The sequence below is a fragment of the Streptomyces sp. BF23-19 genome (assembly GCF_041106355.1).
Classification (GTDB): domain Bacteria; phylum Actinomycetota; class Actinomycetes; order Streptomycetales; family Streptomycetaceae; genus Streptomyces; species Streptomyces virginiae_A.
In genome coordinates this window covers 56,538-113,250 of record NZ_JBGBPT010000013.1, presented here as the reverse complement: position 1 = coordinate 113,250, position 56,713 = coordinate 56,538, and the positions used below count along the sequence as shown (strand labels likewise).

Annotated in this window: 48 protein-coding genes (1 of these 48 running past the window's edge); 21 read left to right on the top strand and 27 right to left on the bottom strand. The window is 71.5% G+C overall.

The genetic code is table 11. The features are described 5' to 3' along the window. A protein-coding gene (locus AB8A24_RS10670) for an ABC transporter ATP-binding protein (RefSeq protein WP_369475406.1) crosses the window boundary here: on the bottom strand, positions 1–1,831 show its 5' portion. It extends 32 nt beyond the left edge of the window; 1,831 of the gene's 1,863 nt are visible here — the first part of the coding sequence; it begins with the start codon at positions 1,829–1,831; its stop codon lies off the left edge, out of view. A gap of 142 nt (positions 1,832–1,973) precedes the next feature. On the opposite strand from AB8A24_RS10670, the gene AB8A24_RS10665 reads away from it, so the two are divergent. The 4 genes from AB8A24_RS10665 to AB8A24_RS10650 all read left to right on the top strand — a co-directional run bounded on the left by AB8A24_RS10665 (position 1,974) and on the right by AB8A24_RS10650 (position 9,207). Beyond that, a complete protein-coding gene (locus AB8A24_RS10665; protein WP_030713410.1) occupies positions 1,974–2,426 on the top strand; it encodes a MarR family winged helix-turn-helix transcriptional regulator in 453 nt (150 codons plus the stop codon). 40 nt (positions 2,427–2,466) lie between these two features. Further along, positions 2,467–5,403: an FAD-binding and (Fe-S)-binding domain-containing protein gene (locus AB8A24_RS10660; protein ID WP_369475405.1), complete on the top strand. Its 2,937-nt coding sequence runs from the start codon at positions 2,467–2,469 to the stop codon at positions 5,401–5,403. Between the two features lie 160 nt (positions 5,404–5,563). Then, positions 5,564–7,429 carry an ABC transporter ATP-binding protein gene (locus AB8A24_RS10655; protein ID WP_369475404.1) on the top strand — a complete coding sequence of 622 codons (1,866 nt, stop codon included), beginning with the start codon at positions 5,564–5,566 and terminating at the stop codon, positions 7,427–7,429. Continuing rightward, a complete protein-coding gene (locus AB8A24_RS10650) occupies positions 7,426–9,207 on the top strand; it encodes an ABC transporter ATP-binding protein (protein ID WP_328964480.1) in 1,782 nt (593 codons plus the stop codon). The genes AB8A24_RS10655 and AB8A24_RS10650 overlap by 4 nt, the downstream gene beginning before the upstream one ends. Before the next feature lie 72 nt (positions 9,208–9,279). Here AB8A24_RS10650 and AB8A24_RS10645 read toward each other — a convergent pair whose 3' ends face one another. Next, positions 9,280–10,071, bottom strand: coding sequence for a metal-dependent hydrolase (locus AB8A24_RS10645; protein ID WP_030732753.1), 792 nt, complete (start codon positions 10,069–10,071; stop codon positions 9,280–9,282). Positions 10,072–10,215: 144 nt separating this feature from the next. Between AB8A24_RS10645 and AB8A24_RS10640 the strand changes: the two genes are divergently transcribed. The 3 genes from AB8A24_RS10640 (at position 10,216) to AB8A24_RS10630 (ending at position 14,112) form a co-directional block, all read left to right on the top strand. After that, positions 10,216–12,738, top strand: coding sequence for a DUF3516 domain-containing protein (locus tag AB8A24_RS10640; protein ID WP_328964479.1), 2,523 nt, complete (start codon positions 10,216–10,218; stop codon positions 12,736–12,738). 70 nt (positions 12,739–12,808) lie between these two features. Continuing rightward, positions 12,809–13,702, top strand: coding sequence for an acyl-CoA thioesterase II (locus tag AB8A24_RS10635; protein ID WP_266485738.1), 894 nt, complete (start codon positions 12,809–12,811; stop codon positions 13,700–13,702). Between the two features lie 8 nt (positions 13,703–13,710). Further along, complete coding sequence (locus AB8A24_RS10630; RefSeq protein WP_369475403.1) at positions 13,711–14,112, top strand: YchJ family protein; 402 nt, start codon at positions 13,711–13,713, stop codon at positions 14,110–14,112. Here the strand turns inward: AB8A24_RS10630 and AB8A24_RS10625 are convergent. Then, the gene (locus tag AB8A24_RS10625) at positions 14,076–14,885 is read right to left on the bottom strand and encodes a DUF6397 family protein (protein WP_328964477.1); all 810 of its coding nucleotides are present in this window, start codon (positions 14,883–14,885) and stop codon (positions 14,076–14,078) included. The two genes, AB8A24_RS10630 and AB8A24_RS10625, sit on opposite strands and share 37 nt — an antisense overlap. 158 nt (positions 14,886–15,043) lie before the next feature. Further along, the gene (locus AB8A24_RS10620; protein ID WP_030009154.1) at positions 15,044–15,442 is read right to left on the bottom strand and encodes a roadblock/LC7 domain-containing protein; all 399 of its coding nucleotides are present in this window, start codon (positions 15,440–15,442) and stop codon (positions 15,044–15,046) included. Between the two features lie 106 nt (positions 15,443–15,548). Here AB8A24_RS10620 and AB8A24_RS10615 point away from each other — a divergent pair, with 106 nt between their 5' ends. Continuing rightward, complete coding sequence (locus AB8A24_RS10615; protein WP_328964476.1) at positions 15,549–15,986, top strand: PPOX class F420-dependent oxidoreductase; 438 nt, start codon at positions 15,549–15,551, stop codon at positions 15,984–15,986. Positions 15,987–16,012: 26 nt separating this feature from the next. Here the strand turns inward: AB8A24_RS10615 and AB8A24_RS10610 are convergent, their stop codons facing one another. From AB8A24_RS10610 to AB8A24_RS10590, 5 genes are all read right to left on the bottom strand, one after another. Then, positions 16,013–16,672 (bottom strand): ATP/GTP-binding protein, encoded by a 660-nt coding sequence (locus AB8A24_RS10610; RefSeq protein ID WP_369475402.1) that lies wholly within the window; start codon positions 16,670–16,672, stop codon positions 16,013–16,015. Then, positions 16,672–17,052: a DUF742 domain-containing protein gene (locus AB8A24_RS10605; protein ID WP_266388257.1), complete on the bottom strand. Its 381-nt coding sequence runs from the start codon at positions 17,050–17,052 to the stop codon at positions 16,672–16,674. Before AB8A24_RS10605 ends, AB8A24_RS10610 begins: the two co-directional genes overlap by 1 nt. Positions 17,053–17,069: 17 nt before the next feature. Then, a complete protein-coding gene (locus AB8A24_RS10600; protein WP_161289274.1) occupies positions 17,070–17,513 on the bottom strand; it encodes a roadblock/LC7 domain-containing protein in 444 nt (147 codons plus the stop codon). Continuing rightward, entirely contained in the window at positions 17,513–20,170 is a 2,658-nt protein-coding gene (locus tag AB8A24_RS10595) for a nitrate- and nitrite sensing domain-containing protein (protein ID WP_369475401.1), read from the bottom strand. The genes AB8A24_RS10600 and AB8A24_RS10595 overlap by 1 nt, the downstream gene beginning before the upstream one ends. A 231-nt stretch (positions 20,171–20,401) precedes the next feature. Continuing rightward, entirely contained in the window at positions 20,402–21,181 is a 780-nt protein-coding gene (locus AB8A24_RS10590) for an MHYT domain-containing protein (protein WP_328966071.1), read from the bottom strand. A gap of 177 nt (positions 21,182–21,358) precedes the next feature. Between AB8A24_RS10590 and AB8A24_RS10585 the strand changes: the two genes are divergently transcribed. Then, complete coding sequence (locus AB8A24_RS10585; RefSeq protein WP_328964474.1) at positions 21,359–21,958, top strand: methyltransferase domain-containing protein; 600 nt, start codon at positions 21,359–21,361, stop codon at positions 21,956–21,958. 51 nt (positions 21,959–22,009) lie between these two features. On the opposite strand, the gene AB8A24_RS10580 is transcribed toward AB8A24_RS10585, so the two are convergent. Continuing rightward, positions 22,010–22,924 carry an oxygenase MpaB family protein gene (locus AB8A24_RS10580; RefSeq protein WP_369475400.1) on the bottom strand — a complete coding sequence of 305 codons (915 nt, stop codon included), beginning with the start codon at positions 22,922–22,924 and terminating at the stop codon, positions 22,010–22,012. A gap of 135 nt (positions 22,925–23,059) precedes the next feature. Between AB8A24_RS10580 and AB8A24_RS10575 the strand changes: the two genes are divergently transcribed. Continuing rightward, complete coding sequence (locus tag AB8A24_RS10575) at positions 23,060–23,848, top strand: hypothetical protein (RefSeq protein ID WP_328964472.1); 789 nt, start codon at positions 23,060–23,062, stop codon at positions 23,846–23,848. Between the two features lie 290 nt (positions 23,849–24,138). Then, positions 24,139–25,143, top strand: coding sequence for a polyprenyl synthetase family protein (locus AB8A24_RS10570; RefSeq protein ID WP_328964471.1), 1,005 nt, complete (start codon positions 24,139–24,141; stop codon positions 25,141–25,143). A 208-nt stretch (positions 25,144–25,351) separates the two neighbouring features. On the opposite strand, the gene AB8A24_RS10565 is transcribed toward AB8A24_RS10570, so the two are convergent. After that, a complete protein-coding gene (locus tag AB8A24_RS10565; RefSeq protein WP_369475399.1) occupies positions 25,352–25,534 on the bottom strand; it encodes a hypothetical protein in 183 nt (60 codons plus the stop codon). Positions 25,535–25,718: 184 nt separating this feature from the next. Between AB8A24_RS10565 and AB8A24_RS10560 the strand changes: the two genes are divergently transcribed. From AB8A24_RS10560 to AB8A24_RS10545, 4 genes are all read left to right on the top strand, one after another. Next, the gene (locus tag AB8A24_RS10560) at positions 25,719–28,772 is read left to right on the top strand and encodes a DEAD/DEAH box helicase (protein WP_369475398.1); all 3,054 of its coding nucleotides are present in this window, start codon (positions 25,719–25,721) and stop codon (positions 28,770–28,772) included. An 84-nt stretch (positions 28,773–28,856) separates the two neighbouring features. Further along, the gene (locus tag AB8A24_RS10555; RefSeq protein ID WP_369475397.1) at positions 28,857–30,077 is read left to right on the top strand and encodes an SWF or SNF family helicase; all 1,221 of its coding nucleotides are present in this window, start codon (positions 28,857–28,859) and stop codon (positions 30,075–30,077) included. Between the two features lie 196 nt (positions 30,078–30,273). Continuing rightward, the gene (locus tag AB8A24_RS10550; protein ID WP_328964468.1) at positions 30,274–31,581 is read left to right on the top strand and encodes a GAF domain-containing protein; all 1,308 of its coding nucleotides are present in this window, start codon (positions 30,274–30,276) and stop codon (positions 31,579–31,581) included. A gap of 54 nt (positions 31,582–31,635) precedes the next feature. Beyond that, positions 31,636–33,159 carry an aldehyde dehydrogenase family protein gene (locus AB8A24_RS10545; protein ID WP_369475396.1) on the top strand — a complete coding sequence of 508 codons (1,524 nt, stop codon included), beginning with the start codon at positions 31,636–31,638 and terminating at the stop codon, positions 33,157–33,159. A gap of 123 nt (positions 33,160–33,282) precedes the next feature. Here AB8A24_RS10545 and AB8A24_RS10540 read toward each other — a convergent pair whose 3' ends face one another. From AB8A24_RS10540 to AB8A24_RS10530, 3 genes are all read right to left on the bottom strand, one after another. Beyond that, entirely contained in the window at positions 33,283–33,639 is a 357-nt protein-coding gene (locus AB8A24_RS10540) for a hypothetical protein (RefSeq protein WP_369475395.1), read from the bottom strand. A gap of 368 nt (positions 33,640–34,007) precedes the next feature. Next, complete coding sequence (locus AB8A24_RS10535; protein ID WP_328964463.1) at positions 34,008–34,142, bottom strand: hypothetical protein; 135 nt, start codon at positions 34,140–34,142, stop codon at positions 34,008–34,010. Between the two features lie 494 nt (positions 34,143–34,636). Continuing rightward, positions 34,637–34,885: a hypothetical protein gene (locus tag AB8A24_RS10530; protein WP_328966161.1), complete on the bottom strand. Its 249-nt coding sequence runs from the start codon at positions 34,883–34,885 to the stop codon at positions 34,637–34,639. On the opposite strand from AB8A24_RS10530, the gene AB8A24_RS10525 reads away from it, so the two are divergent. From AB8A24_RS10525 to AB8A24_RS10505, 5 genes are all read left to right on the top strand, one after another. Then, entirely contained in the window at positions 34,773–35,903 is a 1,131-nt protein-coding gene (locus AB8A24_RS10525) for an MFS transporter (protein WP_328964462.1), read from the top strand. The two genes, AB8A24_RS10530 and AB8A24_RS10525, sit on opposite strands and share 113 nt — an antisense overlap. Positions 35,904–36,081: 178 nt before the next feature. Next, positions 36,082–37,932, top strand: a complete 1,851-nt coding sequence (asnB, locus tag AB8A24_RS10520; RefSeq protein WP_328964461.1) for an asparagine synthase (glutamine-hydrolyzing) — start codon at positions 36,082–36,084, stop codon at positions 37,930–37,932. Positions 37,933–38,201: 269 nt separating this feature from the next. Beyond that, positions 38,202–38,366, top strand: a complete 165-nt coding sequence (locus tag AB8A24_RS10515; protein ID WP_328964460.1) for a hypothetical protein — start codon at positions 38,202–38,204, stop codon at positions 38,364–38,366. Beyond that, on the top strand, positions 38,353–39,777 hold the full coding sequence (locus AB8A24_RS10510; RefSeq protein WP_328964459.1) for an amidase: 1,425 nt from the start codon (positions 38,353–38,355) through the stop codon (positions 39,775–39,777). Before AB8A24_RS10515 ends, AB8A24_RS10510 begins: the two co-directional genes overlap by 14 nt. Positions 39,778–39,799: 22 nt before the next feature. After that, positions 39,800–40,627, top strand: a complete 828-nt coding sequence (locus AB8A24_RS10505) for a thioesterase family protein (protein ID WP_328964458.1) — start codon at positions 39,800–39,802, stop codon at positions 40,625–40,627. A gap of 80 nt (positions 40,628–40,707) precedes the next feature. Here AB8A24_RS10505 and AB8A24_RS10500 read toward each other — a convergent pair whose 3' ends face one another. Beyond that, positions 40,708–41,946: a cytochrome P450 gene (locus AB8A24_RS10500; protein WP_369475394.1), complete on the bottom strand. Its 1,239-nt coding sequence runs from the start codon at positions 41,944–41,946 to the stop codon at positions 40,708–40,710. A gap of 101 nt (positions 41,947–42,047) precedes the next feature. On the opposite strand from AB8A24_RS10500, the gene AB8A24_RS10495 reads away from it, so the two are divergent. After that, positions 42,048–42,953 carry a LysR family transcriptional regulator gene (locus AB8A24_RS10495; RefSeq protein ID WP_328964456.1) on the top strand — a complete coding sequence of 302 codons (906 nt, stop codon included), beginning with the start codon at positions 42,048–42,050 and terminating at the stop codon, positions 42,951–42,953. Positions 42,954–43,134: 181 nt separating this feature from the next. Here AB8A24_RS10495 and serA read toward each other — a convergent pair whose 3' ends face one another. The 12 genes from serA to AB8A24_RS10435 all read right to left on the bottom strand — a co-directional run bounded on the left by serA (position 43,135) and on the right by AB8A24_RS10435 (position 56,406). Beyond that, positions 43,135–44,721: a phosphoglycerate dehydrogenase gene (gene serA, locus AB8A24_RS10490; RefSeq protein WP_369475393.1), complete on the bottom strand. Its 1,587-nt coding sequence runs from the start codon at positions 44,719–44,721 to the stop codon at positions 43,135–43,137. Positions 44,722–44,802: 81 nt separating this feature from the next. Continuing rightward, positions 44,803–45,126: a ferredoxin gene (gene fdxA / locus AB8A24_RS10485; protein ID WP_369475392.1), complete on the bottom strand. Its 324-nt coding sequence runs from the start codon at positions 45,124–45,126 to the stop codon at positions 44,803–44,805. 36 nt (positions 45,127–45,162) lie between these two features. Further along, on the bottom strand, positions 45,163–46,215 hold the full coding sequence (locus tag AB8A24_RS10480; protein ID WP_369475391.1) for a 2-oxoacid:ferredoxin oxidoreductase subunit beta: 1,053 nt from the start codon (positions 46,213–46,215) through the stop codon (positions 45,163–45,165). Beyond that, entirely contained in the window at positions 46,208–48,070 is a 1,863-nt protein-coding gene (locus tag AB8A24_RS10475; RefSeq protein WP_369475390.1) for a 2-oxoacid:acceptor oxidoreductase subunit alpha, read from the bottom strand. The genes AB8A24_RS10480 and AB8A24_RS10475 overlap by 8 nt, the downstream gene beginning before the upstream one ends. After that, positions 48,067–48,930 carry a VOC family protein gene (locus tag AB8A24_RS10470; RefSeq protein WP_369475389.1) on the bottom strand — a complete coding sequence of 288 codons (864 nt, stop codon included), beginning with the start codon at positions 48,928–48,930 and terminating at the stop codon, positions 48,067–48,069. Before AB8A24_RS10470 ends, AB8A24_RS10475 begins: the two co-directional genes overlap by 4 nt. Before the next feature lie 4 nt (positions 48,931–48,934). Continuing rightward, entirely contained in the window at positions 48,935–50,269 is a 1,335-nt protein-coding gene (locus AB8A24_RS10465; RefSeq protein WP_369475388.1) for a hypothetical protein, read from the bottom strand. Further along, on the bottom strand, positions 50,266–51,351 hold the full coding sequence (locus AB8A24_RS10460; protein WP_369475387.1) for an NAD(P)/FAD-dependent oxidoreductase: 1,086 nt from the start codon (positions 51,349–51,351) through the stop codon (positions 50,266–50,268). The genes AB8A24_RS10465 and AB8A24_RS10460 overlap by 4 nt, the downstream gene beginning before the upstream one ends. After that, entirely contained in the window at positions 51,348–52,670 is a 1,323-nt protein-coding gene (locus AB8A24_RS10455; RefSeq protein ID WP_369475386.1) for a SidA/IucD/PvdA family monooxygenase, read from the bottom strand. Before AB8A24_RS10455 ends, AB8A24_RS10460 begins: the two co-directional genes overlap by 4 nt. Positions 52,671–52,735: 65 nt before the next feature. Next, positions 52,736–53,104: an aspartate 1-decarboxylase gene (panD, locus tag AB8A24_RS10450; protein WP_030719588.1), complete on the bottom strand. Its 369-nt coding sequence runs from the start codon at positions 53,102–53,104 to the stop codon at positions 52,736–52,738. A 70-nt stretch (positions 53,105–53,174) separates the two neighbouring features. Next, positions 53,175–54,767, bottom strand: a complete 1,593-nt coding sequence (locus tag AB8A24_RS10445; protein ID WP_328964447.1) for a class I tRNA ligase family protein — start codon at positions 54,765–54,767, stop codon at positions 53,175–53,177. After that, positions 54,767–55,120 (bottom strand): cupin domain-containing protein, encoded by a 354-nt coding sequence (locus AB8A24_RS10440; RefSeq protein ID WP_328964446.1) that lies wholly within the window; start codon positions 55,118–55,120, stop codon positions 54,767–54,769. The genes AB8A24_RS10445 and AB8A24_RS10440 overlap by 1 nt, the downstream gene beginning before the upstream one ends. A 41-nt stretch (positions 55,121–55,161) precedes the next feature. Continuing rightward, positions 55,162–56,406 (bottom strand): FAD-dependent oxidoreductase, encoded by a 1,245-nt coding sequence (locus AB8A24_RS10435; protein WP_328964445.1) that lies wholly within the window; start codon positions 56,404–56,406, stop codon positions 55,162–55,164. Positions 56,407–56,713 lie beyond the last annotated feature (307 nt).

Here is a 56,713-nt window from a genome sequence, read left to right as displayed (position 1 = left end):
CCGGCGGCTCGGGCGTCAGCGCGGCGTCCCGGTCCCGGCGGACCAGGGCCGCGTAGCGACCTTCGACCTTCAGCAGCTCCTCATGGGTGCCGCGTTCGGCGATGCGCCCGGCGTCCAGCACCACGATCTGGTCGGCGTCGCGGACGGTGGAGAGGCGGTGGGCGATGGTGATGGTGGTGCGTCCCGCGGAGAGGTTGTCGATGGCCCGCTGGACGGCGTGCTCGGTACGGGTGTCCAGGGCGCTGGTGGCCTCGTCGAGGATCAGCACCGGCGGATCCCGCAGGATGGTGCGGGCGATGGCCAGGCGCTGTTTCTCGCCTCCGGAGAAGCGGTAGCCGCGCTCGCCGACCAGGGTGTCGTACCCGTCGGGCAGGGAGGCGATGTGCTCGTGGATCTGGGCCGCGCGGGCCGCCTCGGTGATCTCCTCGTCGGTGGCGTCCGGCTTGGCGAAGCGCAGGTTGTCGGCGACCGAGGCATGGAAGAGGTAGGTCTCCTGGGAGACCACGCCGATCGAGCGGGCCAGCGAGTCGAAGTCGAGGTCGCGCACGTCCACCCCGTCGAGGGCGACCCGTCCGCCGGTGACGTCGTAGAGCCGGGGCACCAGGTAGCTGAGCGTGCTCTTGCCGGAGCCGGTCGGACCGACGACGGCGAGGGATCCGCCGGCCGGGACGGTGATGTCGATCCCCGAGAGGGTCGGACCGTTCTTGGCGTCGTAGGCGAAGTGCACGTCCTCCAGGGTGACCTCGCCCTTGGCCCGGTCCAGCCGCACCGGGTCCGCGCGCTCGGTGATGTCGACCGGCAGGTCGAGGTACTCGAAGATGCGGGCGAACAGCGCGAGGGAGGTCTGTATCTGCACGCCGGTCGACAGCAGGCTCACGGCGGGCCGGAACAGGCCCTGCTGGAGCGTGACGAAGGCGACGAGGGTGCCGACGGAGAGCGAGGGGGCGCCCGTCTGGAGGGCTATGCCGGCCGCCCAGTAGATGAGCGCGGGCATCGCGGCCATGACGATGCCGATCGTGGACATCCGCCAGCGCCCGGCCATGCTGGAGCGCACCTCGAGGTCGACGAGCTTCTCCGACTCCGCGGAGAAGGCGGCGGTGAGGGACTCGGAGCGGCCCATGGTGCGGCCGAGCAGGATGCCGCTCACCGAGAGCGACTCGGTGACCGTCGCGGCCATGGCGGCCATCTGCTTCTGCCGCTGCGTCGTGATCCTCTTGCGCTCGTGTCCGACCCGCCGGCTGATCCACACGAAGACGGGCAGCAGGAGCAGCGAGACCACGGTGAGCCGCCAGTCGAGCGCGAGCATGGCGACCACCGTGGCGATGACGGCCGTCAGGTTCGAGACGAGCGAGGTCGCGGTGGAGGTGACGGTGGCCTGCATGCCGCCGATGTCGTTCGCGATGCGGGACTGCACCTCCCCGGTGCGCGTCCGCGTGAAGAAGGCCAGCGGCATCCGCTGGAGCTGCGCGTAGACGGCGGTGCGCAGGTCGTGCATGACGCGCTGGCCGACGGTGGTGGAGATGAAGGTCTGGAGCACGCCGAAGACGCTGGTGACGACGGCGGTCAGGATCATGCCGAGCGCGAGCAGGCTGAGCAGCCCCGTGCGGCCCTGCGGGATCGCGACGTCGAGTATCTCGCGGAGCATGAACGGCGAGGCGACGCCGACCAGCGAGGAGGCGCCGACCAGCAGGCCGACGACGGCGAGCCGGCCGCGGTAGGGCCGGAAGAGCCCCACGATGCGGCGCAGCTCACGCGGCTCCTCCGCCGGGGCGGGCCGGGCGGGGTCGATGGGCTCTTTCGATGGGATCCACTTCGGTTCGTCGTGTGGCATGGGCACCCTCTCGGGGGTCGGAAGTCGACGGTCGGGTCGGTCGGGTCTACGCGAAGGTCCCCTTCGGCGAGGTCGGGACCATTGGAGCATAGGTCATTGTTACCTATGCTCACAATGAACCGCATCCTGATATTGTTCCCGCATGAGCTCCGCCTCCGACAGCGATCGCCTCCTCGCCGAACAGCTCCTGCGCCTGACGCGCAGGCTGCACCGGATCCAGAAGCGCCACATGGTGCCGCTCGGGATCACTCCCGCCCAGAGTCGTTTGCTGCGCCTCGTCTCGCACTACGAGGGCGAGCAGGCACCCCGTATGGCGGATCTCGCCGCCCGCCTGGAAGTCGTCCCGCGCGCGGTGACCACCCTCGTGGACGGCCTGGAGGCGGCCGAGTGCGTACGGCGCGCGCCCGACCCCGCGAACCGCCGCGTCATCCGGATCGAGCTCACCGACACCGGCCGCGCCACGCTGCGCAGGCTGCGCAACGCGCGAACCGACGCGGCGGAGGAGATCCTGGCTCCGTTGACCGCCGACCAGCGCGAAGTGCTCGGCGGGCTGCTGAACGCCCTGTCGGACGCCCCGGCGGAGCACACCTGCTGAGTAGGCCACCCGGGGGCCTCCACGACGCGAGGGGTCGCAGATGCCGCTGCTGGAACCGAAGCCGGGGGCCCTGCGCCCCCGCGGCATCCGCGGCCCCGCGCCCGACCGGCTTCCCGGTCACCGGTCCGGCGGCACGCCCGAGCCGCTGCGCACCGAGCTGACCGAGCTGCTCGGCCCCGAGAAGGTGCTGTGGAAGGTCTCCGACCTGGTCCGCTACGCCTCCGACGCCTCCCCGTACCGCTTCGTCCCCCAGGTCGTGGTGATCGCCGAGGACATCGACGACGTCTCCGCGGTGCTCTCGTACGCCCACGGCCGGCAGCGCGAGGTCGTCTTCCGGGCCGCCGGGACCTCGCTCAACGGCCAGGCCCAGGGCGAGGACATCCTGGTCGACGTACGCCGCCACTGGGCCGGGATCGAGGTGCTGGAGGAGGGCTGGCGGGCCCGGATCCGGCCCGGCACCACCGTGGCCCGGGCCAACGCGGCCCTCGCCCGGCACGGCCGGATCCTCGGCCCCGACCCGGCCAGCGCCGTCGCCTGCACCCTGGGCGGGGTCGTCGCCAACAACGCCTCCGGCATGACGGCGGGCACCACCCGCAACTCCTACCGCACGCTCTCCTCCCTCACCTTCGTCCTGCCCGGCGGCACCGTCGTGGACACCGCCGACCCGCCGGCCGACGAGGAACTGTCACGCGCCGAACCGGCCCTGTGCCACGGGCTGATGGAGATCAAGCGGGAGATCGAGGCCGATCCCGCGCTGGTCGCCCGGATCCGCGCCAAGTACGAGATCAAGAACACCACCGGCTACCGCCTCGACGCCTACCTGGACGGCACCACCCCCGTCGAGATCCTGCGCGGGCTCATGGTCGGCTCGGAGGGCACCCTCGGCTTCATCTCCGAGGTCGTCTTCGACACGCTCCCGCTGGACCGCGAGGTCTGCTCGGCCCTGCTGTTCTTCCCCTCGCTGCCCGCGGCGGCCGCGGCCGTGCCCCTCTTCACCGAAGCGGGCGCCGTCGCCGTCGAGCTGATGGACGGCAACACCCTGCGCGCCTCCGTCAGCGTCGCCGGGGTGCCCGCCGACTGGGCGGACCTGCCCCGCGCGACCACGGCCCTGCTCGTGGAGTTCCGGGCCGCGGACCGGGCCGGCCGGGACGCCTGCGCGGACCGGGCGGCCCGGGTCCTGGACGGGCTCGACCTGGTCGCTCCGGTGGCCTCGATCACCAACACCTTCACCGGCGACCCGAGGACGGTCGGCGGTTATTGGCAGGCCCGCAAGGCCTTCGTCGCCGCCGTCGGGGGCGCCCGCGCCCGGGGCACCACCTTGATCACCGAGGACTTCGCGGTGCCGCCTGCCCGCCTGGCCGAAGCCTGCGAGGCGCTCCTCGCGCTCCAGGCGGAGCACGGCTTCGACGCGGCCGTCGCCGGTCACGCGGCCCACGGCAACCTGCACTTCATGCTCGCCTTCGACGCCTCCGACCCCGCCGACGTCGAGCGGTACGGCGCCTTCATGGAGGCCTTCTGCCGGATCACCGTGGAGCGGTTCGACGGCTCCCTGAAGGCGGAGCACTCCACGGGCCGCAACATGGCCCCCTTCCTGGAGCTGGAATGGGGCCCCGCGGCCGCGGCCCTGATGTGGCGCACCAAACGGCTCGTCGACCCGGACGGGGTGCTCGCGCCGCGTGTCCTTCTCGACCGCGACCCCCGAGCCCATCTGCGCGGGCTGAAGACCATCCCGCAGGTGGAGGCGGTGGCCGACCCGTGCATCGAGTGCGGCTTCTGCGAACCGGTCTGCCCCAGCCAGGACCTGACGACCACTCCGCGCCAGCGGATCGTGCTGCGCCGCGAGATGATGCGCCAGCAGCCCGGCTCCCCCGTGCTGGACGGGCTGCTCGCCGCCTACGGCTACGACGCGGTGGACACCTGCGCGAGCGACTCCACCTGCAAGCTCGCCTGCCCGGTCGGCATCGACACCGGGGCGCTGATGAAGGACTTCCGCCGCCTCCGGCACAGCCCGCGCGAGGAGGCGGGCGCCGCGCTGGCCGCCCGGCGGTTCGGGGCCGCCGAGTCCGCCGCCCGGCTGGCGGTGGCGGCCGCCGACCGGATCCCCTCCCGGGTCGGGGACCCCCTGCTGGCCGCGGTCACCGGGGCCGCGCGCAAGGCCGTACGCCCGGACCTGGTCCCGCGGTGGCTCGCGGAGCTACCCGGCGCAGCGGCGCGGCGACTGCCCACGACCCGGCGGGTGGGCGCCGCGGCCGTGTACTACCCGGCCTGCGTCAACCGGATCTTCGGCGGCCCGGAGGGCCGGCCCGGCCCCTCGCTGCCCCAGGCCGTGGTCGCCGTGTCGGAGCGGGCCGGCCGGCCCGTCTGGATCCCCGGCGACGTCGGTGGCACCTGCTGCGCGACGATCTGGCACTCCAAGGGCTACGAGGCCGGCACCCGGGTGATGGCCAACCGGATCGTCGAGGCGGCCTGGGGCTGGACGGCCGGCGGGCTGCTGCCGCTGGTCGTCGACGCCTCCTCCTGCACCCTGGGCATCGCGCGCGAGGTGGTCCCGTACCTGACGCCGGAGAACCGGGCCCTGCACGCGGAGCTGCGGGTCCTCGACTCGATCGTGTGGGCCGCCGATGAGCTGCTGCCGCGGCTGGAGATCCGTCGCACGGTGGGATCCGCCGTGCTCCACCCCACCTGTTCGATGCGGCACCTGGGCGACGAGGACCGGCTGCGGGCGGTCGCCGAGGCGTGTGCCGAGGAGGTGGTGGTCCCCGACGACGCGGGCTGCTGCGCCTTCGCGGGCGACCGCGGCATGCTGCATCCGGAGCTGACGGCCTCGGCGACGGCGCGCGAGGCGGCGGAGGTGACCGCGCGGGCCTTCGACGCGCATCTGTCGGCGAACCGGATGTGCGAGGTGGGCATGGACCGGGCGACGGGGCGGAGTTACCGTTCCGCCCTGCTCGAACTGGAGCGCGCCACCCGCCCCTGAGCGCCGGGGCGCGCGACCCCCTTGACCAGGCGCCTCGTCGCCACCCGACGCCGTAAACCTGCTGGCCGCGGCGGGCGTCCCGCGGAAAATCGATTGCCCGGCACCGGTCCGGAAGGCGAACCTTGCACGGTTTGGACCACTCGACCAGTCATGGGGCGTCATGCAGATCAGCGATCTTCCGTATCCGGATCCAGGGGTACCCGACGCTCGTTCCGGCCCCCGGTTCCTGCTGTGGCTGGGGCGCGGTCAACTCGGCGGCCAACTCAAGAGCCTGTGTTGGGGAATGCTGCACTTCACCGGCGTCGCCGCCCTGCCGTACGCGGTGGGCCTCGGCGTCGACGCGGTGGTCGACCACGAGCCGAACCGGCTGCTGCTCGTCGGCGCGCTGCTCCTGGCCATCGGCGTCGCCATCTCGGTCGGCGACTCGATGCTCCACCGCACCGCCGTCACCAACTGGATCACCGCCGCGGCCCGGGTGCAGCAGCTCCTCGCGCGCAAGACGGCCGAGTTGGGCTCCGCCCTCACCCGACGGGTCGCCGCGGGTGAGGTGGTCGCCGTGTCCACGGGCGACGTGGAGAAGATCGGATGGTTCGTCGAGGCGGTCTCGCGTTTCCTCGCGGCGCTCTTCTCCGTCGTCCTGGTCTGCGTGGGCCTGCTGTTCTTCGCCCCCGAGCTCGGTGTGGTCGTGGCCATCGGCGTTCCGCTGATCGCCCTGGCCACGCTGCCCCTGCTGCCGCGCGCCACCCGACGCGCCGACGTCCAGCGGGAGAAGGCGGGCAAGGCCACGGAGCTGGCCTCCGACACCGTCGCGGGCCTGCGCGTACTGCGCGGCATCGGGGGTGAGGAACTCTTCCTCGGCCGCTACCGCGAGGCCTCGCAGGAGGTCCGCAAGGCCGCCGTGCGCAGCGCGCGGATGTGGGCGCTGATCTCCGCGATCCAGGTGGTGCTCCCGGGCGCCCTGATGATCACGGTGGTCTGGTACGGCGCCACGCTCGTCTCGGACGGGCGCATCGCGGTGGGCGAACTCGTCGCCGCGTTCAGCGCGGTGGCGACCCTGCTCTACCCTCTGCGGCACTTCCAGGAGATCGCCATGGCGTACTCCTTCTCCCGACCCTCCGCCAAGCGCGCCGCCCGCGTGCTGTCGCTGAACCGGACGGACGCCGTCGCCGCGGCCGAGCGCGCCGCGCGCACCGAGCCGGTGCGGGCACCGGCCCCGGGCGGGGACTTGTACGACCCGCGGACCGGGCTGCTGGCCCCCGCGGGGCGGTTCACCGCCGTCGTGTGCGGGGACCCGGACCTGGCGGGGCGGCTCGCCGAACGCCTGGGCGGCCACCCGATGGACGAGGCCTCGGAGGCGGAGGCGACGGCCGACACGGCCGGTGCGCCGTCCGTGCTCCTCGGCGGGGTCGCGCTGGACGAGCTCGATCTGGACACCGCGCGCACCCTGGTCCTCGTACAGGACAAGGATCCGGTACTGCTGTCCGGGACCCTGCGGGAGCTGTTCGACGTACCGGCCTCCGGAGCGGTCGAGTCCGCCGCGGCGCTGGGCGCGGCCCAGTGCGCGGACGTCCTGGACGCGCTGCTGCAGTCGGCGCCGGACGGGGTGGAGGACCCGATGGACGCCCGGATCACCGAGCGCGGCCGGTCCCTGTCGGGCGGCCAGCGTCAGCGTCTCGCGCTGGCACGGTCCCTGGTCACCGACCCGGAGGTACTGGTGCTCGACGAGCCGACCTCCGCGGTCGACTCGCACACCGAGGCCCGGATCGCGGACGGCGTCGCGGCCCTGCGCGCCGGCCGGACCACGGTGGTACTGGCGTCCTCGCCGCTGCTGCTGGACCGCGCGGACCGGGTCGTGCTCATCGACGAGGGCACGGTGGCGGCCGTCGGTACCCACCGCGATCTGCTGCAGCGCGAGCCGCGCTACCGGGCGGTCGTCACCCGTGAGACCGACGAGGAGCAGCGGCTCGGCGGGCCGGAACTGACAGAGCTGGAAGAAGCACTCACAGAGATCGAGGAATCCGCATGATCGGCGTGGCGCCGCCGGAGTACGACCCGGCCGCCCCCGAGTCGGCCGCGACCCTGCCCGTGGGCACGTCGGCGACCGTACGGGGCTATGTGCGCGGCCTGTTCCGGCGCCACCGGCGGGCCTTCGTGGTGCTGGTGAGCGTCAACGCGGCCGCGGTGATCGCCTCCATGGCCGGTCCGTACCTGCTGGGCCAGGTCGTGGACGACCTCTCGGCAGGGGCGCGCGAGCTGCATCTGGGGCGTGTGGCCCTGCTGTTCGCGCTGGCGTTGGCGGTCCAGACGTACTTCGTCCGGCTGGTCCGGCTGCGCGGGGCGATGCTCGGCGAGGAGATGCTGGCCGATCTGCGCGAGGACTTCCTGGTGCGGTCGGTGGGTCTGCCGCCGGGCGTGCTGGAGCGCGCCGGTACCGGTGACCTGCTGTCGCGGATCACCACCGACATCGACCGGCTGGCGAACGCCATGCGCGAGGCCGTGCCGCAACTGACGATCGGCGTCGTGTGGGCGGGGCTGCTGTTCGGGGCGCTCACGGTGACCGCGCCGCCGCTGGCGCTCGCCGCGCTGGTGGCGCTGCCGGTGCTGGTGATCGGCTGCCGCTGGTACTTCCGGCGGGCGCCGTCGGCGTACCGCTCGGAGGCGGCCGGCTACGCGGCGGTCTCGGCCGTGCTCACCGAGACGGTGGACGCGGGCCGGACGGTCGAGGCGCACCGCCTCGGGCCGGAGCGGATCGCGCTGTCGGAACGGCGGATCTCGCAGTGGGTGGCGTGGGAGCGGTACACGCTGTTCCTGCGGACGGTCCTCTTCCCGGTCATCAATGTCACCTTCGTGACGATCCTCGGCTCGGTGCTGATGATCGGCGGGTTCTGCGTGTTGCGGGGCTGGATGTCGGTCGGGCAGCTGACCACGGGCGCGCTCCTCGCGCAGATGCTGGTCGATCCGATCGGTCTGATCCTGCGCTGGTACGACGAATTGCAGGTCGCCCAGGTCTCGCTCGGCCGCCTGGTGGGCGTGCGGGAGATCGAACCGGACGCCGGGGACGCGAAGGTGGCGCCCGAGGGCCGGGACGTGCGGGCCCAGGAGGTCCACTTCGGCTATCGGGAGGGCGTGGACGTCCTGCACCAGGTGTCGATGTCCGTGCCGCCGGGCACCCGGATGGCGCTGGTCGGCCCCTCGGGCGCGGGCAAGTCCACCCTGGGGCGGCTGCTCGCGGGCATCTACGCGCCCCGGACCGGCGAGGTCACCCTCGGCGGGGCGCGGCTGTCACGGATGCCCGCGGAGCGGGTGCGCGAGCACGTGGCGCTGGTCAACCAGGAGCACCACGTGTTCGTGGGCACCCTGCGGGACAACCTCCGCCTCGCGCGGACGGACGCCGGGGACACCGAGCTGTGGGCGTCGCTGGCCGCGGTGGACGCCGACGGCTGGGCCCGGGCCATGGAGGCCGGTCTGGACACCGAGGTCGGTTCCGGCGGCACGACGCTGACCCCGGCGCAGGCGCAGCAGATCGCACTGGCCCGGCTGGTACTGGCCGATCCGCACACGCTGGTGCTGGACGAGGCCACCTCGCTGCTGGACCCGCGCGCGGCACGGCACTTGGAGCGCTCGCTGGCCCGGGTGCTGGACGGCCGGACGGTCATCGCCATCGCCCACCGGCTGCACACCGCTCACGACGCGGATGTGATCGCGGTGGTCGAGGGTGGCCGGATCAGCGAACTCGGCTCGCACGACGAGTTGGTCGCGGCCGACGGGGCGTACGCGGCCCTGTGGCGCTCCTGGCACGGCTGAGCCGGGCCAGGACGCCGGGTACCGGGCAGGGGCGGGACCTGATCCCGCCCCCGCCAGTGGCCGGTACGTGGGTCAGATGAAGCCGAGGGCCGAGGCTCCGCCGAAGCCACCCAGCAGGATGAAGACCGGCATGAGGACCTTCAGCTCCACCCAGCTGCCGGCCCGGAAGCGCATCGCCTTCGGCGGGCCGATCGGGTACCAGCGCTTGCCGGCGATCGGCAGCGGCCACAGGACCGGGCAGCCGGAGACGGTGAGCGCGTCGCCGATGTCGTGGACCAGGGCCCCGAGCACGATCGGCAGGCCGAGCCAGAGGTATTCCTGGCCCGTACCGGTGAACAGCCAGTTCGCACCGTTGCCGGGCTGGTCGAGCACTCCGGCCAGGATCCAGGCGCTGGTCGCGCCGAGCAGCCAGACCAGGACGTCGCTGGACATCCGGGCGGCCCGCCACAGAAGGCCCTCGACCGCCAGCACCAGGTGCACGAAGAGCAGGGCGAGCACACCCCAGCGGTCTGCGGTGACGGCGAGCAGGGAGGCCCCGCCGCCGATCAGCACGGCCCAGAGCCAGGTGTGCGTCAGGGTGCGGTGGCCGCCGGTGCGGCGGGCGTCCTTCTTGGAGCGGGTGCCCTTGTAGACGGCGTAGGAGATCTTGTCGACCACCTCGCACACGCCCTTGGAGAGCGGTCCGAAGGCGCGCGAGATCGTCGCCGACTTGTGGTCGAGGTCGGGGGCGAGGGCCGCCCCGGCGCAGATCAGCGCGCCGACGACGAGGACCGGCCAGGGCATGGGGTGGCCGGCGGCCGCGGTGGCCGCGCCCACCCCCAGCCAGGCCGCTGCACCGGACAGTGAGTGCGCCGGACCCATCATGGTCGTTTCCCGCCCCGCTGGTGTGTGGTCGGGCCCGGTCGACTGTTTCGTTCGGGCCGCATCGACGGCACAGCGTACCGTCGGTGATCTTCGTTCCGTCCGCCGGTTCCCTGATCCGGGGGGAAGCCAGGCAAGATGGGGGGTGTGACCCTCATTGATCAGCTCCCGCCGAACGCCGACCCCGACGCCCTCTTCGAGGCTTTCTCCTCGTGGGCGGAGGACCAGGGCATCACCCTGTACCCGGCTCAGGAGGAGGCGCTGATCGAGGTCGTCTCCGGGGCGAACGTCGTCCTGTCCACCCCGACCGGCTCCGGCAAGAGCCTGGTGGCGGCCGGTGCGCACTTCACCGCCCTGGCCCAGGACAAGGTGACCTTCTACACCGCCCCGATCAAGGCGCTGGTGTCGGAGAAGTTCTTCGACCTGTGCAAGCTCTTCGGCACCGAGAACGTCGGCATGCTGACCGGCGACGCCTCCGTGAACGCGGACGCTCCGGTGATCTGCTGCACCGCCGAGGTGCTGGCCTCCATCGCCCTGCGCGACGGCAAGCACGCCGATATCGGCCAGGTCGTGATGGACGAGTTCCACTTCTATGCCGAGCCGGACCGCGGCTGGGCCTGGCAGATCCCGCTGCTGGAGCTGCCGCAGGCGCAGTTCATCCTGATGTCGGCGACCCTCGGCGACATGAAGCGGTTCGAGGAGGACCTGACCCGGCGCACCGGTCGGCCCACCTCGGTGGTCCGCTCCGCGACCCGGCCCGTCCCGCTCTCGTACGAATACGTCACCACCCCGATCACCGACACGATCACCGAGCTGCTGGAGACCCGGCAGGCCCCGGTCTACATCGTGCACTTCACCCAGGCCCAGGCGGTCGAGCGGGCGCAGTCGCTCATGAGCATCAACATGTGCACGCGCGAGGAGAAGGACAAGATCGCCGATCTCATCGGCAACTTCCGCTTCACCACCAAGTTCGGCCAGAACCTCTCCCGCTACGTCCGGCACGGCATCGGTGTGCACCACGCGGGCATGCTGCCCAAGTACCGCCGCCTCGTCGAGAAGCTCGCCCAGGCCGGTCTGCTGAAGGTCATCTGCGGTACGGACACCCTCGGGGTCGGCGTCAACGTCCCGATCCGCACGGTGCTGTTCACCGCCCTGACCAAGTACGACGGCAATCGGGTCCGCACCCTGCGCGCCCGTGAGTTCCACCAGATCGCGGGGCGCGCCGGCCGGGCCGGCTTCGACACCGCGGGCTATGTGGTGGCCCAGGCCCCCGAGCACGTCATCGAGAACGAGAAGGCGCTCGCGAAGGCGGGCGACGACCCGAAGAAGCGCCGCAAGGTGGTGCGCAAGAAGGCTCCCGAGGGCTTCGTCGCCTGGTCGGACACCACCTTCGAGAAGCTCATCGGCGCCGACCCGGAGGCGCTCACCTCGCGCTTCAAGGTCACCAACATCATGCTGTTGTCGGTGATCGCCCGGCCGGGCGACGCCTTCCAGGCGATGCGCCACCTGCTGGAGGACAACCACGAGCCCCGCAAGGCCCAGCTGCGGCACATCCGCCGGGCCATCGCGATCTACCGCTCGCTGCTGGACGGCGGTGTGGTCGAGAAGCTCGACACCCCGGACGCGGAGGGCCGCACCATCCGGCTCACCGTCGACCTCCAGCAGGACTTCGCGCTCAACCAGCCGCTGTCCACCTTCGCCCTGGCCTCCTTCGACCTGCTGGACCCCGAGTCCCCCTCCTACGCGCTGGACATGGTCTCCGTCGTGGAGTCCACGCTGGACGACCCGCGGCAGATCCTCGCCGCCCAGCAGAACAAGGAGCGCGGCATCCAGGTCGGCCAGATGAAGGCCGACGGGATCGAGTACGAGGAGCGGATGGAGCGCCTCCAGGACGTCACCTATCCCAAGCCGCTCGAAGAGCTGCTCTCGCACGCCTACGACGTGTACGCGAAGAGCCACCCGTGGGTGCGCGACCACCCGGTCTCGCCGAAGTCGATCATCCGCGACATGTACGAACGCGCGATGACCTTCACCGAGTTCACCTCCTTCTACGAGCTGGCCCGCACCGAGGGCATCGTGCTGCGCTACCTGGCGAGCGCGTTCAAGGCGCTGGACCACACCATCCCCGACGACCTGAAGTCCGAGGACCTCCAGGACCTGATCGCCTGGCTCGGCGAGCTGGTCCGCCAGGTCGACTCCAGCCTGCTGGACGAGTGGGAGCAGCTGGCGAACCCGGAGGTGGAGACGGCGGAGCAGGCCCAGGAGAAGGCCGACCAGGTCAAGCCGGTCACCGCGAACTCGCGCGCCTTCCGCGTCCTGGTCCGCAACGCCATGTTCCGTCGGGTGGAGCTGGCCGCCCTCGACCACGTCAACGTGCTGGGCGAGCTGGACTCCGAGTCCGGTTGGGACGCGGATGCCTGGGGCGAGGCCCTGGACGGGTACTGGGACGAGTACGACGACCTGGGCACCGGCCCCGACGCACGCGGCCCGAAGCTGCTGCAGATCGAGGAGGACCCGGCGCACGGTCTGTGGCGCGTCCGCCAGACCTTCGCGGACCCGAACGGGGACCATGGCTGGGGCATCAGCGCCGAGGTCGACCTGGCCGCCTCCGACGAGGAGGGCCGGGCCGTCATCCGGGTCACCTCGGTCGGCGAGCTCGGAGCGCTCTGACCGTCCGCCGCACTCCGCCGAACCCGCCCGCACCACCGGACCCGCCGGACCCGACCGTGGAGATCCTCTGATGACGAACCCCGCCGAGAGACTGGTCGATCTGCTCGATCTGGAGCAGATCGAGGTCAACATCTTCCGCGGCGCCAGCCCGCAGGAGTCCCTCCAGCGCGTCTTCGGCGGGCAGGTGGCCGGCCAGGCGTTGGTGGCCGCGGGGCGCACCGTCGAGAGCGACCGCCCGGTCCACTCGCTGCACGCGTACTTCCTGCGCCCCGGCATCCCCGGGGTGCCGATCGTGTACCAGGTGGAGCGGGTGCGCGACGGGCGGTCCTTCACCACGCGCCGGGTCACCGCGGTCCAGCAGGGCAAGACGATCTTCAATCTCACCGCCTCCTTCCATCAACCGGAGGAGGGTGGCATCGAGCACCAACTGCCTCCTCACCACGTTCCTCATCCGGACACGCTCCCCAAGCTCGCGGACGAGATCCGCGAGCACCTCGGGGCGCTGCCGGAGGCGCTGGAGCGGATGGCCCGCCGCCAGCCCTTCGACATCCGGTACGTCAACCGGCTCCGCTGGACTCACGAGGAGCTCAAGGGATCCGATCCCCGCAGCGCGGTGTGGATGCGCGCGGTCGGCCCGCTGGGCGACGACCCCCTCATCCACACCTGCGCCCTCACCTACGCGAGCGACATGACCCTCCTCGACGCCGTGCGCATCCCGGTGGAACCCCTGTGGGGCATGCGCGGTTTCGACATGGCCTCGCTGGACCACGCCATGTGGTTCCATCGGCCCTTCCGTGCGGACGAGTGGTTCCTGTACGACCAGGAGTCGCCCATCGCGCACGGCGGCCGTGGCCTGGCCCGGGGCCGCATCTACGACGTGGAGGGCAGGCTGCTGGTGTCCGTGGTCCAGGAGGGCCTCTTCCGTCCGTACCCCGCCAAGCCGTCGCCCGCCCCGGAGAACTGAGCACACCCATGCCCACCCCTGCCGTCCCCTGCCCCTGCGGGTTGCCCGCCACCTACCAGGAGTGCTGCGGCCCCTTCCACTCCGGTGCGCGCTCGGCGCCCACCGCCGAGCGGCTGATGCGCTCCCGGTTCAGCGCCTTCGCCGTGGGCGACACCGCCTATCTGTTGCGCTCCTGGCACCCCACCACCCGTCCGGGCCGCCTCGACCTGGATCCCGAACAGCGCTGGGAGCGGCTGGAGATCCTCGCCACCGAGCGCGGCGGGATGTTCGAGACGCAGGGCTCGGTGGAGTTCCGCGCCCACTACCGCGAGGGCCGGCACACCGGCTCGCTGCACGAGCACAGCAGCTTCTCCCGCGAGGCCGGGGCCTGGGTCTACGTCGGCCCCCTCTCCCCCGTCGACTTCGACTGACCCCGCGCCCCCGCCAGGGCGAAGTCCAGGCTGGTGCGGTACCGGTGGATCTCGTCCGGCGGTCCGGCCTTCAGCAGTCCCGTCGCCACCGCGGCTGCCGCCGGAACCTGTGGGTGCCCGTACGGCAGGGGCGGGCCGAGGGCGGCCAGGACGATCCGCTCCGCCGGGTCGGGCACGGCCTCCCGCAGCTCGCCCTCGGGGAGCACGGAAGCCAGCACGGCGGCGCGCTCCCACGGGTCGGCGGTTCGTCTCAGCAGCAGCCCGATGTGCCGCCCGCGCCAGGTGCGCGGGCGCAGATCCGTCTTGGCCGCCATCAGCTCCCGGTCCTCCGGGGGCGCGATCCCGCGCAGTATCGCCGGCTCCCGCGCGGCGAAGCTCCGTAGCTCCGCGGTCAGATAGAGCCACACCACGGCCCGGTACCGGTTGATCCGGTAGCCGACCGGGATCACGTGCCCGCAGCGCGCGAGCCGCGTGAACCGGCTCGGGCCGACCCCCACCACCTCGGCCGCGGCCTCCGCGCCGGCCACCGTCTCGACCTGCTCGCGCAGCGCGCCCGGCGGACCGGCCGCCGACCTGACCCGGTCCAGCTCGGCCCGTGCGTAACGCGCGGCGCCGAGCGTGCGCGGCCCGGCCCGTACGATCCCCAGCTGGACGGCCCTGGCGAACTCGCCGCGGCTCAGCCCCAGTTCATCGGCGGCCTGCGCGCCAGCCAGCAGCACGTCCCCGGCGCCGTCGGCCACATCGTCCCGAAGTGCGGTCCCCATCTGCGTCATTACGGTCCTCCCCCACGAGCAGTGATTACTCTGTGTGAAGACCGTAACTCAACGCAATGACACCCCGCGAGGCCTGTGGACAACTCCCCGAGCGGCGCCGCACTCGGCTCAGTTCAGCTCGGCTCAGTTCAGCTCGACTCGGATCAGCTCGACTCGGCTCAGCCGCCGGTGATGCGCCGCTCCGCGACGCCCAGGTGCTCGCCCACCCGGTTGACCAGCAGGGTCATCTCGTACGCGACCTGGCCGATGTCCGACTCGGCGGCGCTGAGCACGCACAGGCTGCTGCCCGCACCCGCCGCCATGACGAAGAGCGCCCCCTCGTCGTACTCGATCATCGTCTGCCGCACCTCGCCGGCCCGGAAGTGGCGGCCGGACCCCTTGGCAAGGCTCTGCAGGCCGGCCGCGACGGCCGCCAGGTGTTCCGCGTCCTCCCGCGCCAGCCCCGCGCTCGCCCCCGTGACCAGGCCGTCGTTGGACAGCACCACCGCGTGCCGCACCTGCTGGACCCTGCGCGTCAGGTCGTCCAGCAGCCAGTCCAGTTGCTTGTCCAGTGCCATTCCCAGCCCCTCCCCGTTGACGTCGGCCACTTGGCCGCGCCCCACCCCGCGTACTCGTGCCGCAAGCCTTCCCCACCAGTGCCTTTCGGGCAAGGAGGATGTCCCCATGGCGAAGAAGATGACTCAAGAGGAATGGCGGGCATTCGTCTCGCACTCCACCCGCACCGGAAAGCTCTCCACCGTGCGCGAGGACGGAAGTCCGCACATCGCTCCCATCTGGTTCGTGCTCGACGGCGATTCCTTCGTTTTCAACACCGGAAAGGCCACCGTCAAGGGACGCAACCTCACCCGCGACGGCCGGGTCGCGCTCTGCGTGGACGACGACCGGCCGCCCTTCTCCTTCGTGATCCTGGAGGGCCGCGCCGAGATCAGCGGCTACGCCGACGACGCGGACGAACTGCTCACCTGGGCCACCCGGATCGGCGCCCGGTACATGGGCGAGGAGCAGGGAGAGGCCTTCGGCCGCCGCAACGCCGTCCCGACCGAACTCCTCGTCAGGGTGCCGATCGACAAGGTGATCGCCCTCGCCGACATCGCCGACTGACACCCACCCCCGCCGACCGGGCCGGTTCACACGGAATCGGCCTGCGGCTCCACCGAGTCCAGCAGCCGGGCGGTGTGCACCCGCCCGGCGTACTCGACCAGCCGGATCAGTACTTCCTTCCCCGAGTCCCGGTCCCGCGCGTCACACAGCACCACCGGTGTCCCCTGCTCCAGGTCCAGCGCCCGCGACACGTCGTGCGCCCCGAACCGCCGGGCGTCCGTGAAGCAGTTGACGGCCACCACGAACGGGATGCGCCGGTGCTCGAAGTAGTCCACCGCCGGGAAGCAGTCCTCCAGCCGCCGCGTGTCGGCGAGTACCACCGCGCCCAGCGCGCCCTGCGACAGCTCGTCCCACAGGAACCAGAACCGGTCCTGCCCCGGCGTACCGAACAGGTACAGGGACAGCCCGGACCGGATGGTGATCCGCCCGAAGTCCATGGCCACGGTCGTGGTCGTCTTCTGGGCCACACCGCCCGTGTCGTCGACCAGTTCGCCCGCCTCGCTCAGCGCTTCCTCCGTCCGCAGCGGCCGGATCTCGCTGACCGCGCCCACCAGCGTGGTCTTGCCCACCCCGAAGCCGCCCGCCACCAGGATCTTCAGCGCGAGTGCGGCCAGTTCGGGGTCCTCCCCCGGACCGGGATCCACGTCCGGGGCCTGTCCGGCAGATCGGTCGTCATGCTGTCCCATCAAAGCGCTCGCAATCCCTCGATGACTTCACGCAGAATCCGCTCGTCCGGCAGTTGCGCGGGCGGTACCGGCCGACTGACCTTGACGTACCCGCCCTCCAGCAGGTCCCCGAGCAGCACCCGCACCACCCCCACCGGCAGGTCGGCGTCGGCGGCGAGTTCGGCCACCGACTGGGTCTCGGACCGGCAGAGGCCGAGCAGTGCCCGGTGCTCGGGGCCCAGCAGGGACTCGGCCGCCTCGTCCGTCCCCTCCGGATCGACCACGACCAGCGCGATCAGGTCGAAGCGGACCCCGTGGGGTCCCGGCTTCGTACGCCCGCCGGTCATGGCATACGGACGGACGAGCGGGCCCGCGTCGGCGTCGTACCACTGGCCGTTCATGTGCCGGACCGCCGCCCTCAGCCGGCGGCCGGCGGGCGCGCCGCGAACCGGGGCGGGGTGTAGAGGTGCTCGCCGACCCGCTTCACCAGTCGGGCCATCTCGTAGGCGATCAGGCCGATGTCGGCACTGGCGGCGCTGAGCACGGCCAGGCAGGAACCGTCGCCGGCGGCCGCGACGAAGAGGAAGCCCTCGTCCATCTCGACCATCGTCTGGCGCACGCCCCCGGCGTGGAAGTGCCGGCCCGCGCCCTTGGCGAGGCTGTGGAAGCCCGAGGCCACCGCGGCCAGGTGCTCGGCGTCCTCCCTGCTGAGCGCGCTGGAGGCGCCGACCGCCAGGCCGTCGTTGGAGAGGACCACGGCGTGCCGGACCTCTCGGACCCGGAGCACCAGGTCGTCGAGCAGCCAGTCCAGTTCGCCGGACCTGCGGCCCCCGTCGAGGTCGATCCTTTGGTGTTCGATCATCACACTTCTCCTTCGCTGCCTGCGTGGGGGGAGTTCTCCTGGGCGCCGCGGACCCAGCCGGCCCGGTAGGCCGCCATCCGGTCCCGGGCCTGCTCCGGGCTGCGGCCGGGCGGCTCCTCGGGCGGACGGGACGCGGCCGGGTCCTTGGGAGCGGGGGCCTCCCGGAGCTGCGGAACCAGGCTGGCCTGGCGCACCCGGCGCGGCAGTTCCGTCACCGAGGCCGGGGGCGCCGCGGCCGCCTGGATACGGGCGCCCGCGCCACCGGGGACGCGTGGCCGCAGCGATGCCACCGGGGCGGGACGGGGCTCCTCGCCTGCGGGGTTCGGGGCCTGGGCCGGGGGCTGCGCCGCGGGCTGCGCCGCCTCCCGTACGACGGCCATGGCGGGCGGCTGTTCGGCCCGCGCGACCGCCTTCGGTCCCGGGGCGGAGGACGGGGACGAGGCCGAGGATGGGGAGGGGGACGAGGACGGGGAGGGGGACGAGGCACGGGCCGGAGCGGGAGCCGACGGCTCCGGTCGCGCCGCCGCGTCGGGATCCGGGGCCGCGGCGGAGCCCGAACCCGAGCCGTGGGCGGAAGCGGTGGCAGGGGCTCCGGCGGGGACTCCGGCCGTGATCGCGCTCTGGAGCATGGAGTTGGGCAGGAGCACCACCGCGGTGGTGCCGCCGTAGGGGGACGTGCGCAGGTGCACCTTCACCCCGTGGCGCGCCGAGAGCCGGCTGACCACGAAGAGCCCGAGCCGGTCGCTGTCGAAGAGGTCGAGCGACTCGGACTGTTCGATGCGGCGGTTGGCATCGCCGAGGGTTTCGGGGCCCATGCCGAGTCCCCGGTCCTCGACCTCCAGGACGTAGCCGGTGCCGACGGGCTCGCCGCTGACCCTGACCTTGGTGTGCGGCGGGGAGAACTGGGCGGCGTTCTCGATGAGTTCGGCGAGCAGGTGGGTGAGGTCGGCGACGGCGCCCCCGACCACGGCGGCTTCCGCGAGCTGCCGGACCTCGATCCGTGGGTAGTCCTCGATCTCGGAGACGGCGGCCCGCACGACGTTCGTGAGCGGGACCGGCATCCGCCAGGCCCGGCCAGGGGTGGCACCCGACAGGATGATCAGGCTCTCCGCGTGCCGGCGCATCCGGGTGGTCAGGTGGTCGAGGCGGAAGAGGTCACCGAGTTCGTTCGGGTCGTCGGCGCGCCGCTCCATCGAGTCGAGCAGGGTGAGCTGCTTGTGTACGAGGACCTGGCTGCGGCGCGCGAGGTTGACGAAGACGCCGGAGATGCCGCTGGCGAGTTCCGCCCGTTCGACGGCGGCGCTGAGCGCGGCCCGGTGGACGGTGCCGAGCGCCTCGCCGACCTGGGTGATCTCGTCCTCGGCCGGCGGCCCGGGCGGGGTCTCGGCGGCGACGTCGATCTCCTGGCCTGCGCGCAGCCGTTCCATCGCCTGCGGGAGTTTGCGGTGGGCGATCTCCAGGGCGGTGTTGCGCAGCGATACGAGTTCGACGACCAGGGCCCGGCCGATCCGGACCGAGATGACGAGGGAGGCGGCGACGGCCGCCAGGCCCAGCAGCACGGCCGCCCCGGCCGGGGTGAGCGCCCCTTCGGTGAAGGGGTCGGCCCGGTCGGCGGCCGCGACGTGCACCCCCGCCTCGGCCTCGCGCATCGAGGAGGCGATGGCGTTGTGGGCGGCTTCCCATCCGGTGGGCAGGCCACGGCTGTCCTTGGAGGTGCCGGCGGCCAACACCCGGTCCTCGGCGCCGGTGAGGTCGGCGTAGGCGGCGCTCTTCGCGGCGGACTCCCAGACGGCCTGCTGATCGGCGGGGAGGTCGCGGGCGGCGGAGTCGGTGAGCGCCCGGCGGGACTCGACGGCGCCGGTCAGCTGCCGAAGCGTTTCGGCGGTGCGCGGGCCGGGGGCGGCGAGCAGCGCGTCCTCCCGGGACAGCAGTTCCGCGGCGCGGGAGAATTCGAGCAGGACCCGCGCGTCGGGGCCGAGTTCGGCCTTCTCCCCGCCGGTCAGGGCGCCGCCGACGGCGAAGGCGGAGTCGACCACGCGGGTGTAGATCGTGTAGGCCGCCTCGGGGGTGGCGCGGCGGTCGGCGATGTCCTTGCGCGAGGAGCCCAGGCCTTCGGCGGCGGCGACGAACGCCTCCAGCCGGACCACGATGTCGGAGCGGTAGTCACCGGAGTCCGCGACGGTGTGCTGGTCACCGAGCCGCAGCCGCTGCACGGCGGCGTCGGTCCGGCGTGCCTGCTGGTCCAGGGCGCTCCGGTCGGCGGCGGGGTCGGCGAGGAGCCGGACGGCGGCGCGGCGTTCGGCCTGGAGCTCGGTGACGGCGGCGGCGACGGGCGTGCGTATCTCGGTGTCGACCTGCTGGACGCGGCTGAGCCGGGCCATGTCCTGGGCGGTGTTGACGGTGGCGAAGGCCCAGAGGGCGAGGAGCGAGACGACCGGGACCATCAGCAGCGAGACGATCTTCGCGCGGACGGTGGCGGGGCGCAGCCGCAACCGGGGCCGGGGTCCGCTCGCGCGGGCGGCGGGCGGGTGGGGCTGGTGGGCCCGGAGCTCCGCCGGTTCCTCGGCCGGCGGCCCGGCGTGGGCCCGGCGGCCGCGTGCCGGGGGCGCGGGCAACCTCGGCGCCGCTGCTTCCGGTCTTCTGCGGGGTGTTCGCATGGGCTCCTCGTTCCGGGCGGTGCCTACGGGTGCGGTGGGGCGGCGTGGCGGGTGGGGCGGCGGTGGGGCGGCAGAGCGGGTGGGGCAGGTGTGGTGACGCGGTGGCCGCGGGGCGAAGGGGTGACGGCCGGTGCGCGGCGGTGCGGTGCCGCGGGGTCGGCGCGGTCGACGGGCGGTCCGTGCGCGGCCGATGGGCCGCCGGTACGAGGTCGACGGGCGGTCCGTGGGCGATCAGTGGGCGGTCACGGTGCGCTCCCCCACGTGTCGGGCCGAAGCGGAGGCGGCGCGCTCGTCGACCGTCGGGGAGAGCGCGACGAAGGCGGCGGTGATGAACAGGTAGGAGCCCAGCCCGACGGCGAGCGGGAAGATGAACTGCATGGCCGTGGCGCCGGGCAGGACCGTGTCCGAGGGGCTGACGCTGACGGCGACGGCCATCATCCCCGTGTAGTGCATGCTGCTGACGGCGGCGCCCATGACGAGCGAGGCGACGGCGACCGCCACCGGTGACTTGATGTTGAGCGCGGCCCACAGGGCGGCGGTCGCCGCGATCACGGCGATGGCGACCGAGAGTCCGACGGTGAGCGGGTCGTAGGAGACGTCTCCGTGCAGTCGCAGGGCCGCCATGCCCAGGTAGTGCATGCTGGCGACGCCGAGTCCGGTGGTGAGGCCGCCCAGTACGAGGGACCGGCCGCGTTCCTTGCCGTAGCCGACGGCGAAGACTCCGGCGCCGACGACCAGCACGGCGACGAGCAGGCTGAGGATCGTGAGCGGCACGTTGTAGTGGATCTCGGTGCCCGTGACCTCGAAGCCGAGCATCGCGACGAAGTGCATGGTCCAGATGCCGGTGCCGATGGCGGAGGCCGCGGTGAGGAGCCAATTGCGGCGGGAGGCCCCGGTCGTGGCGAGCGCGCGGACGGTGCAGCGCAGCCCGAGGGCGGCGCCGATCGATGCCATCACGTATGACAGCACGGGTGTCAGCCACCCATAGGCGGCGTGGTCCAGATGTCCCAGGTGTCCCATGGCCACGGGACGCTAGTCCGGGTGAGGGCGCGAACAGGGGGCGCATTTCGAAAGCAGCTGTAACTGCTGGAATATGACAGAGCTACGTTCATCTCCGATCACACCACGTGCCAGCTTGCACACGGTCCGCTGAGACGCGGGAGGGCCGCCGTGGGGGATCATGGGCGCATGAGCGAAGACCGGACACACGTGCAGGAGTTCTTCGGGGCCCGCGCCGCCGACTGGGACCGCAAGTTCCCCGGGGACGGGCCCGCGTTCACCACCGCCGTGACCGAGTTCGGACTACGGCCCGGGGACCGCGTGCTCGACGCGGGCTGCGGCACCGGGCGGGCCATGACCGCGCTGCGGGCCGCCGTCGGACCCGGCGGGACCGTACTCGGAGTGGACCTCACCCCGCAGATGCTGGCCGCCGCGCGGCGGGCCGGACGGGACGCCGAGGGCGCCCTGCTGCTCGCCGACGTGGCCCGGCTGCCCCTGCGCGACGAGGTGCTCGACGCGGTGTTCGCCGCCGGGCTCATCGCCCACCTGCCGGACCCGGGGGCGAACCTCCGCGAGCTCGCCCGCGTGGTCCGCCCCGGTGGCGGGCTCGCGCTCTTCCACCCGATCGGGCGAGCGGCCCTCGCCGCGCGCCATGGCCGTGAGCTGACCCCGCAGGACATGCGGGCCGAGCACAACCTCGGCCCGCTGCTGAGCGGTTCGGGCTGGGACATGGCGTCGTACGCGGACGACGACGACCGTTTTCTGGTGCTGGCCGTGCGTCGCCCGTGACATACGCCTGTACGTCGCCCCCTCGCCCGGGGTCCGCGGAGGTGCTCGGGATCAGGCCGGAGGCTGGGCCTCGGCTCCGGCGGGCCGGCGGGGATGCGGCACCGGGCAGCCGCCCGAGCCGGGCACGGGGAACGTGCCGAGCTCACCCACGTCGTAGCCGTCCGGATAGCCCTTGATCTCCGGGTTCTGGCGGGCGTAGTGCGGGGCCCGGCGCGGGGGCAGCAGCCGTACCGCGCGACCGCGCAGCCACAGGGCGCCCTGGACGAGGCGCCGGACCGGGGCGCGCGGGGCCTCGTACCGGAAGGCGTCCAGGAGCGACTCGTCGAGGAGGGCGAGACTCGCGCGCCGCACGGCGGGGGCGACCGGCGCCGGGTACCAGGAAGCCATGAGGTCGAGGGTGGAGTCGGCGACCTTGCGGGCGCCTTCGTCCCACCCGAAGTGGGCCTCCTCGTAGGCCGCGAGGGTGGCTTCGAACTCCTCGTACGAGCCCGGGATGTCCGTGATGCCCAGATGGCGGCCGAGGGTGGCGTAGTAGTTCGCGCAGGCCCGACGCTCGTGGTGGGTCAGCGGACGCCAGCCGTAGGCGTCCAGCCAGCGCGCCGGAATCACCACGAAGGTGCACAGGACGTACCGCATGTCCTCGTTCGAGATGTCATAGCTGCGGTGCATCTGGTTGACGCGGCGGATGGCGGTGCGTGCGGTGTCGCTCTCGAAGCCGTGCTCGACGACCGCGTCCAGGAGCAGCGCGGTGTCGTCGTAGCGCTTCTGGGTGCGGTCGGTGAACTCGGCCGTATCGGCCAGCAGGCCACCGATGCTCGGGACGGCATAGGTCCGAAACAGTGCGAGTTCCAGGGCGCGGGTGAAGTCCCAGGGGAACTCGTAGGTGGCGGTGAGCCGGTAGATGGCGAGGAAATCCTTGTCGGGATCGAGACGGAGGATCTCCCTCAGCCGATCGTAACGCTGCACCTGGTGTCCCTTTCTGTGGCGGGTCCCCAACTCTACGTGCAGGTAGCAGCCTTGGAAATCGTGTCCCGGAAGCTCTCGACGGGCGGGTTACCCGCTGGTTAAGGTGCGCCGACGAGAGAGCTACCAGGAGGCCAGGTGTCCGACGACGAGGGTGGCGGCTCGCTGTACGTGCTGACCGCCGTGCTGCTGACTCCGGCGCAGTTCCCCAGCATCCTGGGCGACGACTTCCCCGAGGCCTGCTCCCTGCTGGGCGTGGCGCCGGGCGGGGAGGGCTACGGGCTGGTGCTCGGCCAGGACGAGGAGGGCGCGCGCTGGACGGTCGTCGTGGACGACGTCTCGCTCGTCGCGACGGCCATCGCCTCCTGGGACTGCGGGATGGAGTACGACCTGTCCCCCGACGAGCGGACGATCGTGGTCTCGCTGGCGGGCTGGCCGCTGGAGTTGTCGGTGGCCGCGTCGGGGATCCCGGAGCCGCACGATCCCGAGCAGGGAGCGGACGGTACGGGGCGGGTCCCGCTCGCGCCGCCCTCGGCGGACGCGTGGGGTCCGGTGCAGCGACGGATGGGCGCGGACCAGATCGCGCGGGAGTGGGCGGACTGGCGGGAGCGCGAGGCCACGGACGGCGGGGCGGCGGCCGCCGCGCATCCCGGGCTCGCACGGGCGCTGGAGGAGGCCCTGGCGTACACGAAGACCCCGCCGCCGCCCGGCCGGGTGCGGTCCTCCTTCGCCGGCGAGGGGGCCCGGACGCTGCGGGTGGACGGGCCCGGCTGGTCTCTGGTGGCGCGTACCGGCGAGGCGGCCTTCGTCCTGCTGGACGAGGAACCGAGCGAGGTGCTCACGGTCCCTCACGAGGGGGATGCCGACCTGCCGGACCTGCCGGACCTGCTGGCGGCACTGGACCGGATCGCGGTCCGCCCGTCATGAGCCCGGGCGGGAGCGGGGCGGCGACGTCGAGGTCGCGGTCTTGATGTCGACGGCGGCAGTGCCGGCGAATGCGGCCGTGATGTACGACCCATACCGATCGGTTCGTCGACGCCCGACCCCGGGCGCGGGCCGCACCGACCCCTCGTCATCGAAAAGATTCGGCCGAAGAGGCCGAAAATCGCTCTGGATCCCCTTCCGCCGGAATGATCGAATCGGCCAGTCACGCGGCTCAAAGGTGTGCACCTTCGCACCTGCGGCCCATTCCACGACGGAGGCCATTCTTGAATTCCATGTCCTACCTGGACCTGCACCGGGAAGTTTCGCAGGACATCGACGCGGAGATCGACACCGCGCTGGAGCGCCTCGGCCCGCTGGGGGGCACGACCAGGAACTCGGTCGCCAAGCTCTTGGAGCACCGCAAACTGAGACATCCCCTCTCGGTGCTGCCGCTCCTCACGCACGCCATAGAGACCGGTAATCCGAAACCGGCCATACCCCTGTCCGCCGTCCATCTCCTGTGGTGGACCTCGGCCTGCTATCTCGACGACCTGGCGGACGCCAACGGCGCCTCCATCTCCGGCGAGCTCACCGAGAACGAAGCACTGCTCGCCTCGGTCATCACGGGAAACTCGCTCCCCATTCAGATCCTCCTGTCGCAAGATCTCCCGGAGTCGGCGCGTGGTGCACTGATAACCGAGATCCTGAACGGCTGGATCATCGGCGTCGACGGACAGATCGACGACATGCGCGGGGACATCTGCGGCGCGTCGCGGAAATCGGTGGTCGAGACCTACCGCGGCAAGTCCGGCGCCCCCTTCGGAATGATCACGGCAATGGCCGCCATATTCTCGGGAACGACGGCCGAGAGGGTGGAGCTGTGGCGTGAATTCGGCTACATCTTCGGCATTCTTTGGCAAATATTCAACGACCAGGAAGACATCCTGTCCGGTCGCAATGAAGACCTGCTCAACGGCACCGTCACGTACCTCCTCGCCTCCGTCGTCGAGGACGCCTCACCTGATTCCCGGCAGCACATCCTGGACCTGTGCGCCGCCGCCGAGCGCTCACATCAAGCCAGAACGGAACTGGCGGGGCTGCTGCTGACGCCCACCGCCCTCGACCGGTACCGGGCGGAGATCGACGTGTTCCGCGCCGAGGGGCACCGCATCCTGGACGAACTGGGCGGCGACGAGACCTACTTGCCGGTGCTCCGGCACCTCGTGGACCACGCGTCCCAGATGCTGCTCGAAGCGGACCTCGACCTCGCCCCGGTCGCCGTGAGCGGCGCCGCCTGACCTGGTCATCGTCGTGTGCGGCGCCGCCCGGCCCGGCAGTCGAGTGCGGCGCCGCCTGACCCTGCCGCCGCCCGGGTGGGCCGCACCGCTCGGGCGTGACCGATGGCGCGCGGGTACGCAACGGCGCCCCGCCCCGCGGTCATGCCTGTCGGGCTCCGCGCCGATGTCGGAGCCCGGCCGCCCCGCGGGGCGCTGGCGGGGGGGGCCGTCAGCGGCCGATCTGCTTCCTGGACATGCCCCGCAGACGACGCCGCTGGGAGGAGTCCAGCAGGAGGTAGGCGGCGAGTGGCACGCCGATCAGGACCAGCAACCCCGCCCAGAACCCCACGGTCCAGAACAGCACGATGGCTGCCACGACTCCGGCAACCGCGATCTTTCCGTTCGTGGACATCTGCGGACACCTCCTTCTGCCGTCGACCACTACTACCCCCTCAACGCGCCGTCACGACCGCGCGTTCCCCGACACCCGAACGGTCTTCGAAGTGACCCGGGTCACGGCCGTGCCCCCCTCGGCGGGCGCCTGCGGTGGGGTACCCTCGGCCACCCCGTACCCAGTAGTCAAGTTTGAGGAATGCGTGCTCTCCGAGATCTCCGGCCTCATCCACCACTGCGCCGTGTTCCTTCCGGCCGACCCCGCCCGCGGCGGCCGGATCGCCCTCTGGCGGACCGACGGCAAGACCCCCGGCGCCGACGCCCCTGCTACGGCGACGGGCGCCACCGCTGCCGGTGACCGCGGTGACCGCGGTGCCCGCGCCCGCGTCGGCAGCCGGGAGGAGCTCACGGTCATCACCCCCGACCTGCGTCGGACCACCGTGGTCGCGCTCGTCCTGTCCATGGACGAAGCCCTGCCCCTGCTCACCCGCGCCCGGTCCACCGCGGCGGAAGTCGACACCGCGGCGGAGACCGACACCGCGGCAGCCGGGGCCGGCGCCACGGCGTTCTGGGGCGCCGCCGCGCTGCTCGCCCTGCGCTTCGCCGCGCGCGGGCAGCTCCTGCCCCGACTGAGCCCCACCGGCCACGACGCCTGGCGGATCGGGCCGCTGGGGGCAGCCGACCTCGACGAGATCCGGGAACTGGCCGCCGCCATGCCGCCCGCCGCCCACTGCGTGCCGCTGAACCCCGACGGGCCGCCCCGGCTGCCCGCACCGGAGCCGCTGCTGCGGGCCTTCCTCGACGCCGTCGCCGACACCCTCCCCCGCTCCCCCGCAGCCCCCGCGGCCGCCGGTGGGCCCGCCTACGCCGAGCGCCCGCCACGGCTCCACCCCGAGCTGCGCGAATGGGCCGCCGAGGTGGCCGCCGGCCACGACGCCGGGGTGCGGATCTCCCTGCGGATCGAGCTCGACCGAGCCCTCGACCCGGGCGCGGCACAGGCGCCCGAAGCCGCCCCCACCTTCCGCGCCGTCCTGCAGCTGCACAGCCTGGCCGACGCCGCTCTCGTCGCCGATGCCGCCGATGTCTGGGGCGGATCCGGAGCCGCCGCGGCCGCCTTCCCGCCCGGAGCCCGGATGGACGCGCTGCGCGCCCTGCGCCGCGCCTCCCGGCTGTGGCCCCCGCTCGCCCCGCTGCTGGGCGCGGCCGTCCCGGACACGGTCGAACTCGCCGACGAGGAGGTCACGGAGCTGCTCGGCGAAGCCGCCGCCGCCCTGGCCGCCGACGGGGTCCAGGTGCACTGGCCGCGCGGTCTCCTGCGCGACCTGAGCGCCCGGGCCGTCCTGGGCTCGCCCGACGACACCACCGCGAGTACCCGCTCCTCCGGTCTGCTCTCCCCCGGTGCCCTGCTCTCCTTCAGCTGGCGCCACGCCCTGGGCGACCAGGGCGATCTCACCCGGGCCGAACTCGACCACCTCGCCGAAGCGAAGCGCCCCCTGGTGCGGCTGCGCGACCGGTGGGTCCTGGTGGATCCCGCCGAGGCCCGCCGGGCCCGCGCCCGCCAGGACCGTAAGATCGCGGCCTCGGAGGCGCTGGCCGCCGTACTCACCGGGTCGGCGGAGATCGACGGGAAGCGGGTCGACGTAGCGGCCACCGGTCCGCTCGAAGGACTGCGTGCGCGGCTGGCCGCCGACCCCCAGGAGGAGACCGACGCCGTCGGCGCGCCGCCGGAGCTGCGCGCCACCTTGCGCGACTACCAGCTCCGCGGCCTGCGCTGGCTGGCCCGGATGACCTCGCTCGGCCTCGGCGCCTGCCTCGCCGACGACATGGGCCTCGGCAAGACCGTCACCCTGATCGCCCTCCACCTGCACCGCAACCGGCCCGAGGACCCGACCACAGGCGCAGGCACAGGCACAGGCACCGGCCCCGGCCCCGGCCCCGACCCCGCCACGGCCGGACCCACCCTGGTCGTGTGCCCGGCCTCGCTGCTGGGCAACTGGCAGCGGGAGATCGAGAAGTTCGCCCCCGGCACTCCCGTACGCCGCTTCCACGGCCCGGGCCGCAGCCTCACCGACCTCACCAGCCTCAGCGGCCTCCACAGGGGTTTCGTCCTCACCACCTACGGCACCATGCGCCTGGACGCGCCCGAACTCGCGGCCGTCCGCTGGGGCATGGTGGTGGCCGACGAGGCCCAGCACGTCAAGAACCCGCGTTCCTCCACCGCCAAGGCCCTGCGCACCATCCCGGCCCCGGCCCGCGTGGCCCTGACCGGCACCCCCGTCGAGAACGACCTCTCCGAGCTGTGGGCCGTCCTCGACTGGACCACCCCCGGGATCCTCGGCCGCCTCGGCACCTTCCGCTCCCGCTACGCCGACCCCGTGGAAAGCGGCCACGACCCGCAGGCCGCCGCCCGGCTCGGGGCGCTCGTCCGGCCGTTCCTGCTGCGTCGCAAGAAGTCCGACCCCGGCATCGCGCCCGAACTGCCGCCCAAGACCGAGACCGACCACACCGTCGCCCTCAGCCCCGAGCAGACCTCGCTCTACGAGGCGGTCGTACGCGAGACCCTCGCCGCGATCTCGCAGGCGGACGGGATGGAGCGGCGCGGTCTGGTGGTCAAGCTGCTGACCTCCCTCAAGCAGATCTGCAACCACCCGGCCCACTACCTGCGCGAACACGATCCGGCGGACCGCGGCGCCAAGGAGACCGGTGGTGGCGCCGCCGCCCGCTCCGGGAAGTTGGAGCTCGTCGACGAACTCCTCGACACGATCCTGGCGGAGGGCGGTTCGGTCCTCGTCTTCACCCAGTACGTGACGATGGCCCGCCTGCTCGAACGGCACCTGCAGGCCCGCGGGATCAGCTCGCAACTGTTGCACGGAGGGACGCCGGTCCCGCGTCGTGAGGAGCTCGTCGACCGGTTCCAGGCGGGCGAGGTCCCCGTCTTCCTGCTGTCCCTGAAGGCCGCGGGCACCGGGCTGAACCTCACCCGGGCCGGCCATGTCATCCACTTCGACCGCTGGTGGAACCCGGCCGTCGAGAAACAGGCCACCGACCGCGCCTACCGCATCGGCCAGACCCAACCCGTCCAAATCCACCGGATCATCGCCGAAGGCACCGTCGAGGACCGGATCGCACAGCTCCTCGCGCGCAAACGCGCCCTCGCCGATGCCGTCCTCGCGGGCGGCGAGGGCGCGCTGACCGAACTGACCGATACCGAACTGGCCGAACTCGTGGCACTGCGCCCGACCGCGCGCGGGGAGTGAGCGATGAACACCCGAGACCGAGACCGAGACCGAGACCGAGACCGAGACCGGGACCGGGACTCCTACGAGAAGACCTTCCCGGCCGTGGCACCCACCCGCGGCCGCGGCTTCGCCCACACCTGGTGGGGTCATGCCTGGGTGCGCGCCCTGGAGGACAGCGCGCTCGACGGGACGCAGGTCAAGCAGGGTCGCCGGTACGCGCGCGCGGGCGCGGTCGGCACGATGTCGGTACGCCCCGGCGGGCTCACCGCGGTGGTGCGCGACCCGGACGGGACGGCGCACCGGACGGACGTGCTGGTGCAGGAGTTCACGGAAGCGGAGTGGAACCGGCTGTTGGATCTGGCGGCCGCGGAGGCCGGGCACATCGCGGCTCTGCTCGACCGGGAGGTGCCGCCGGAACTCGCCGAGGACGCGGCCGCCGCCGGGGTGGAGCTGCTGCCCGGCATAGGAGACCTCGATCCGCGCTGCGACTGCGGCGAGTGGGACCACTGCGCGCACACGGCCGCGCTCTGCTACCAGGTGGCGCGGCTGCTGGACCAGGACCCCTTCGTGCTGCTGCTCCTGCGGGGCCGGGGCGAGCGGGAGCTCGTGGACGATCTGGCGGAACGGAGCACGGCGGACGCAGGAGCGGAGGCTCCGCACGGGCCTGTCGACGAGGGGATCCCGGCGGCGGAGGTCTTCGCGGTGGGCGCTCCGCGTCCCGCGCTGCCCCGGCTCCCGGGGCTGCCCGAGGCGCCGGGCCAGCCGCCGACGCTGGACACCGAGGCGGAACCGGAACCGCATCTCGACGTGGACGCGGTGGAGTTCCTGGCACAGGCGGCCGCGACCGAGGCCCACCGGCGGCTCGCGGAGGCGCTGGCTCCGGGCCACGCCGATCGCGCTCCGACGGCCCCGCTCTCGCTCACCGAGGACGCCGTACGCCTCACGGCCGAGGCCGATGACTTCCGGGTCCGCTCCCGCCTGGCGGCGGCTACCGGACGCAGCCGGGCCGAGATGGAACTGGCCGTACGTGCCTGGGGCTTCGGCGCGGCCCCGGGCCTCGCGGCGCTGGAGGACGACTGGACGCCGGACCGGAGCACGCTGGCCCGCGCCCGGGCGGCCCTGGACGTGGCCTGGGCGGACGAGGAGGCACCGGCGCTCCGCCGGGTCCGCGCCCGCTGGACGGAGGCGGGCACCGACCGGCAGCTCCGGCTGGGTCGGGAGGGGCGCTGGTGGCCGTACCGCCGCGAGGCGGGGCGCTGGATCCCGTCGGGCCCCTCCGCCCCGGAGCCGGGCTCGGCGCTGGAGGCCGATCCGGCCCCGTGAGGTTTCGGCCCGCGCGGGTCGCGTACCGCCGGCGCCCTGGCCGACGTACGGCTTGCCGGGACCTGGTACCCGGACGACGATGGGGACGCTCCACGGCTCAACGGCTCGACGACTCCGCGGAGCCGCGGCTCGACGACTCCGCGGCTCCGTAACTCCGTACCGCACTCCGTACCGCGCGGCACCACGGGAGGGTGACATGGGCGATCCGTCGGTGGCGCTGCCGGGCGGAGCCGATCCGGCCGCGCGCACGCGCGAACTGCGGCGGGCCCATGCCGCGTTCACCCGGGACGGGCGGGTCGAGGATCCGGTGCGGGCGGTCATCGCGCGGTCCTGGCGGCGGTGCGCGCGGGCCCGGCTCAGCCCGGAGTGCACGCCCCGGGTGGAGCTCGCGGACGCGGAGTTGCGGTCGTACCGGGAGGAGCACCCGCTGGCCCGGGTGATGCCCCTGTTCCGGGATCTCGTCGGGGCGTTCGCCGCGCACGGGGCGCACCTGCTGGCCGTGTGCGACGCGCGGGGCAGCCTGTTGTGGGTGGAGGGCGAACCGGCCACCCTGCGGCGGGCCGAGGGCCTCGGCTTCGTCCCGGGTGCGCGCTGGGCGGAGTCGGCGATGGGGACCAACGCCCCCGGGACGGCGGTCGCGACGGGCGAACCGGTGCAGGTCTTCGGGGCCGAGCACTTCAGCCGCCGGGTGCACCCGTGGACCTGCGCGGCGGCCCCGGTGCGGGATCCCCGGACGGGCAGGCTGCTGGGCGCGGTGGACATCACCGGGGGCGACGGCCTGGCCCACCCGCACTCCCTCGGCTTCGTACAGGCGGTGGCCCGGGCGGCGGAAGCCCAGTTGACCCTGCTCGAACCGGAACCGCCGGCTGCCGCGGACACCCTGGCCGCCCTCGGCCAGGACGAGGCGTTGCTGGTCACCGCCGGTCGCAGGCTGAGGCTGGGGCGGCGGCACAGCGAGATCATGGCGCTGCTCGCGCACCACCCGGAGGGACTGTCGGGCGAGGAGCTGGCGATCGCCCTGTACGAGGACGAGTCGGTGTCACCGGTGACGTTGCGCGCCGAGATCTCCCGGTTGCGCGCCCTGCTGGGGGCGTCGGCCCCGCTGTCGCGTCCGTATCGCACGGCCGGTCGGCTGGAGGCGGATTTCAGCGTCCTGACGCGGCAGTTGGCCGCCGGGGCGGTGTCCGCGGCCCTCCACCACTACCCCGGGCCGTTGTTGCCGGCCTCGACCGCGCCCGGCATCGTCCGGCTGCGGCGCCGGATCGAGGACCAGGCGCGGGCGGCGGTGATCGCGCGGGCCGATGCCGGACTGCTGACCGACTGGGTGTGCGGCCCGTGGGGCGCGGACGACCCGGAGGCGTGGCGGGCGCTGGCGGCGGCGCTGCCGCCGGAGCGGCGGCCGGCCGCGCTGGCCCGCGTACACGCCCTGGACCGGGAGCTCGGCGCGCGCCCGGATCCCCGTACCCGGCCGCGTGCAACGTATCCGCAACCTGCCCGCTCCTAGCCTCCACCGGAGCGCTGTCCGACGGCGGCCGGCGCCCGGCAAGGGGAGGACACCATGGCCCGCTACGCTGCGCCCGGAACCGAGGGGGCGCTCATGTCGTACGCGCCCCGCTACGACCACTTCATCGGCGGTGCGTACGTCCCGCCCGCCCGTGGCCGGTACTTCGAGAACCCCTCCCCCGTCAACGGCCAGGTCTTCACGGAGGTCGCCCGGGGCACGGCCGAGGACGTGGAGCGGGCGCTGGACGCGGCGCACGCGGCGGCGCCCGCCTGGGGCCGGACCTCGGTCGCCGACCGGTCGTCGATCCTGCTGCGCATCGCGGACCGGACGGAACAGCACCTGGAGGCCCTCGCGGTCGCGGAGACCTGGGAGAACGGCAAGCCGGTACGGGAGACCCTGGCGGCCGACCTGCCCTTGGCCGTGGACCAGTTCCGGTACTTCGCGGGAGCCCTGCGCGCGCAGGAGGGCACGCTGAGCCAGATCGACGACGACACCGTGGCCTACCACTTCCACGAACCGCTGGGCGTGGTCGGGCAGATCATCCCGTGGAACTTCCCGATCCTGATGGCGGTGTGGAAGCTGGCCCCGGCACTGGCGGCGGGCAACGCCGTGGTCCTCAAGCCGGCCGAGCAGACCCCGGCCTCCGTCCACTACTGGCTGAGCCTGGTGGCGGACCTGCTGCCGCCGGGCGTGGTCAACATCGTCAACGGCTTCGGGGAGGAGGCGGGCAAGCCGCTCGCGTCCAGCCCGCGGGTGGCGAAGATCGCCTTCACCGGGGAGACGGCCACCGGGCGGCTGATCATGCAGTACGCGGCCGAGCACCTGAAGCCGGTCACCTTGGAACTCGGCGGCAAGAGCCCGAACCTCTTCTTCGACGACATCTGGTCCACGGACGACGACCTGCGCGACAAGGCCCTGGAGGGCTTCACCATGTTCGCTCTCAACCAGGGCGAGGTGTGCACGAGCCCGTCGCGGGCGCTGGTCGAGCGGGGCCGGTACGGGGAGTTCCTCGACGCGGCCGTGGCGCGCACCGAACTGATCGTGCCGGGGCACCCGTTGGACACGGACACGATGATCGGGGCGCAGGCCTCGGAGGGGCAGCTGAAGAAGGTCCTGTCGTACGTGGAGATCGGCCGACGCGAGGGCGCGAAGATCCTCACGGGCGGCGAGCGCCGGCAACTGGAGGGCGACCTCGCGGGCGGCTTCTACGTCGAGCCGACCATCTTCGAGGGCGACAACCGCATGCGGATCTTCCAGGAGGAGATCTTCGGGCCGGTGGTGTCGGTGACCTCCTTCCAGGACTTCGACGACGCGGTACGGATCGCGAACGACACGGCGTACGGTCTGGGCGCGGGCGTCTGGACCCGGGACATCAACACGGCCTACCGCACGGGCCGCGCGATCCAGGCGGGCCGCGTCTGGACGAACTGCTACCACGCGTACCCGGCACATGCTGCTTTCGGGGGGACCAAGCACTCCGGCATAGGCCGCGAGACCCACAAAATGATGCTGGAGCACTACCAGTGGACCAAAAACCTTCTGGTCAGCTACTCACCGAAGAAGCTCGGTTTCTTCTAAGGCGCCCCTTCTTATGGCGTGGTCGTTCGTTGAACCATTCATGACGGATCCCATGGAGCGACGGGTCCGGACGGCGGGCAGGATGCGTCCTTCATCGGCTACCGCACCGGTTGGTGACGCTACTCAAGGCCTGAGCCGATCCTGCTGCACGTCGAAGCAGACCAGCCCCATGGACTCCGCCACGGCTGCCGCGTAGGCCGACGCCTCCTCGGCCATGCTCCACCGCATCGGGAAGTAGATCAGCGGACCGCTGGCCTCCCCAATCAACGGGCCGGTCGACCAGGGCGAGGTGTCCTCCTCGTCCTCGGTGAGATCGCACCACCGCTCAAGAAGCTTGGTGACGAAGGCCGCTATGCGTTCGGACGGAGGCTCCTCCACCTCGGCCTCGATGTATCGGTCGTACAGGTCGCTGAAGACCCGGCCGGCGGACTCATCATCCGCCGGCCTCTCGCCTTCCCAGACAGCCAGGTCGTAACTCATGCCCCGGAGGCTCTCACACCGCGCTGACACCCATCCGCGACGGTCAACGGCACGGGCCTCAGCCGAAGGGAGCGGCGTCCGGACATGCCCAACGGAGCCCGATGCGGAGGACTCGGACTTCCGCACACACGCTGCCCCATGGCACGAGGCTGCTGAGGACCAATCACCCCTCCCCGTCCTCGCGGGCAACCACGGCGGCGAGCCGCTCCAGCGCCTCCTCCGGGAGGGGCGGCCCTGGGGACCGCTGTCCTGAACCATCCGGCCGGGGCACCCGCGCAGGTGTGCCCCGGCCTCGCGCATGCTCCTGTCCGGCGTCCGGCGTCCGGTGCGCAGTGCACGACGGATCGGGTGCGGACGGTGTCGTCCCGTCAGGCCTTCTCGTCGACGGGGAGGAAGCGTTCGATGCCGCGCTCGGTCATCTCGTCAAGTACGCGCTGCCATTCCTTGACGTACTCGTCCAGCTGTTCCCGTCGCATGACCAGCTCGACGCAATACCCCGGCATGCTGGCATCGTACCTGCGTTGCGCCTCTCGCCTCTGTGCGGAGACACCGTCGCGGTCGAGTCCCGCCGCCTTCTCCTGCACGTTCTTTCGGATTACCTCTTCAGGCTCGAACACTCTTCTCCTCAATTCAGCAGACGACCTCGTCGGACCGATACGCCCACCGCGGCGCCGCAGCGGCACGATATGCGACGCGGGAGAACCAGAACAACATCGAATCGAGTCGCAGTCCGGCAGGTTTGCGACGTGAACCATCACGCGACGATTTTCCTGCTCGGACAGTTTCTCGACTTGGCTAAGTCGTCGCGAGCCGCACAGCGCCTCCCGCGCGCCACATCATGACGAACCGCCCGCTCGGACACTCGAAGCAACCCGTTGACCTGCTGAAACACCGGAGCTGGTGAGTCCGTGGGTGCAGCCGGATCACTCGCGACGCCTCAGGGGGCCGGTTGTTGGTGTCGATTACCTGCCAGAAGATGGTGCCCGTTCCTGCTGGACTAGAGATCACGCAACTCTGCATGTGATGCCCAACTCAGGACGGGATTCATGTCCACAGCAACCACTACTTCTGTCCGATCCCCCGCACCGACGGACCGCTCGCCGTTCATCTCCTGGCTGGCCGTCATTTCGGTAATGCTAGGGATCTTCTCCATCGTCACGACCGAGATTCTTCCGATCGGCCTTCTCACGTCGATCGGATCGAGTTTCACCATTTCGGACGGAATGGCTGGTCTCATGATGACCATGCCAGGATTCCTCGCCGCGATCTCGGCCCCCGTGGTCACGGTGGCCACAGGGCGTATCGACCGGCGGCTCATGCTGGGTGTGTTCATCCTGCTGCTGGCGCTGGCCAACTTCCTGGCCGCCGTCGCCTCGAGCTACTGGCTGGTCCTGGTCTCCCGCGTCATGGTGGGCATCACCATCGGCGGATTCTGGTCCATCGGCGCCGGACTCGCCGGCCAGCTGGTTCCCGCGAAGTCCGTGGGCCGCGCGACCTCGGTGATCTTCTCCGCCGTACCGCTCGGCTCCGTACTCGGCGTGCCGCTGGGCACGTTCATCGGTGACATCGCAGGCTGGCGGACGGCGTTCCTCGTCATGGGCGGCTTCACGCTGGCCGTCCTCGTGCTGCTGCTCGTGGTCGTCCCGCCCCTGCCTTCCGACCAGGCGACGCGCCTCGACGTCCTCGGTGGAATGCTCCGAAGCATCAACACCCGCTTCGCCCTGGTCATGACTTTCCTCGTCGTGCTCGCCCACTTCGGCACGTACACCTACGTCACCCCGTTCCTGGAGCAGGTGACCCATGTCAGTTCGGGTCTCATCACGGTCTACCTGCTCATCTACGGAGCGGCCGGCATCGCCGGCAACTTCCTGGGCGGAGCCACGGTAGGACGCTACCCGCGGTCGACCTTCGCCGCGGCCGCCGCGCTGATCGCCGGCGCGACCCTCCTCCTGCCCGTCCTGGGGCACTCGGACGCCGGCGCAGTGGCACTACTGGTCGTCTGGGGCGTCGCCTACGGCGCTGTCCCGGTCTGCTCCCAGACCTGGTTCTCCAAGGCCGCCCCGGACTCACCCGAGGCGTCCTCGGTCCTCTTCACCGCCTCCTTCCAGGCCACGATCTCCATCGGAGCCTTGGTCGGAGGGGCTGTCCTCGACCGCTCCTCGCCCTCCGCAGTCATGGTCCTGGGCGGACTGGCAGCCGTCCTGACGGTCCTCGTGGCCTGGGCCCACCGGGCCGGAAGGTACACGTGGCCCAAGGCCTCCTAGCCACACCGCGATCGGGGCGGCCGTCCGCCCCGACGCATGCTCCACCGCTTCTCCCCCTCGCTCGCGGTCGCGCCCGCTCCAACGGGCCGGCCCGGCGAGAGGTGTCTCCACCTCCCTTTCTCGGACCACCTCGATGAGCCAGGTGCTCACGATCGCCTACCTAAGGAGAACGTCGCTTATGTGCGGCATTGCGGGCTGGATAGATTACGGGCGCGATCTCACCCAGGAGCGCGCCATCGTCGACGCCATGACCCAGACGATGGCGTGCCGCGGTCCCGACGCCGAAGGCGTGTGGATCGATCAGCACGCCGCCATTGGTCACCGTCGTCTCTCCGTCATCGACCTGGAGGGCGGACGTCAGCCGATGACCGCCGAACAGGACGGGCGCATGCTGGCGGTGCTGACCTTCAGCGGTGAGATCTACAACTACCGCGAGCTGCGCGCGGACCTGATCTCCCGCGGACACCGCTTCCGTACCGAGAGCGACACCGAGGTGGTCCTCCGGGGGTACCTGGAGTGGGGCGAGGGCGTCGTCGACAAGCTGAACGGCATGTTCGCCTTCGGCATCTGGGACGTCCGGAACGAGGAGCTGCTCCTGGTCCGTGACCGGATGGGCGTCAAGCCGCTGTACTACTACCCCACGGCGAACGGCGTCCTGTTCGGCTCGGAGCCCAAGGCCATCCTCGCCCACCCGGAGATCCCGCGCCGGGTGAACGAGAACGGCCTGCGTGAGCTCCTCGACATGGTGAAGACCCCCGAGCACGCCATTTTCACCGGGATGTACGAGATCCGGCCGGGGCACACGGTCCGTGTCCGCCGCCAGGGGCTCGTCAAGCGCCGCTATTGGGCGCTCGAGGCCAAGGAGCACACGGACTCCCTGGAGACGACCATCGAGACGGTCCGCGGGCTCCTCGACGACACCGTCAGCAGGCAGCTGATTTCTGACGTCCCGCTGTGCAGCCTGCTCTCGGGCGGCCTGGACTCCTCCGCGGTGACCGCGCTGGCGGCCAAGGCCTTGGCCGCCCAAGGCGGCGGACCGGTGCGCTCGTTCTCCGTCGACTTCGTCGGCGCCGCGGAGAACTTCGTCCCGGACCCCCTGCGGAGCACCCCGGACGCTCCGTTCGTCCGCGACCTGGCCCAGCACGTCGCGGCCGAGCACAAGGAGATCCTGCTCAACAGCGACGACCTGAGCGACCCCGGCGTCCGGGCTGCGGTCCTCGCCGCCACCGACCTGCCGCCCATGTGGTACGGCGACCTGTGGCCCTCCCTGTACCTGCTCTTCAAAGCGGTTCGGGAGCGGTCCACCGTGGCCCTGTCCGGCGAGTCTGCGGACGAACTCTTCGGCGGGTACAGCTGGTTCCACGATCCCGAGGTTCTCACGGCCGAGACGTTTCCCTGGCTCACCTCGACGCCCGGCCCTTTCTACGACGGGACGCCGCTGTTCGACGGCGGACTGCTGGGCAAGCTCGACATCCCCGGCTATCGGCGGTCGAGCTACGGCGACGCCATCGCCGAGGTCCCGGTTCTCCCCGGCGAGACGGGCCTGGAGAAGCGGATGAGGGAGATCAGCTACCTCAACCTGACCCGCTTCCTCAACACGCTCCTCGACCGCAAGGACCGCATGAGCATGGCCGTCGGGCTGGAGGTCCGCGTCCCGTTCTGCGACCACCGCCTCGTGGAGTACGTGTTCAACGCGCCCTGGGCCATGAAGACGTTCGACGGCCGGGAGAAGAGCCTGCTGCGCGCGGCCACCCGCGACGTGCTGCCCGAGTCGATCGTGAAGCGTGTGAAGGCGCCGTACCCGAGCACGCAGGACTCCGGTTACGAGAAGAAGCTCCGCGACCGGCTCGCCGAGGTGCTCAGCGGTGGTGACGCGCCGATCCTGCCGCTCCTCGACAAGGACCGTGTCCGCGGCCGGCTCGACGGCAGCATCAGCACGACCAGCACCCAGATCACCCGGATCGACCTCGAGGTTCCGCTCTGGCTCAACGCCTGGCTGGAGTCCTACGGCGTCACGATCGACCTGTAGGAACGGTTCCCGCGCAGCCGTGCGCATCGGCCGTGAACGGCTGTGCGCACGGCACCCGCTCTCCCGGTGGCCCCCGCAATCCCCCGTCGGGGGCCACCGGGCTTCTTCGCGTCGGCGGGGAGGCAGCAGTACGGCACAGGTGAGCCGCGGACGGCCCCGCCGTCCCCGGCTCCGCACGTGATCCAAGGTATTCGGCTCCGATCACCCGGAAGGGAACCATGATGGCTGCTACGGGACCGTCCCGTCCGACCGTGCGACCCGCTCCGCCCATGGACGTCCGTCCCGGCGACGTGGCCGAACTGGCCGCCCGACTGGGGCAACTCTTCGGCCGACTGCAGACCCTGGACCTGGCGGGCGTCGCGCCGGCCCCGGTCTTCCGTGCGGCGACCGACCGCTACCCCGTGGCCCCGGGAGCCTTCGATGCAGCCCTTTGAGCTGACCGTCGAGGACGCGGCGGCGGCCATAGCGGCCCGCGCGCTGTCCCCCGTGGAACTCGTCGACTCCGTCCTGGACCGGTGCGACGCCGTCGAGGACCGGCTCCACGCGTACGTCACCGTCGTGGCGGACCGTGCGCGACGGGCCGCGCGGCAGGCGGAGCGGGAGATCCGCGAGGGCGTCCACCGCGGGCCGCTCCACGGCATTCCGTATGGCCTCAAGGACCTGATCGACGTCTCCGGGATCCCCACCACGGCCAGTTCGCGCGCGTGGGCGGGACGGATGCCCGACGGGGACAGCACGGTGGCCACGCGGCTCACGGACGCCGGCGCGATCCTGATCGGCAAGACCCACACCCACGAGTTCGCCTACGGACTGCTCACCCCGCAGACGGCCAATCCGTGGCACGCGGACGCCGTCGCCGGAGGCTCCAGCGGCGGCTCGGCGGTGGCCGTGGCGGCCGGGACCGCGCTGTTCGCGCTGGGAACGGACACCGGAGGGTCGATCCGCATTCCGGCCGCGCTCAACGGGATGGTGGGCCTGAAGCCCACCTACGGTCTGGTCTCCCGCCACGGGGTGGCGCCCCTGTCGTGGTCCCTGGACCACATCGGCCCCCTCACCAGGACCGTGCGGGACGCCGCCCTCGTGCTGCGCACGCTCGCCGGCCACGACCCCTCGGACCCCGTCAGCGTCTCCGCTCCGGCGGACCCGCCCGCGTCGTCCCCGGCGGACGTACGCGGGCTGCGCGTCGGCGTGCCCGGCACCTACTACTTCGACCGCGTCGATCCGGAAGTGGATGCTGCCGTCCGCGCGACGATCGACCGGCTGCGGGAGCTCGGCGCGACGGTGATGCCCGTGGAACTGCCACTCGTCGAGTACGTCGAGGCGACGCAGTGGGGCTTGATGGCTCCCGAGGCTTCGGCGGTCCACGAGGAGAGCCTGCGCGCGACACCCGGCCTCTACGGCCCGGACATCCGGCTGCTCCTGGAGGCGGGACACCACGTGTCCGCCCTGGACTACCTGCGCGCCCAGCGCACCCGGTCCCTCATCAGCCGCGCGTGGGGCCGGCTGTTCGTCGACATCGACCTGCTCGTGGCCCCGACCTCCCCCATCACGGCGGCGCGGCGAGGGCAGGAGACCGTGCGGTGGCCGGACGGCGTCACCGAGACAGTCACCGACGCCTACGTCCGGCTGTCCTCCCCCGCCAACATCACCGGATTCCCCGCACTCTCGCTCCCGGTCGGCAGGGACTCCGCCGGACTCCCCATCGGCGCACAGCTGATCGCCGCCCCGTTCGCAGAGTCCGTGCTCTTCCGGGTGGGAACCGCCCTCGAGGAGACGCGGTCGGACACGGGCAGACTCGCCGAGGTGGCTCAGACGGACATCATCCACAGTGCCTCAGATCGCTGAGGCAGGACCCGGAGGCATACCCGTGAACCCAGAGCTCGTTCCGTTCCCCGACGCGCTGCCCGCAGCCTTCTACCACGACCTGGGGGACGGCCGGTTCGAGAGCACCCCGGCCACCGCGGGCCCGTGGAGCGCGAAGTCGCAGCACGCCGGTCCGCCGTCCGCCCTGATCGGGCGGGCGCTCGAGCACCACGGCCCCCGGCCGGGCATGCGGATCGCCCGCGTCACCGTAGAGCTGCTGCGCCCGGTCCCGGTCGCGGACCTGCGGGTCGAGGTGCGGACGGTCCGGTCCGGCGGCAGCGTCGAGATCCTGGAGGGGGAGATCACCGCCGACGACGTCCCGGTGCTGCTGGCCCGGGCCTGGAGGCTCGTCACCAGCCCCGAGGACACTCCGGCATTGCGGCCCGTCCCGCCCGCCCCCTCTCTGCCCGGGGCGCAGCCGCCGCACACCATGGCGGGCGCCCATCTGGACGGCTACATCGCGGCGATGGAGTGGCGCTTCGAGGACGGCGCGGGCTTCGACACGCTCGGTCCGGGGGCCGCCTGGGCCCGGCAACGCATCCCCTTGGTTGCCGGCTCCCCGGACTCACCGCTGACGCGGGCGCTCACGGTGGCCGACAGCAGCTGGGCGGTCGGCTTCGAGCTCGACCATCACAAGAACCTCGTCATCAACACCGATGTGACCCTTGCCCTGCACCGGGATCCCGTCGGGGAGTGGCTGTGTCTGCGCTCGCACACCGCGGCCGGCCCGAACGGATCGGGGCTCGCCGTCGGGCAGCTCGACGACGCGACGGGCGGCTGCGGTCAGGTCCTGCAGACCTTACTGATCACTGAGCGTCGCGGCCGGCCGTGACCCGCCGCGACGGACCCGTGGCACCCGGTGGGGCGCGCGTCCCGCCCCGCCGGGTACCGTCCGGCTCCGGACCCGGAGGGTCATCCGGGCCATTCGACGAGCAGGCTCCGGGGACCGCGGAAGGAGACATTCGCCGGGAAGTCGAAGTCCTGGTCCTCCACCAGCCGCATGTCCGGTGCCCGCTGCGCCAGCAGGTCGAGGGCGATCCGGGCTTCCATCCGCGCGAGCGGGGCCCCGATGCAGTAGTGGATGCCCTTGCCGAAGGCGAGGTGGCGGCGGGCATCGCCCCGGTGGATGTCGAACGTCTCGGGCTCCTCGAAGTGCTTCGGGTCCCGGTTGGCCGCGCCGAGCAGGATCAGCACCTTGGCCTGGGCAGGAATCTCGACACCGCCCACGTCCACCGCCCTGGTGGTGATGCGCCGCCAGGCCGGAATGCTGCTGTCGTACCGCAGGATTTCTTCGACCGCCTTGGAGATGAGACCGCGGTCGGCGCAGATCGAGGCCCACTGTTCGGGGTTGGCCAGGAGCTGTCGGATCGCGTTCCCGGTGAAACTCGTCGTGGTCTCGTGTCCGGCGAAGCTCAGCCCGTAGGCGACGTTGGTGATGTCTTCGAGCGACAGGCTGTCGGGATTCTCCTGGCGTATCCGGATCAGGTCACTGGTGAAGTCGTCCACCGGGTCCGCGGCCCGCTTGGCGACGAACTCCTCGCAGTACTCCCAGTAGTTCGTCATGTTCGTGGCGATCTCGCGCTGCTCGTCCGCGCTCGGGCGTCCCCAGCTGAAGGCTATGCGGTTTCCGCACCAGCTCTTCAGCATGTCCATGTCCTCGTCCGGGAAGCCGATGAACGTGAAGATCATGTACGCCGGAAGCGGATAGGTCAGCGCGTTGACCAGGTCCACCTGCCCGGGCCTGATGGCGTCCACCAGCTCCGTGGCCTTGGCCCAGACCTTCGGCTCCAGCGACGCGATGCGCCGCGGGGAGAAACCCGTCATGTTGTGCTTGCGGATGCGAGTGTGCCGCGGCGGGTCGCAGTCCGACATCACCGGGTAGGCGCGGAACCCTTTCTTCAAAATCTCCTGCGCCTCTCCCGAGAGAGGGAACACCGGCTTCTGACCGACCCGTGCGGAGAAGGTCCCCGGGTCCTTGAGAACGGTCTCGATGTCGTCGTACCGGGTTATCACCCACATGTCGATGGCCGATGCGTAGAACGCCGGAGCCTCCTCCCGCACCGCGGTGTGGATCGGATACGGATCGGCGATGTAGGCGTCACCGAGCGGGTCGAAACCGTGATGCACCGGGCAGCCGGCCTTTTCGTTCATCGGCATCATTGCGAAACCTCCTTGACTTGATACTCCAAGTCTCCGCCACGATCGCCGAATTGAAAACGAAGGAATTGTGAGGTGCGTTATGGGATTTCCTAATGACTGAACGGATCAGCCTTCGCCGGCTGCACGCCTTCGTGGCGTGCGCCGAGGCCGGAACCATGACGGGCGCGGCGCGCCAACTGTTCGTGACCCAAGGCGCGGTGTCGGTGGCGATCTCCCAACTCGAACGACAGATCGGTGTGCAACTGCTCCTACGCTCCAAGGCGAAGGGGCTGACGCTGACCGACGCCGGCCGGCACCTCCTGCCCGAGGCCCGGTCCCTGCTGGCCCGGGCCGACGCGCTCCAGGCGGGCATGCGTGACCTGGGCAATGCCCCTTCGGGGCGCCTGGTGATCGGCTGCTTCACCACCATCGCCCCGTTCCTCCTGCCTCGCGTCCTGGAGGAGTTCCAGGCCGCCCACCCCCAAGTGACCCTGGACTTCGTGGAGGGCTCGCTCGACGACCTGCAGCAGCTCCTCCTCGACGGGGCGTGCGAGCTGGCAGTCCTCTACCGCGTCGACATCCAGGCCAGCATCGAGTACGACACGCTGTACCCGACCCAACCGCACGTCCTGCTGCCGCCCGCCCATCCGCTGGCGGAGAAGGAGGAGATCCAGCTCGCCGACCTCGCCGATCACGACATGATCGCGCTCGATGTCCCGCCCAGCCTGAGCTACTTCAACGAGGTGCTGAGCTCCGCCGGAGTGTCCCCCCGCATCCGGCACCGCACGGAGAGCTTCGAGATGGTGCGCAGTCTCGTCGCCCGGGGTGTCGGCTACTCGCTGCTCATACAGCGTCCCATCGCGGACGTCAGCTACGAGGGGCGCGGCCTGGTGGTCCGCCGGATCAAGGACGAGATACGGCCACTGGACGTCGTCCTGGCACGTCCGGCAGGCGTCCGGCTGACGCGTCGGGCGGCCGCGTTCAGAGCGTTCTGCCGCGCATTTGCACCCCGCCCCTAGGAGGCGTGCGGTCGCCGGGACGTAGCGGCCGCCCGTACGGAGGCATCCCCTCATGCGTACTCCCCCGCTCCGCGTACGGAACGGGGGAGTACGGGTGCGGCCGGCGCCGGGGTGGGGGGCGCGTCCTCGGGGCGGCCGCGGCCGCGGGCGGGGCGGGGCGGAGGACGGCGGGCGCCGTCCGCTACGGCATGAGGCGAACGAATCCGGCGGACGCCTCGTCGAGGGTCGACACGAGGCTTCCCACCACGGTCTCGGGGACGTCGATGTCGACGGACATGGCCGCCATCGCCCGGCCGCCGGACCGGGCGACCTCCATGTCGGCGATGTTGACGCCGGCACCGCCCAGGATCCGTCCGGCCTTTCCGATGGCCCCGGGTTCGTCGGAGTACCAGAGAAAGAGCATGCGGTCCGTGAGGTCCAGATCGATGTCGCACTCGCCGATCTCGACCAGCTTGTGGGTGCCCTTCCGGGCGGACAGGGCGCCGGCGACGATCAGGGGCTTGCCGTCCGGCAGCACGCCGCGGATGGCGACGACGTTGCGATGGTCCAGGCTCTCGGAACTGGTCGAAAAGCGCACGGAGACGCCGATCTCACGGGCGAGTTCCGACGCGTTCACCAGCGAGGGCTTCGTGGGGACGAGTTCGGCGAGGATCCCTCGGAGCGCGGCGGCCTCCAGGACCGTGACGTCCCGTCGGGTCACCTCGCCGCGGACCTCGATCTCCAGGTGCGTGGCGGCCCGGCGACCCGCGAGCTCGGTGAAGACGTGGCCGAGGCCGTCGGCAAGGGCCAGATAGGGGTGGACCTCCTCCGCGACGGGACCTCCGGGGGCGTTCACCGCGTCGGGCACGAGCTCCCCCGCGAGTGCACGGCGCACCGAGTGGGCGACGGAGGTCCCAGCCTTCTCCTGGGCCTCGTGGGTGGAGGCGCCGAGGTGCGGGGTGACCACCACGTTGTCGAGGCCGAACAACGGGGAGGCGGTGCACGGCTCTACCGCGAAGGTGTCGAGCCCGGCCCCCGCGACACGCCCGTCCTTCAACGCGGCGGCCAGCGCCTCCTCGTCCACGATGCCACCACGTGCCGCGTTGACGATCCGTACGGTCCGCTTGACGATACTCAGCTCCCGCTCGCCGACGAAGCCCACCGTCTCCGGTGTCTTCGGCAGGTGCACGGTGATGAAGTCGGACTCTCGCAGGAGCCTGTCGAGCGGTACGAGGCGTGCGCCCGCGTGCAGGGCCCGCTCCTCCGTGGCGTACGGATCGTGGGCGAGGATCCGCATGCCGAACGCGGACATCCTCTGGGCCACCAGGGTGCCGATGCGGCCGAGACCGATGACCCCCAGGGTCTTGTCGGCCAGTTCGACGCCGGTGTACTTCTGCCGGTCCCACTCCCCGCTCTTGAGCGAGAAGTCGGCCTGCGGGATGGTGCGGGCCGTGGACAGCAGGAGTCCGCAGGTGAGTTCGGCGGCGCTGACGACGTTGGAGAGGGGGGCGTTGACGACCAGGACGCCGGCCTTCGTGGCCGCGGTGACGTCGACGTTGTCCAGACCGACGCCGGCCCGCGCGACGACCTTGAGGCGGCGGGCGGCGTCGATCACCTGGGCGTCCACGCGGGTCGCGCTGCGCACCAGAAGGGCGTCCGCGTGGGCGACGGCGGACAGCAGGGCCGGCCGGTCGGTCCCGTCGCAGTGCCGGATGTCGAAGTCGGGACCGAGCGCGGTAATCGTCGTGGGCGAGAGCTCTTCGGCTATGAGGACTATGGGCTTGGCCATGGGGAGAACTCGATCCGTGAAAGGCTCATGGGACGGAAAGGGCGATGGGGACCGCGGGAGCCGGATCCGGCGCCGGCGGGCTCAGGTCTGGGACGGCACGGGTACCGCTTCGACCACCGCGTGATCTGCGGCGAGCGGGTCGTGATCGCGCGAACCGCCGGGCAGGCCGATGCCGTCGAACACCTCGCGGTCCGCGATGCGGTACTCGCTGAAGGCCTCCGGGAGGTCGTCCTCGTAGAAGACCGCTTCGACCGGGCAGACCGGCTCGCACGCCCCGCAGTCGACGCACTCGTCCGGCTGGATGTACATCTTGCGCGGGCCCTCGTAGATGCAGTCCACCGGGCACTCGTCCAGGCAGGCCTTGTCCTTGATGTCCACGCAGGGTTGAGCGATGACGTATGCCATGAGGGTTTCCTCCCGTGTCGGTGGTCCGTCGGGGTGTCAGCCGACGACGGACCAGGTGTCGTTTCCCACGAGCAGTGCGGCGAGGTCGCCCTTTCCGTACCGTTCCACCGCGACATCGAGCTGGTCGGCCATGAGGGTGTCGTAGACGGGGCGTTCCACCGATCGGAACACCCCGATGGGGGTCTGGTGGAGGGTGTCCGGGTCCGCCAGGCGGGAGAGGGCGAAGGCCGTGGTGGGGGTGGTCGCGTGGGCGTCGTGGACCAGGATCCGCGAGGCGTTCTCCGGAGTGACCGTGACGACCTGGAGGTCGCCGGTGGCCGGGTCGCGGACGACGCCCTTCTCGCTCTCGGCGCCGAAGCGGATCGGCTGCCCGTGTTCGAGGCGGATGACCGCCTCCTTGGCCTGGTCCTTGTCCTTGAGGACCTCGAAGGCGCCGTCGTTGAAGATGTTGCAGTTCTGGTAGATCTCGACGAGCGCCGTGCCGTTGTGGTCGGCGGCCTGCCGCAGGACCTCGGTGAGGTGCTTGCGGTCGGAGTCGACCGTGCGGGCGACGAAGGAGGCCTCCGCGCCGATCGCCAGCGACACCGGGTTGAAGGGCGCGTCCAGGGAGCCCATCGGCGTCGACTTGGTGACCTTGCCGACCTCGGACGTGGGGGAGTACTGGCCCTTGGTCAGCCCGTAGATCCGGTTGTTGAACAGGAGGATCTTGAGGTTGACGTTGCGCCGGAGGGCGTGGATGAGGTGGTTGCCGCCGATGGACAGCGCGTCGCCGTCGCCCGTGACCACCCAGACGGACAGGTCGCGGCGGGAGGTGGCCAGGCCCGTGGCGATGGCCGGGGCGCGGCCGTGGATGGAGTGCATCCCGTAGGTGTTCATGTAGTACGGGAAGCGGGAGGAGCAGCCGATGCCCGAGACGAAGACGATGTTCTCCTTCGCGAGGCCCAGCTGCGGCATGAAGCCCTGCACCGCGGCCAGCACGGCGTAGTCACCGCAACCGGGGCACCACCGCACCTCCTGGTCCGACTTGAAGTCCTTCATCGACTGCTGCGCCTCGGCCCGGGGGACCAGGTGGAGGAGGGGCTCACTCATCGATGGCCTCCTTGAGAGCGGCGGCGAGCTGCTCGGCCTTGAACGGCATGCCGTTGACCTGGGTGTGGCTGCGGGCGTCGACGAGGTACTTCGCCCGGACGAGGGTGGCGAGCTGGCCGAGGTTCATCTCGGGCACGACGACCTTCTCGTACCGCTTCAGGACCTCGCCGAGGTTCTTCGGGAAGGGGTTGAGGTGCCGGAGGTGGGCCTGGGCGATGTGGCCGTTCTCCCGGCGGATGCGGCGGACGGCCGCCGTGATCGGCCCGTAGGTCGAGCCCCAGCCGAGGACCAGGGTCCGCGCGCCGTCCGGGTCGTCGACTTCGATGTCGGGGACATCGACGCCGTCGACCTTGGCCTGCCGGGTGCGGACCATGAACTCGTGGTTGGCGGGGTCGTACGAGATGTTTCCGGTGCCGTCCTGCTTCTCGATGCCGCCGATGCGGTGTTCGAGGCCGGGGGTGCCGGGCACGGCCCACGGGCGGGCCAGGGTCTTTGGGTCGCGTTTGTACGGCCGGAAGACCTCGGTGCCGTCGGCCAGCTCGTGGTTCGGGCCGGCGGCGAACTGCGTCCGCAGGTCCGGGAGTTCGTGGACGTCCGGGATGCGCCAGGGCTCGGAGCCGTTGGCGAGGTAGCCGTCGGAGAGCAGGAAGACCGGCGTGCGGTAGGTGAGGGCGATCCGGGCCGCCTCGATCGCCGCGCCGAAGCAGTCGGCGGGCGTCTTCGGGGCGACGATCGGGACCGGCGCCTCGCCGTTGCGGCCGTACATCGCCTGGAGCAGGTCGGCCTGCTCGGTCTTGGTGGGCAGACCGGTGGACGGGCCGCCGCGCTGGATGTCGACGATCAACAGCGGCAGCTCCAGGGAGACCGCGAGCCCGATCGTCTCGGACTTGAGCGCCACGCCGGGGCCGGACGTGGTGGTCACGCCGAGCGCGCCGCCGAAGGCGGCCCCGAGGGCGGCGCCGATGCCGGCGATCTCGTCCTCGGCCTGGAAGGTGCGGACACCGAAGTTCTTGTGCTTGCTGAGCTCGTGGAGGATGTCCGAGGCCGGGGTGATGGGGTACGAGCCCAGGTACAGCGGCAGGTCCGCCTGGCGGGAGGCGGCGATCAGGCCGTACGAGAGGGCCAGGTTCCCCGAGATGTTGCGGTACGTGCCGGTGGGGAAGGCCCGGGTCGCGGGGGCGACCTCGTAGGAGACCGCGAAGTCCTCGGTGGTCTCCCCGAAGTTCCAGCCGGCCCGGAAGGCGACGACGTTCGCCTCGGCGATCTCGGGCTTCTTCGCGAACTTCTGCCGCAGGAAGGTCTCGGTGCCCTCGGTCGGCCGGTGGTACATCCACGACAGCAGGCCCAGCGCGAACATGTTCTTGGAGCGCTCGGCCTCCTTCCGGGACAGGCCGAACTCCTTGAGCGCCTCGACGGTCAGCGTGGTCAGCGGCACGGGGTGGACCCGGTATCCGTCCAGCGAGCCGTCCTCGAGGGGCGAGGTCGCGTAGCCGACCTTGGCCATGGCGCGCTTGGCGAACTCGTCGGTGTTGACGATGATCTCGCCACCGCGCGGCACGTCCCCGATGTTGGCCTTGAGGGCGGCGGGGTTCATCGCGACCAGCACGTTCGGTGCGTCGCCCGGAGTCAGGATGTCGTGGTCGGCGAAGTGCAGCTGGAAGGACGAGACGCCCGGCAGGGTTCCGGCGGGTGCCCGGATCTCGGCCGGGAAGTTCGGCAGCGTGGAGAGGTCGTTCCCGAAGGACGCCGTCTCCGAGGTGAAGCGGTCACCCGTCAGCTGCATGCCGTCGCCGGAGTCACCCGCGAAGCGGATGACCACCCGATCGAGACGGCGAACCTCGTGGTCGACGGTCATGCGACATCGGTCCCGGCTGTGCCCCGCGCGGGAGCTGCGGGCGTGTCGTGGAATCCGACGGCGCTGTCCCAGACCTCGGCGACGGAGCCGTCCTCCAGCTGGACGAGTCGGTGGCCGGCGGGTGGTCCCAGCGGCACAGTGAACGGGATGTCCTCCGGTGCGGAGGTCACCAGGGCCAGCCGGACGTCCGACGCGCGGGTGCTTTCCGGGCTGTCCGTGCCGACGACGAGGAGGTTCCCGACGGTGGCCAGCTCGATGCCGCCGAGGGCCTCCACCTGGAGGTGGGTGTCGCAGTCGAGGCCGAGGGCCGTCTCGTAGAGGCGGACGAGGGGGGCGAACATGCTCCGGCTCACCGCCTTACGGAGGAGCAGCCGCACCCCCGGGTGTCCTGATCCTCGGAGCTCCGGGGGACGGGGCTGCTCGCCCGGGTTCGGGCGGTGCTCCACGAGCTCGGCGATCGCACCGTCAGGGAAGCGGACGCGGGCTCGGGCGCCCGGCAGAATCCGCTCCGGGGGTTCCAGCACGGTGGCGCCGACCTGATCCAGGCGGCTCAGCGCGCCGTCGAGCGAGGGCACGATCACGGAGTAGGCCGTCCGGCGCTGGATCTCGGTGAAGGGCCGGGCGCTGGCGATCAGGAGCATGTTCCCGACCGCCGCGAGCTCCAGCCCACCGAAGTCGGGGATCGGCATCCTCAGGTCGGCAGGGATCCCGGTGAGCCGCTCGTAGGAGCGGATGCGCTCGTCGATGACCGAGACGTCGATGAGGGAGCGGGCCAGCAGGCGCGGGCCCGGCAGCAGGGCGGAATCGGGCGTGGTGCGGAACCAGCGGTCCGGCAGCGCCGCCGCAGGAACAGTGGGCATCGCGTCAGGACTCCTTCCTAAGGTGCGACGTGGGTTCGCCCCACCATCTGCGGACAGTGAGTCCCCAGGACTCCAGCTCTTCGCCGACGAGGCGTCGCAAGGACGTGGCGTCACCGAATCGGTCGGGGATGCCGGTCACGGTGACGGTCAGCCGGTCCCCGGTCCGCAGGAGGCAGAGCGAGGCGCGCAGACGGGCCCGGTCCGGCAGGACGCCGGGCACGTTCATGGTGCGGACGGCGATGCCGGCGGCCTCCTGCCCGGTGAACCGGGCGATCGCCTCGGGGGTCCGGCCGAAGTTGGAAGCGACGACGGTGGTCTGCTGCGCCCCGGGGTTCTTGAGCCGGTGGGCGTGGCACTCCGGGAGGAGATGCCACAGGGGTTCCGGGACGAGGGTGCCGCTGTGCTCGTCCGTGGTGCGGAGCAGCTCCTTCGTAGCCTGTCGGGTCTGCCGGAGGCTCTGGTGCCGGGCGTGGCCGCCCGGCACGGTCAACGGCATCACGACCAGGGCATTGGCCCGAGCGTCCTGGTCGGACCGCCGCAGGCTCACGGGGATGCCGACGTCGAACGGTTCGGACGGGTCGCCCGCCCCCGCCGTCCGGACGAGGTTGGCGGCGATCTCGACGAAGAGGCTGTTGGTCGTCCCGCCGAACACGTCCGCCTGCTGGTCCCACCGGGCGGCGTCCGTCTCGAAGATCGCCGAGGTGAAGAAGCGCGGTTGGGCCGGGGGTTCGGGAGAGGCCGGGGGCCGCATCGCGGTCCTGATCCGGTCGAGCCGTTCCGGGTTCGTCAGGGTCGCCGGGAGCCAGCGCGCGGCAGCCAGGCCGCCGCGGAGCGTCTGCTGCGCCAGGTCGGCCAGGTCGTCGAGCAGGCCGGGGCCGGCGGCCGGGCGGTGGGTGTCGTCACCGCCCGAGCCGATGGCGCGGAAGATGCCGAGCCCGTCGCAGCGGAAGTGGGGAACGGTCAGCGAGACGAGTGTGCCCTCACCGTACGGGGCGGCGGCCAACCGCCACAGGGCGGAGCTGCCGGGCAGGAGCGGAGCCTTGACCTGGGTGTCGATCCAGTCGCTCAGGGTGGCGTCGGTCAGCGACGTCACGGTGATGCCGAGGGCTTCCTCGTTCCTGGCCGGCACCCAGCTGCGGCGTGCCCCGGGGACGGGCGAGCTTCGGGCGCGGCGGCTCAGCCACCCCTGGTCCAGGCCGTCCCACGCGGCTTGCAGCGCTGCGACGGATACCGGGTCCCGGAACGTCCACAGCACCTGCACGATCCTGCTGGAGCCGAGGGTGTCGGCGGCGCGGTGGAGCATCTCGTCGGTGGGGTTGAGGCGGACGGTGGCCGTCATCGGGCGGCCACCTCCTCGAGGCGGGCGGCCGCGAGCTCGCCGATCGCCGGTGCCAGTTTGAACCCGCCGCCGTTCCACCCGGTCGCGGTGACGAGACCGCCGAGTTCGGGCCACACGGTGACTTCGCCGTTCCCGGTCGATGCCAGGGCGTCGTACGCGGTGACGCCGCCCGTGACCGGGGCCGTGGCCAGGTGCGGGTACCGGTGGCGGATGACCGCGCGAACGCGCTCCTCCTCTTGCACCGACACACCCGGCCTGACGGTCTCGGGGACGTCGGTCTCCTGCGAGAAGACTCCCGCGAGGACCAATGAGTCCGATCCCCACGGGCGCAGCCAGGCGCCCGTGGTGGTGTCCACCAGGGTGGGGAGTGTGGTGAGACCCGCCGGTTCGTCGACCCGGAACAGGCAGTAGCCGACGGCCCGGGTGCGCAAGGGTAGGTGGATGCCGACGCTCGCGGCCAGGGAGGTGCTGGCCGCGCCCGCCGCCAGCAGGACGCCCCGGGCGTGCACGGGTCCGGCGGTGGTGTGGACCCCGGTGACGCGCGAGCCGGACGTGAGCAGGTGGGTGGCGCGTGCCGGGATCAGCCGGAGCCGGGGGCCCGCGTCGCGTGCCATGGCGTGGGCCAACGGTCCGACGGGGAGCCAGCCCGCGTTCGGTTCGTGGACCGCGACCAGGTCATCGGGCACGTCGAGGGCAGGGAAGCGGGTGGCGAGGTCCCGGGCGGTGAGGATCTCCGCTTCGTGTCCGGCGGTGCCGAGGTCCGCGACCGCCGCCGCGGCCTGCGGGAGGTCGCCGCGCGCCACGAGGCTCAGGCTGCCCTGCCGGCTTATCGCGGGCCAGGTCCCGCGGTGACCCTGGCGCAGGTAGACGTCCAGGCCGGCGGCGGCCGACCGCCGTCGGGACGCGGACAGGTCGAAGGCTCGGACCAGCCCGCCGGAGGCGCCCGTGGCGCCCCCGGCGATGCCTGCCGAGTCGATGACGGCGACGGCGAGACCGCGGGCGCTCAGCCTCTCGGCAGTGGCGAGCCCGATGATCCCGCCGCCGACGACGGCGACGTCGGCGGTGGGGACGGACCGGGTCACGGTGCGATCCCGGCGGCCAGCAGCTTCTCGTGGTCGTGGCTCAGGATCGAGTCGACGATGTCGGTCGCCCGTACCGAGAGCATGGCCAGCGCGCCGGCGTCGCCCATGCCGTGGCTCGCCTCGCAGAGCCCGTTGAGATAGACCTTGAGGGGCCGCGGGGTGCCTGCCTCCGTCTTCAGCTCGATCGAGTAGTCCCGCGCGACGACGGGGGTGCCCTCCTCGTCGAGCGGCAGACGGTGGGCGATGCCTTCCAGGAGCGGGTGGTACGGCTCATCGCCCGGTTCGCCGCCGAAGTCCCTGAAGCCGGTCGCCAGGATGACGACGTCGGTGTCGAGGGTCTCCTCGGTGAGGTGGTTGATGTCGCGCAGGACCATCCGGTGCCCCTGGCCGTGCGGCCTGCTGATGACGGCCTCCCGGAAGGGTTGCATCACGAGCCGGTCGGAGCCCGTCAGGTCGTACTCGCGCTGCACGCCGACGAGGCGGTCGATCACGTCCTGGTCGCAGGCCGCGTAGTTGATGGACCGCAGTTCGTCGCGCAGGCGGCGCTTCTTGGCGCTGGGCAGCGGGTGGAAGTAGTCCACGAACTGAGGGAGGAACACCTGCCTGCTGTAGGGACTGGTGTCCTTGAGCCGGAACCCGATGCTGCGGTGGACCGCGGTCACCTGCCGCACGTTGGAGCGGCCCAGCAGGTCGAGGATGATCTCGATCGCGCTCTGGCTGGCCCCGACGACGGCGACCCGGATCGCCTTGTCCTTGAAGCGCTCCATGGAGGAGAGGTACTGGGTGGAGTGGAAGACGCTCTCCCCCAGGCCCTTCTGGAACGCGTACGGGATCCGGGGCGAGCGCCCGGTGCCCACCGAGACGCTGCGGCAGAGGTAGCGGCCGCCGTCGTCGGTGTCGACGCGGAACAGCTCGCTTCCGTCGTCGCCCTCGACGAGCGAGAGGCTTACGGCCGACCGACCGTAGTCCACCTGGTCGCGGAAGGCTTCGGCGACCCAGGCGAGGTAGCCCGAGTACTCCCTGCGCAGCGGGAACTTGGCGTTCAGGTGGAGGTAGTCCGTCAGGTCACCGCGCGCGGCGAGATACTTGACGAAGGTGTGAGGGCTGTCCGGGTTGCGCTGCATCGCCAGGTCGCGGAAGGGGTTGTTCTGGATGTCCGCGCCCGGGAGCAGCTGTTCTTGCTGCCACTGGAACTCGGGGGCCCGCTCGATGAAGTGGGCGAGGCCGGCGCGGCCGCGCTCTTCGAGCGCGACCGCCAGGGAGAGGTTCGCGGGTCCGAACCCCACTCCCAGCACCGGGTGGATCTCATGGGTTGTCACGGTTCACGCATCCTCGACTCGTCGTGCATGCAGGAACGTTGTCGCGGGATCGACGGGTCTGAAGGTCACGCGCTGAGGAGCGCCGTCTCGGTGATCGCGTTGGTGTCGTCGACATGGACCACGCGGGACTTGTGGTCGGCGACCTCGTCCGGGGTGAGCTGCGCGTAGCTGATGATGATGACCTTGTCACCGGTCTCCACCAGGCGGGCGGCGGCGCCGTTGACGATGACCTGGTTGGCGGCCGGCTCGCCGAGGATCGTGTACGTCTCGAAACGCGCGCCGTTGTTGACGTTGACGACGTGCACCAGCTCGTGGACGCCGATGCCGGCGGCGTCGAGCAGTTCCGGCGAGATGGTGATGGACCCGACGTAGTTCAGGTTGCTGTCGGTGACGGTGGCGCGGTGGATCTTCGCGTTCATGAAGGTGCGCAGCATGGTGGATCTCCTGGGAGGTGAAGATGTCGTTCGTGCGGGAGTGGTGTGCGGGGCGGGTCGCTCCGCAGGGTCATGCGGTCGGGGCGGCCGGGATGACCAGGCCCCGGAAGGGGTTCTCCGGTGTGCTGGAGAGGTCGGCGAGCAGGGGTGCCTTGCCGACGGTGGTCGGGCCCGCGAAGGCGATGGAAATGCTCTCGGCGAGGTCGGGGGTGATCGGCCAGGCCAGGGTGCGCAGCGCCCACAGGAACCTCAGCGCGCCGGAGACCTCGCTCGCGGAGTCGGCCTGGATCCGGGCGGAGCGCAGCGCCAGCACCTCCAGGTGGAGGGCGACCGCCTCGGCGGCCTTGCGGACGCTGAAGTTCTCCAGCCGGTAGGCGTCCTCGAAGCGTCGTCGGGACGCCTGCAGGGCCGCGTCCCACCACGGAGAGGGCGTCGCGTCGATGTGGCGGCCGGTCAGGGCGTCGAGCTGTTCGACGATCGTGGTGAGGGGAGCGTCGTAGCGTGCGGCAATGGTGTCGGCCGCGATGGGCTCGCTGAACTCCGCCTGCTGTAGTTCGGGGCTGGTCAGGGCGAGGACGAACCGCGCCCGGTCGCGGCCGACGGACTCCAGGTAGTCGCGCGCCCAGCGCACGTCGCCCTTGCTGGTGGAGAACTTGCGGCCCTCCAGCATGTAGTACTGGTTGGTGAGCGTGCGGGTCCTGGGGAGGGGCACCGGCATGCCGTGGCGGGCGGCGAGCAGAGCCAGGGTCACGTAGACGAAGGCGTTGTAGAAGCCGTTGTCGATGCCGATGAATTGGACGAGTTCGTCGCACTCGGCCTGGGTGTCCAGACGTGCTTGCCGCAGCCAGTACAGGTGACCGACGTAGATCTCCGGCCAGGCGTTGATGGCCTGCGGCTGGATATCGGGGCCGTCCCACTCGACCGTGATGCCCCAGGCGGTGGGGTAGGTCAGCGGGATGTACGGGAGCCGCCCGGCAAGCGTGTCGGCGACGACCTTGGCCAGGTCCGGACGCAGCTGCACGTCGGTGGTCCGGTACCAGTTGGTGATCATGGACCGGTAGCGTTCGAGGTCCAAGACCCAGATCGAGACCGTTCGCTGCGGCAGGGCGGATGCGGTGTCGGTGACGGGCAGCAGGGCGCCGGGCAGGTTGTAGAGGCCACAGGCCTCGCAGACGCCGGCCCTGGCGTGGGCCAGGCAGGTGGGGCAGCGTCCGGTGACGAAGGCCTCGGCCTTGTACTCACCGGTGTCGGCGTCATACGGCAGCTCGACCTCGCGCAGGTCGAACGCGCCGTGCTCCCAGAGCCGGGTGAAGAAGCCGCGGACGAACGTGGTGTAGTCCTCGTCCGGTCGTTCGAACAAGTCGACGTCGACGCCCGCCAGTTCCAGCGACTTCGTCACGCTCTCCATGGCGTGCTCGATGAGCGCCTCCGGCGTGGTCCCGAGCCGTTCGGCGGTGGTGACGACGTAGGTCTGGTTGTCGTCGGTGCTGGTGGCGAAGGCCACGTCGTGTCCGAGGATCTTCTGGGACCGGGCGCACACGTCACTGTTGAGGACGGGGCCGGCGAGGTGGCCCAGGTGCAGGTCGCCATTGGGCGTGGGAGGCGAGAAGGTGACGTTGACGCGGCGCGGGGCGGCGGTGTCGGCACCCGGGGAGTCGGCCATCAGGCGTCCTTGCCGAGCTCGGCGGGCTGGAGCCAGTAGATGCTCACGAAGGTCAGCGGGTCGGACTCGCTGGTGTTCGTGACCTTGTGGTCGGTGCCGTGCGGGACGTAGACGACATCACCCAGGGTGATCTGGCGCTCCTCGGTGCCGACGCGCAGGTGCCCCTCACCGCTGATGAAGATGAAGGTCTCGTCGGTGGCGTGGCCGTGGGGCGTGCTGGACTCGGTCGGCCGGATGGAGCACAAGGTGCTGTTCCAGGGCGGTACGACGACGCCGTCCCAGGGGTAGAGCTGGCGGATGTCGCAGCCGTTCTTCCGGATCCGGGCGTCGTCGGCGTCGGTCTTCACGTGCATGGTGGAAGTCCCTTCGATGGGTGCGTCGGAGCCAACTGGGGCTAGCCGAGGGCGAGCAGTCGCTGGACGGTCTCGTGGTGAAACGATTCGGCGGGAACGCCGTAGGCCCCCCTGAAGGTGGCGAGCCGGGATCCGGCCAGCACCGGGTCGGTGGGCCACGCCTTGGCGTACGCCTTGCGACGCGCGGCGCCCTCGGGGGTGAAGGTCATGTTCATCGCGGTGCGGACGGATCCCGAGATGCGCAGGCGGCGCATCCGCTCTTCGCGTTCGTCGACGTACGGCTTGAGGATCGCGGGCGACCACGCGGTACTGGAGCGCAGTGCCTCCCACACCAGGCGCGCGTCCCGCAGGGCGATGGACAGGCCTTGGCCGACCACCGGATCGCTCCAGCCGGCCGCGTCGCCGATCAGGACCGCGCCGGGGACGACTGGGCCGTCCGTCCAGGCGTCGTTCATCGGGTAGAAGGCGCAGGACTCCGAGGGGGTGACCGCGGCGAACATCTCGCTGTTGGGGATGCAGTCCAGTTGGAACGCCTTGAGGAAGTCGGCCTGCCGGGTCGGGCCGGAGAAGCGTCCCTTCTGGGCGACGTCGTGCAGCAGGTACAGCCGGGCCTTGGCTCCCGCACGGGGGAAGACGAAGTAGAGCAGGTCCTTCTCGGTGCCGATCGAGGTGACATTGGCGGGCCAGTCGTGGAGGTCCTCCACGAGCATGCCGCCGCCCAACGAGTTCGGCGGGGTCTGGGTCAGGGAGATGCCGAGCTGACGCCGTACGGTCGAGGTGCGACCGTCCGCTCCGACGACGAGACGGCAGGGCACCTCGTACTCGACGTCGTTGTACTCGTAGCGAACGCTGGGGTGGGGCCCGCCTGTCACCATGACGTCGCCGATCCCCCTCACCACTGTGGCCCCAGCCTCAGCGGCAGCGGTGGCGAGCGCCTCGCACGCCTCGGGGTGACCGACGTCGAGCACGCCACGAATGCCGGGAAGCATGTCGTCCAGGTTGAGGGCGTTGGCCCAAGCGGTCTCCGGGTCGGTGATCTCGTCGAATCCGACGAAGCGGTCGATGTAGGTCCCACCCGCATCGAGCAGCTGCTTCTCCAGGCCGAGTTCGAGGAGTTCGACCACTCCCCAGCAGTTGATCACCTCGCCGCGCACCTTGTCCCGGTAAACGGTCTGTCGCTCCAGGAGCAGGACGTCGTATCCGTCACCCGCAAGCGCCGCCGCCAGGGCGGATCCGGCTATTCCTCCCCCGATCACGACTGCGTCCACACGCTCAACTGTCGCCATGGAACCCTCCACAGAAGCCTTTCAAGGCATTGCCGTATTGGCCGCCCCAGAAATGGGCAGCCGGAAATCCGAGCTGGTCGAATCGATAGAGTTGCCGCAGGACAGCGAGTGCTGCATCGCAAGAGGCGTCACTGCCAGGAAAGCCCCTGACCCACGCCCGACGGAGTGGAGCAAGCCTGCCGACGGCCTTGCCTCTTGGAGCTCTTCCGATCGCTAGGGAGGGCCTGCCGCCGCTCCGGATCGCCGTGCGGACCCTGTCGGCCGCAGATTGAACAAGCTTGAGGACCCGCGGAAGTCGCCGGCACCC

Coding starts and splice junctions, on each gene's coding strand:
- asnB (WP_328964461.1), top strand. CDS start 36,082: ATGTGCGGCATTGCGGGCTGGATAGATTACGGGCGCGATCTCACCCAG.
- AB8A24_RS10660 (WP_369475405.1), top strand. CDS start 2,467: ATGCCGCTGCTGGAACCGAAGCCGGGGGCCCTGCGCCCCCGCGGCATC.
- AB8A24_RS10550 (WP_328964468.1), top strand. CDS start 30,274: ATGGGCGATCCGTCGGTGGCGCTGCCGGGCGGAGCCGATCCGGCCGCG.
- AB8A24_RS10610 (WP_369475402.1), bottom strand. CDS start 16,672: ATGGGACAGCATGACGACCGATCTGCCGGACAGGCCCCGGACGTGGAT.
- AB8A24_RS10475 (WP_369475390.1), bottom strand. CDS start 48,070: ATGACCGTCGACCACGAGGTTCGCCGTCTCGATCGGGTGGTCATCCGC.
- AB8A24_RS10615 (WP_328964476.1), top strand. CDS start 15,549: ATGGCGAAGAAGATGACTCAAGAGGAATGGCGGGCATTCGTCTCGCAC.
- AB8A24_RS10620 (WP_030009154.1), bottom strand. CDS start 15,442: ATGGCACTGGACAAGCAACTGGACTGGCTGCTGGACGACCTGACGCGC.
- AB8A24_RS10500 (WP_369475394.1), bottom strand. CDS start 41,946: ATGAACGAAAAGGCCGGCTGCCCGGTGCATCACGGTTTCGACCCGCTC.
- serA (WP_369475393.1), bottom strand. CDS start 44,721: ATGGCCAAGCCCATAGTCCTCATAGCCGAAGAGCTCTCGCCCACGACG.
- panD (WP_030719588.1), bottom strand. CDS start 53,104: ATGCTGCGCACCTTCATGAACGCGAAGATCCACCGCGCCACCGTCACC.
- AB8A24_RS10465 (WP_369475388.1), bottom strand. CDS start 50,269: ATGACGGCCACCGTCCGCCTCAACCCCACCGACGAGATGCTCCACCGC.
- AB8A24_RS10595 (WP_369475401.1), bottom strand. CDS start 20,170: ATGCGAACACCCCGCAGAAGACCGGAAGCAGCGGCGCCGAGGTTGCCC.
- AB8A24_RS10530 (WP_328966161.1), bottom strand. CDS start 34,885: ATGGTCATCATGAGACCAGCCATTCCGTCCGAAATGGTGAAACTCGAT.
- AB8A24_RS10570 (WP_328964471.1), top strand. CDS start 24,139: ATGTCCTACCTGGACCTGCACCGGGAAGTTTCGCAGGACATCGACGCG.
- fdxA (WP_369475392.1), bottom strand. CDS start 45,126: ATGGCATACGTCATCGCTCAACCCTGCGTGGACATCAAGGACAAGGCC.
- AB8A24_RS10605 (WP_266388257.1), bottom strand. CDS start 17,052: ATGAACGGCCAGTGGTACGACGCCGACGCGGGCCCGCTCGTCCGTCCG.
- AB8A24_RS10440 (WP_328964446.1), bottom strand. CDS start 55,120: ATGCACGTGAAGACCGACGCCGACGACGCCCGGATCCGGAAGAACGGC.
- AB8A24_RS10650 (WP_328964480.1), top strand. CDS start 7,426: ATGATCGGCGTGGCGCCGCCGGAGTACGACCCGGCCGCCCCCGAGTCG.
- AB8A24_RS10535 (WP_328964463.1), bottom strand. CDS start 34,142: ATGCCGGGGTATTGCGTCGAGCTGGTCATGCGACGGGAACAGCTGGAC.
- AB8A24_RS10510 (WP_328964459.1), top strand. CDS start 38,353: ATGCAGCCCTTTGAGCTGACCGTCGAGGACGCGGCGGCGGCCATAGCG.
- AB8A24_RS10585 (WP_328964474.1), top strand. CDS start 21,359: ATGAGCGAAGACCGGACACACGTGCAGGAGTTCTTCGGGGCCCGCGCC.
- AB8A24_RS10495 (WP_328964456.1), top strand. CDS start 42,048: ATGACTGAACGGATCAGCCTTCGCCGGCTGCACGCCTTCGTGGCGTGC.
- AB8A24_RS10665 (WP_030713410.1), top strand. CDS start 1,974: ATGAGCTCCGCCTCCGACAGCGATCGCCTCCTCGCCGAACAGCTCCTG.
- AB8A24_RS10470 (WP_369475389.1), bottom strand. CDS start 48,930: ATGCCCACTGTTCCTGCGGCGGCGCTGCCGGACCGCTGGTTCCGCACC.
- AB8A24_RS10630 (WP_369475403.1), top strand. CDS start 13,711: ATGCCCACCCCTGCCGTCCCCTGCCCCTGCGGGTTGCCCGCCACCTAC.
- AB8A24_RS10655 (WP_369475404.1), top strand. CDS start 5,564: ATGCAGATCAGCGATCTTCCGTATCCGGATCCAGGGGTACCCGACGCT.
- AB8A24_RS10645 (WP_030732753.1), bottom strand. CDS start 10,071: ATGATGGGTCCGGCGCACTCACTGTCCGGTGCAGCGGCCTGGCTGGGG.
- AB8A24_RS10480 (WP_369475391.1), bottom strand. CDS start 46,215: ATGAGTGAGCCCCTCCTCCACCTGGTCCCCCGGGCCGAGGCGCAGCAG.
- AB8A24_RS10625 (WP_328964477.1), bottom strand. CDS start 14,885: ATGACGCAGATGGGGACCGCACTTCGGGACGATGTGGCCGACGGCGCC.
- AB8A24_RS10635 (WP_266485738.1), top strand. CDS start 12,809: ATGACGAACCCCGCCGAGAGACTGGTCGATCTGCTCGATCTGGAGCAG.
- AB8A24_RS10545 (WP_369475396.1), top strand. CDS start 31,636: ATGGCCCGCTACGCTGCGCCCGGAACCGAGGGGGCGCTCATGTCGTAC.
- AB8A24_RS10600 (WP_161289274.1), bottom strand. CDS start 17,513: ATGATCGAACACCAAAGGATCGACCTCGACGGGGGCCGCAGGTCCGGC.
- AB8A24_RS10540 (WP_369475395.1), bottom strand. CDS start 33,639: ATGAGTTACGACCTGGCTGTCTGGGAAGGCGAGAGGCCGGCGGATGAT.
- AB8A24_RS10445 (WP_328964447.1), bottom strand. CDS start 54,767: ATGGCCGACTCCCCGGGTGCCGACACCGCCGCCCCGCGCCGCGTCAAC.
- AB8A24_RS10565 (WP_369475399.1), bottom strand. CDS start 25,534: ATGTCCACGAACGGAAAGATCGCGGTTGCCGGAGTCGTGGCAGCCATC.
- AB8A24_RS10435 (WP_328964445.1), bottom strand. CDS start 56,406: ATGGCGACAGTTGAGCGTGTGGACGCAGTCGTGATCGGGGGAGGAATA.
- AB8A24_RS10515 (WP_328964460.1), top strand. CDS start 38,202: ATGGACGTCCGTCCCGGCGACGTGGCCGAACTGGCCGCCCGACTGGGG.
- AB8A24_RS10525 (WP_328964462.1), top strand. CDS start 34,773: ATGCTAGGGATCTTCTCCATCGTCACGACCGAGATTCTTCCGATCGGC.